The sequence below is a fragment of the Bradyrhizobium tunisiense genome, assembly GCF_042263385.1.
Taxonomy (GTDB): Bacteria; Pseudomonadota; Alphaproteobacteria; order Rhizobiales; family Xanthobacteraceae; genus Bradyrhizobium; species Bradyrhizobium tunisiense.
Genome location: NZ_JBHLEV010000003.1, coordinates 171674 through 228010, shown reverse-complemented (window position 1 = coordinate 228010; position 56337 = coordinate 171674). Strand labels below are relative to the sequence as shown.

The 56337-nt window shown below is 64.3% G+C and carries 53 protein-coding genes, 1 tRNA gene and 1 pseudogene (2 of these 55 only partly in view); 24 read left to right on the top strand and 31 right to left on the bottom strand.

The genetic code is table 11. From position 1 onward, the window contains the following. Window positions 1-654, top strand: the 3' portion of a protein-coding gene (locus ACFDR6_RS14315; protein ID WP_375858675.1) for an alpha/beta hydrolase. 72 nt of this gene lie to the left of the window's left edge; 654 of the gene's 726 nt are visible here — the last part of the coding sequence; its start codon lies off the left edge, out of view; its stop codon occupies window positions 652-654. A gap of 42 nt (window positions 655-696) precedes the next feature. Here the strand turns inward: ACFDR6_RS14315 and ACFDR6_RS14310 are convergent, their stop codons facing one another. Then, window positions 697-1836, bottom strand: coding sequence for an amidohydrolase/deacetylase family metallohydrolase (locus ACFDR6_RS14310; protein ID WP_375858674.1), 1140 nt, complete (start codon window positions 1834-1836; stop codon window positions 697-699). A gap of 194 nt (window positions 1837-2030) precedes the next feature. On the opposite strand from ACFDR6_RS14310, the gene ACFDR6_RS14305 reads away from it, so the two are divergent. Further along, the gene (locus tag ACFDR6_RS14305) at window positions 2031-3422 is read left to right on the top strand and encodes an NAD-dependent succinate-semialdehyde dehydrogenase (protein WP_375858673.1); all 1392 of its coding nucleotides are present in this window, start codon (window positions 2031-2033) and stop codon (window positions 3420-3422) included. A gap of 312 nt (window positions 3423-3734) precedes the next feature. Here ACFDR6_RS14305 and ACFDR6_RS14300 read toward each other — a convergent pair whose 3' ends face one another. From ACFDR6_RS14300 to ACFDR6_RS14275, 6 genes are all read right to left on the bottom strand, one after another. Further along, window positions 3735-4532 (bottom strand): ABC transporter permease, encoded by a 798-nt coding sequence (locus ACFDR6_RS14300; RefSeq protein WP_212079611.1) that lies wholly within the window; start codon window positions 4530-4532, stop codon window positions 3735-3737. Continuing rightward, entirely contained in the window at window positions 4529-5341 is an 813-nt protein-coding gene (locus ACFDR6_RS14295; protein ID WP_212079610.1) for an ABC transporter permease, read from the bottom strand. The genes ACFDR6_RS14300 and ACFDR6_RS14295 overlap by 4 nt, the downstream gene beginning before the upstream one ends. A gap of 69 nt (window positions 5342-5410) precedes the next feature. Then, window positions 5411-6457, bottom strand: coding sequence for an ABC transporter substrate-binding protein (locus ACFDR6_RS14290; protein WP_375858672.1), 1047 nt, complete (start codon window positions 6455-6457; stop codon window positions 5411-5413). 28 nt (window positions 6458-6485) lie between these two features. Beyond that, entirely contained in the window at window positions 6486-7793 is a 1308-nt protein-coding gene (locus ACFDR6_RS14285; protein ID WP_375858671.1) for an NAD(P)/FAD-dependent oxidoreductase, read from the bottom strand. A 14-nt stretch (window positions 7794-7807) separates the two neighbouring features. Next, a complete protein-coding gene (locus tag ACFDR6_RS14280; RefSeq protein ID WP_375858670.1) occupies window positions 7808-8524 on the bottom strand; it encodes an HAD family hydrolase in 717 nt (238 codons plus the stop codon). A 36-nt stretch (window positions 8525-8560) separates the two neighbouring features. Further along, on the bottom strand, window positions 8561-9643 hold the full coding sequence (locus tag ACFDR6_RS14275) for an ABC transporter ATP-binding protein (RefSeq protein WP_317242066.1): 1083 nt from the start codon (window positions 9641-9643) through the stop codon (window positions 8561-8563). A 210-nt stretch (window positions 9644-9853) separates the two neighbouring features. Between ACFDR6_RS14275 and ACFDR6_RS14270 the strand changes: the two genes are divergently transcribed. Further along, window positions 9854-10792, top strand: a complete 939-nt coding sequence (locus ACFDR6_RS14270; protein WP_375858669.1) for a LysR family transcriptional regulator — start codon at window positions 9854-9856, stop codon at window positions 10790-10792. Between the two features lie 278 nt (window positions 10793-11070). Here the strand turns inward: ACFDR6_RS14270 and ACFDR6_RS14265 are convergent. The 5 genes from ACFDR6_RS14265 to ACFDR6_RS14245 form a co-directional block, all read right to left on the bottom strand. Next, window positions 11071-11147, bottom strand: a tRNA-Arg gene (locus ACFDR6_RS14265). Window positions 11148-11249: 102 nt separating this feature from the next. Beyond that, window positions 11250-12206 (bottom strand): tripartite tricarboxylate transporter substrate-binding protein, encoded by a 957-nt coding sequence (locus tag ACFDR6_RS14260; RefSeq protein ID WP_317242064.1) that lies wholly within the window; start codon window positions 12204-12206, stop codon window positions 11250-11252. A 122-nt stretch (window positions 12207-12328) separates the two neighbouring features. Then, window positions 12329-12700 (bottom strand): dimethylsulfonioproprionate lyase family protein, encoded by a 372-nt coding sequence (locus tag ACFDR6_RS14255; RefSeq protein WP_212079603.1) that lies wholly within the window; start codon window positions 12698-12700, stop codon window positions 12329-12331. A gap of 27 nt (window positions 12701-12727) precedes the next feature. Further along, a complete protein-coding gene (locus tag ACFDR6_RS14250) occupies window positions 12728-13366 on the bottom strand; it encodes an RraA family protein (RefSeq protein WP_375858668.1) in 639 nt (212 codons plus the stop codon). 26 nt (window positions 13367-13392) lie between these two features. Further along, window positions 13393-14910: an AMP-binding protein gene (locus tag ACFDR6_RS14245; protein ID WP_375858667.1), complete on the bottom strand. Its 1518-nt coding sequence runs from the start codon at window positions 14908-14910 to the stop codon at window positions 13393-13395. A 231-nt stretch (window positions 14911-15141) separates the two neighbouring features. On the opposite strand from ACFDR6_RS14245, the gene ACFDR6_RS14240 reads away from it, so the two are divergent. Next, complete coding sequence (locus tag ACFDR6_RS14240) at window positions 15142-15765, top strand: hypothetical protein (RefSeq protein ID WP_375858666.1); 624 nt, start codon at window positions 15142-15144, stop codon at window positions 15763-15765. A 98-nt stretch (window positions 15766-15863) separates the two neighbouring features. Here the strand turns inward: ACFDR6_RS14240 and ACFDR6_RS14235 are convergent, their stop codons facing one another. Both ACFDR6_RS14235 and ACFDR6_RS14230 read right to left on the bottom strand, forming a co-directional pair. Then, window positions 15864-16079: a hypothetical protein gene (locus ACFDR6_RS14235; RefSeq protein WP_375858665.1), complete on the bottom strand. Its 216-nt coding sequence runs from the start codon at window positions 16077-16079 to the stop codon at window positions 15864-15866. A gap of 25 nt (window positions 16080-16104) precedes the next feature. Then, window positions 16105-17106 (bottom strand): 2-dehydropantoate 2-reductase, encoded by a 1002-nt coding sequence (locus ACFDR6_RS14230; RefSeq protein ID WP_212079598.1) that lies wholly within the window; start codon window positions 17104-17106, stop codon window positions 16105-16107. 162 nt (window positions 17107-17268) lie between these two features. Between ACFDR6_RS14230 and ACFDR6_RS14225 the strand changes: the two genes are divergently transcribed. Together ACFDR6_RS14225 and ACFDR6_RS14220 are read left to right on the top strand one after the other, a co-directional pair. Next, window positions 17269-17841 carry a YidB family protein gene (locus tag ACFDR6_RS14225; protein WP_375858664.1) on the top strand — a complete coding sequence of 191 codons (573 nt, stop codon included), beginning with the start codon at window positions 17269-17271 and terminating at the stop codon, window positions 17839-17841. A 26-nt stretch (window positions 17842-17867) separates the two neighbouring features. Beyond that, on the top strand, window positions 17868-18140 hold the full coding sequence (locus ACFDR6_RS14220) for a GlsB/YeaQ/YmgE family stress response membrane protein (RefSeq protein WP_375858663.1): 273 nt from the start codon (window positions 17868-17870) through the stop codon (window positions 18138-18140). A 202-nt stretch (window positions 18141-18342) separates the two neighbouring features. Here ACFDR6_RS14220 and ACFDR6_RS14215 read toward each other — a convergent pair whose 3' ends face one another. Further along, complete coding sequence (locus ACFDR6_RS14215) at window positions 18343-19128, bottom strand: SDR family NAD(P)-dependent oxidoreductase (RefSeq protein WP_375858662.1); 786 nt, start codon at window positions 19126-19128, stop codon at window positions 18343-18345. Window positions 19129-19379: 251 nt separating this feature from the next. Between ACFDR6_RS14215 and ACFDR6_RS14210 the strand changes: the two genes are divergently transcribed. Genes ACFDR6_RS14210 through ACFDR6_RS14200 form a run of 3 tightly spaced genes read left to right on the top strand, consistent with a single transcriptional unit; the run spans window position 19380 to window position 22450 of the window. Next, window positions 19380-20444, top strand: a complete 1065-nt coding sequence (locus ACFDR6_RS14210) for an acyl-CoA dehydrogenase family protein (RefSeq protein ID WP_375858661.1) — start codon at window positions 19380-19382, stop codon at window positions 20442-20444. 16 nt (window positions 20445-20460) lie between these two features. Further along, window positions 20461-21621 carry an acyl-CoA dehydrogenase family protein gene (locus ACFDR6_RS14205; RefSeq protein WP_212079594.1) on the top strand — a complete coding sequence of 387 codons (1161 nt, stop codon included), beginning with the start codon at window positions 20461-20463 and terminating at the stop codon, window positions 21619-21621. Window positions 21622-21637: 16 nt separating this feature from the next. Further along, window positions 21638-22450 (top strand): enoyl-CoA hydratase/isomerase family protein, encoded by an 813-nt coding sequence (locus ACFDR6_RS14200; RefSeq protein ID WP_375858660.1) that lies wholly within the window; start codon window positions 21638-21640, stop codon window positions 22448-22450. Between the two features lie 174 nt (window positions 22451-22624). On the opposite strand, the gene ACFDR6_RS14195 is transcribed toward ACFDR6_RS14200, so the two are convergent. From ACFDR6_RS14195 to ACFDR6_RS14185, 3 genes are all read right to left on the bottom strand, one after another. Further along, window positions 22625-23371, bottom strand: coding sequence for a hypothetical protein (locus ACFDR6_RS14195; RefSeq protein WP_375858658.1), 747 nt, complete (start codon window positions 23369-23371; stop codon window positions 22625-22627). 2 nt (window positions 23372-23373) lie between these two features. Next, window positions 23374-24162, bottom strand: coding sequence for an enoyl-CoA hydratase (locus tag ACFDR6_RS14190; RefSeq protein ID WP_212079591.1), 789 nt, complete (start codon window positions 24160-24162; stop codon window positions 23374-23376). A 130-nt stretch (window positions 24163-24292) separates the two neighbouring features. After that, window positions 24293-25498: an ABC transporter substrate-binding protein gene (locus ACFDR6_RS14185; RefSeq protein ID WP_212079590.1), complete on the bottom strand. Its 1206-nt coding sequence runs from the start codon at window positions 25496-25498 to the stop codon at window positions 24293-24295. A gap of 374 nt (window positions 25499-25872) precedes the next feature. Between ACFDR6_RS14185 and ACFDR6_RS14180 the strand changes: the two genes are divergently transcribed. Together ACFDR6_RS14180 and ACFDR6_RS14175 are read left to right on the top strand one after the other, a co-directional pair. Then, window positions 25873-26643 (top strand): thermonuclease family protein, encoded by a 771-nt coding sequence (locus ACFDR6_RS14180; protein ID WP_375858657.1) that lies wholly within the window; start codon window positions 25873-25875, stop codon window positions 26641-26643. 35 nt (window positions 26644-26678) lie between these two features. After that, window positions 26679-28169: a M48 family metalloprotease gene (locus ACFDR6_RS14175; RefSeq protein WP_494516627.1), complete on the top strand. Its 1491-nt coding sequence runs from the start codon at window positions 26679-26681 to the stop codon at window positions 28167-28169. A gap of 196 nt (window positions 28170-28365) precedes the next feature. On the opposite strand, the gene ACFDR6_RS14170 is transcribed toward ACFDR6_RS14175, so the two are convergent. Next, window positions 28366-29694 (bottom strand): MFS transporter, encoded by a 1329-nt coding sequence (locus ACFDR6_RS14170; RefSeq protein ID WP_212079587.1) that lies wholly within the window; start codon window positions 29692-29694, stop codon window positions 28366-28368. A gap of 181 nt (window positions 29695-29875) precedes the next feature. On the opposite strand from ACFDR6_RS14170, the gene cyoA reads away from it, so the two are divergent. The 8 genes from cyoA (at window position 29876) to ACFDR6_RS14130 (ending at window position 38327) form a co-directional block, all read left to right on the top strand. Beyond that, a complete protein-coding gene (gene cyoA / locus ACFDR6_RS14165) occupies window positions 29876-31036 on the top strand; it encodes a ubiquinol oxidase subunit II (protein ID WP_375858656.1) in 1161 nt (386 codons plus the stop codon). Between the two features lie 25 nt (window positions 31037-31061). After that, the gene (gene cyoB, locus ACFDR6_RS14160; protein ID WP_212079585.1) at window positions 31062-33059 is read left to right on the top strand and encodes a cytochrome o ubiquinol oxidase subunit I; all 1998 of its coding nucleotides are present in this window, start codon (window positions 31062-31064) and stop codon (window positions 33057-33059) included. Beyond that, window positions 33060-33689, top strand: coding sequence for a cytochrome o ubiquinol oxidase subunit III (gene cyoC, locus ACFDR6_RS14155; RefSeq protein ID WP_317242054.1), 630 nt, complete (start codon window positions 33060-33062; stop codon window positions 33687-33689). Then, window positions 33686-34066 carry a cytochrome o ubiquinol oxidase subunit IV gene (gene cyoD, locus ACFDR6_RS14150; protein ID WP_212079583.1) on the top strand — a complete coding sequence of 127 codons (381 nt, stop codon included), beginning with the start codon at window positions 33686-33688 and terminating at the stop codon, window positions 34064-34066. The genes cyoC and cyoD overlap by 4 nt, the downstream gene beginning before the upstream one ends. Further along, on the top strand, window positions 34063-34911 hold the full coding sequence (locus ACFDR6_RS14145) for an SURF1 family protein (RefSeq protein ID WP_375858655.1): 849 nt from the start codon (window positions 34063-34065) through the stop codon (window positions 34909-34911). Before cyoD ends, ACFDR6_RS14145 begins: the two co-directional genes overlap by 4 nt. Beyond that, a complete protein-coding gene (locus ACFDR6_RS14140; RefSeq protein ID WP_375858654.1) occupies window positions 34883-36286 on the top strand; it encodes an ATP-binding protein in 1404 nt (467 codons plus the stop codon). Before ACFDR6_RS14145 ends, ACFDR6_RS14140 begins: the two co-directional genes overlap by 29 nt. Next, window positions 36276-36809, top strand: coding sequence for a response regulator transcription factor (locus ACFDR6_RS14135; RefSeq protein ID WP_212079580.1), 534 nt, complete (start codon window positions 36276-36278; stop codon window positions 36807-36809). The genes ACFDR6_RS14140 and ACFDR6_RS14135 overlap by 11 nt, the downstream gene beginning before the upstream one ends. 132 nt (window positions 36810-36941) lie before the next feature. Then, window positions 36942-38327 (top strand): adenylate/guanylate cyclase domain-containing protein, encoded by a 1386-nt coding sequence (locus tag ACFDR6_RS14130; protein WP_375859116.1) that lies wholly within the window; start codon window positions 36942-36944, stop codon window positions 38325-38327. 93 nt (window positions 38328-38420) lie between these two features. On the opposite strand, the gene ACFDR6_RS14125 is transcribed toward ACFDR6_RS14130, so the two are convergent. The 5 genes and pseudogenes from ACFDR6_RS14125 to ACFDR6_RS14105 all read right to left on the bottom strand — a co-directional run bounded on the left by ACFDR6_RS14125 (window position 38421) and on the right by ACFDR6_RS14105 (window position 45310). Beyond that, a complete protein-coding gene (locus tag ACFDR6_RS14125; RefSeq protein WP_212079578.1) occupies window positions 38421-39245 on the bottom strand; it encodes a CarD family transcriptional regulator in 825 nt (274 codons plus the stop codon). 343 nt (window positions 39246-39588) lie between these two features. Next, complete coding sequence (gene fdxA / locus ACFDR6_RS14120; RefSeq protein WP_212079577.1) at window positions 39589-39927, bottom strand: ferredoxin FdxA; 339 nt, start codon at window positions 39925-39927, stop codon at window positions 39589-39591. A gap of 132 nt (window positions 39928-40059) precedes the next feature. Further along, window positions 40060-40323, bottom strand: a pseudogene (locus ACFDR6_RS14115) (RNA-binding S4 domain-containing protein); the annotation flags it as partial. A 10-nt stretch (window positions 40324-40333) separates the two neighbouring features. Next, window positions 40334-43765 carry a helicase-related protein gene (locus tag ACFDR6_RS14110; protein WP_375858653.1) on the bottom strand — a complete coding sequence of 1144 codons (3432 nt, stop codon included), beginning with the start codon at window positions 43763-43765 and terminating at the stop codon, window positions 40334-40336. A gap of 741 nt (window positions 43766-44506) precedes the next feature. Then, the gene (locus ACFDR6_RS14105; RefSeq protein WP_375859115.1) at window positions 44507-45310 is read right to left on the bottom strand and encodes a DUF3108 domain-containing protein; all 804 of its coding nucleotides are present in this window, start codon (window positions 45308-45310) and stop codon (window positions 44507-44509) included. A 607-nt stretch (window positions 45311-45917) separates the two neighbouring features. On the opposite strand from ACFDR6_RS14105, the gene rpmB reads away from it, so the two are divergent. The 3 genes from rpmB to ACFDR6_RS14090 all read left to right on the top strand — a co-directional run bounded on the left by rpmB (window position 45918) and on the right by ACFDR6_RS14090 (window position 47598). Then, entirely contained in the window at window positions 45918-46229 is a 312-nt protein-coding gene (gene rpmB / locus ACFDR6_RS14100; protein ID WP_212079575.1) for a 50S ribosomal protein L28, read from the top strand. Between the two features lie 437 nt (window positions 46230-46666). Further along, window positions 46667-46966 (top strand): hypothetical protein, encoded by a 300-nt coding sequence (locus ACFDR6_RS14095; protein ID WP_375858652.1) that lies wholly within the window; start codon window positions 46667-46669, stop codon window positions 46964-46966. A 29-nt stretch (window positions 46967-46995) separates the two neighbouring features. Further along, window positions 46996-47598, top strand: coding sequence for a bis-aminopropyl spermidine synthase family protein (locus tag ACFDR6_RS14090; RefSeq protein WP_375858651.1), 603 nt, complete (start codon window positions 46996-46998; stop codon window positions 47596-47598). Here ACFDR6_RS14090 and ACFDR6_RS14085 read toward each other — a convergent pair. The 3 genes from ACFDR6_RS14085 to ACFDR6_RS14075 are packed head-to-tail and all read right to left on the bottom strand — an operon-like array spanning window position 47595 to window position 49977. Continuing rightward, window positions 47595-48185: a hypothetical protein gene (locus ACFDR6_RS14085; protein ID WP_375858650.1), complete on the bottom strand. Its 591-nt coding sequence runs from the start codon at window positions 48183-48185 to the stop codon at window positions 47595-47597. The genes ACFDR6_RS14090 and ACFDR6_RS14085 overlap by 4 nt on opposite strands. Next, window positions 48178-49176 (bottom strand): ImmA/IrrE family metallo-endopeptidase, encoded by a 999-nt coding sequence (locus ACFDR6_RS14080; RefSeq protein WP_375858649.1) that lies wholly within the window; start codon window positions 49174-49176, stop codon window positions 48178-48180. Before ACFDR6_RS14080 ends, ACFDR6_RS14085 begins: the two co-directional genes overlap by 8 nt. Window positions 49177-49224: 48 nt before the next feature. Further along, window positions 49225-49977, bottom strand: coding sequence for a hypothetical protein (locus tag ACFDR6_RS14075; protein ID WP_375858648.1), 753 nt, complete (start codon window positions 49975-49977; stop codon window positions 49225-49227). A 195-nt stretch (window positions 49978-50172) separates the two neighbouring features. On the opposite strand from ACFDR6_RS14075, the gene ACFDR6_RS14070 reads away from it, so the two are divergent. Then, complete coding sequence (locus ACFDR6_RS14070; RefSeq protein ID WP_375858647.1) at window positions 50173-51504, top strand: T6SS phospholipase effector Tle1-like catalytic domain-containing protein; 1332 nt, start codon at window positions 50173-50175, stop codon at window positions 51502-51504. Between the two features lie 333 nt (window positions 51505-51837). Then, entirely contained in the window at window positions 51838-52083 is a 246-nt protein-coding gene (locus tag ACFDR6_RS14065) for a PilZ domain-containing protein (protein ID WP_212079567.1), read from the top strand. Window positions 52084-52335: 252 nt separating this feature from the next. Here the strand turns inward: ACFDR6_RS14065 and ACFDR6_RS14060 are convergent, their stop codons facing one another. From ACFDR6_RS14060 to cobT, 4 genes are all read right to left on the bottom strand, one after another. After that, the gene (locus tag ACFDR6_RS14060; RefSeq protein WP_375858646.1) at window positions 52336-52743 is read right to left on the bottom strand and encodes a hypothetical protein; all 408 of its coding nucleotides are present in this window, start codon (window positions 52741-52743) and stop codon (window positions 52336-52338) included. A gap of 264 nt (window positions 52744-53007) precedes the next feature. Further along, window positions 53008-54120: an NADH:flavin oxidoreductase/NADH oxidase gene (locus ACFDR6_RS14055; RefSeq protein ID WP_375858645.1), complete on the bottom strand. Its 1113-nt coding sequence runs from the start codon at window positions 54118-54120 to the stop codon at window positions 53008-53010. Window positions 54121-54416: 296 nt separating this feature from the next. Then, the gene (locus tag ACFDR6_RS14050) at window positions 54417-55499 is read right to left on the bottom strand and encodes an esterase-like activity of phytase family protein (protein WP_375858644.1); all 1083 of its coding nucleotides are present in this window, start codon (window positions 55497-55499) and stop codon (window positions 54417-54419) included. Then, window positions 55496-56337, bottom strand: the final stretch of a protein-coding gene (gene cobT / locus ACFDR6_RS14045) for a cobaltochelatase subunit CobT (RefSeq protein ID WP_317242045.1). It continues 1060 nt past the right edge of the window; 842 of the gene's 1902 nt are visible here — the last part of the coding sequence; the start codon falls outside the window, past its right edge; its stop codon occupies window positions 55496-55498. Before cobT ends, ACFDR6_RS14050 begins: the two co-directional genes overlap by 4 nt.

Genomic DNA, 56337 nt, shown 5'->3' with positions numbered 1-56337 from the left:
CGCGCGGCCGGCCATCAGGTCCATACCCCCACCATCAAGGGCAACCGTCCGGGCGATGCCAAGACCACGGGCCTGAAGGAAGCGATCCAGTCGATCGCCGACTACCTGGCCGAGAATGACCTGAAGGACGTCATCCTGCTCGGCCATTCCTATGGCGGCATGGTCATCACCGGCGTCGCTGACCTCGCGCCCGAGCGCATCCGCCGCCTGGTCTACTGGAATGCCTTCGTGCCCAACAATGGCGAATGCCTCAACGACATGGTGCCGCCGCACTATGTCGGCCTGTTCGACGCGATTGCGGCCGAGCGCGGCGACGGCTCGGTGGTCTTGCCTTTCCCGATCTGGCGCGAGGCCTTCATCAACGATGCGGATCTGGAGACGGCGCAAAAGGCTTACGACGTCCTCAATCCGCATCCGCTGGCGACCTTCACCGACAAGATCGCGCTGAAGACTGATCCGGCCGAGATGCAGCTGGCCAAATCCTACATCAACTGCACCGAGGACACCGCGCTGCCTCACAGCTATGGCTGGCATCCGCGCCTGTCGGAGAAGCTCGGCCTGTTCCGCCTGGTGCAGGTGGCAGGAAGCCATGAATTGTGCTTCTCCGAGCCGGCGCGGCTCGCCAAGGCGATCATGGAGGCGGGACGCGACTGACCGAAGCCTCCCGCGATGGCGCTCACGATTCCTGAGCGCCACTCAATCCGGATGCCACCAGCGGCCGCCGATGACGACGCCTTCCGAGACGATCTTGCGGTCGCCGATCAGGTGCTCGCCGACGACGTCCTCGTAATCGAACTGGCCCTGCCTCACGGAGATCAGCGTGGCGTCGCCGACGCTGCCCGGCTTGAGGCTGCCGAGCTCGGGGCGCCGCAGCGCCATGGCGGCATTGACGGTGGACGCCGCGATCACATCCGACAGCTCCATGCCCATGCATAGGAATTTCGACATCGTCGTCACCTGGTCATAGGCGGGACCGTCGATGCAGAGTTGGTGGATGTCCGAAGAGATCGTATCCGGATAGAAACCGTTGGCGAGCATCGCGCGGGCGGTCTTGAACGCGAACGAACCCTTGCCGTGGCCGATGTCGAACAGCACGCCGCGCTCGCGTGCATCCAGCACCGCCTTCTTTACCGTGCCTTGCGCGGTCGCCGGCGTGTTGGGGAACGGGCGGAACGCGTGGGTGAGCACGTCGCCGGGACGCAGGCGTGCCAGCACCTCCTCATAGCTCGGCGGCGGATGGTCGATATGCGCCATCAAGGGCATGCCGACCTCGTCGGCAACCTGCAGCGCGATGTCGAGCGGGACGGTCCCTGATGTCCCCGAAGAATGCAGCCCGACGCGCACCTTGATGCCGACGATGAGGTCGCGGTTGGCATCGGCCACCTCGGCCGCCTCGATCGGATTCATCAGCCGCAACTCCTCACTCTCGCCGACCATGATCCGGTGCGAGAAGCCGAAGATGCCGGCATGCGAGACGTGCAGGTAAGCGAGGATGCGGACCTGGCTCGGCTCGATCACATGTTTGCGGAAGCCGGCGAAATTGCCGGGGCCGGCGCTGCCGGTATCTACCGCCGTCGTGACGCCGGAGAGACGGCAGAACTCCTCGGCATCGATGCCGAGCGACGTGCCGCCCCAATAGACATGGGTGTGCAGGTCGATCAGTCCCGGCGTGACGATGTATTTCGAGACATCGCGCACATCCGTGCCCGGATCGGCCTTGAGTCCGGCGCCGATGGCGGCGACCTTGCCGCCGGCGAAGGCAACATCGGTCACGGCATCGAGCTTCTGCGAGGGGTCAATCACGCGGCCTCCGCGCAGGATCAGGTCGAAAGTCATCATGGTCTCCGGATGTAGCGGCCAAATGCAGGCTGGATCAGCCGGCCAGACAGGAAGGCATCCCCCTGCACATCGATAAACGCGACATGACTCATGTCAATGTCCGAGCCGGACTCAATCCTATGGTCCGATCGACCGGCAAGCCGACTGTGATCTGGCTTCCAACAATCTGCTCGCCCGAAAGGACCACGGACATGAGCTATGCCACCATCAATCCATATACCGGCGAGACTCTGAAGACTTTTCCCAACACGAGCGATCAGGAGGTCAGCGCCGCCATCGATCGGGCGCACGCAGCCTTTCACGCCTGGCGCGAGGTCCCCATCTCGGCACGCACGGCAGTGCTTCAAAAAGCGGCAGACATTCTGCGACGGGATCGCGATAGTTATGCGAAGCTCTTGACGCTGGAAATGGGCAAGCTCTTTGCCGAGGCCAAGGCCGAAGTCGATCTCTGCGCGCGCATCTTCGAATACTACGTCAACAATGCCGAGCAGTTGTTGCGGCCGGAGAAGCTGCCTGTCGCAGACCCGGCGGAAGGCGAGGCGATGATCGTTCACGATCCGCTCGGCGTGATCCTCGCCATCGAGCCGTGGAATTTTCCCTATTACCAGATCGCCCGCATCATCGCGCCCCAATTGTCGGTCGGAAACACCATCCTGCTGAAGCATGCCTCGAACGTGCCCCAGAGCGCAGCAGCCTTCGAACGCATCATGCGTGAGGCCGGGCTGCCCGAGGGATGTTTCACCAAGCTCTACGCCACCCGCTCACAGGTCGAGATGATCATCAATGATCCCAGGGTCCATGGTGTCGCACTCACCGGCTCCGAGGACGCCGGCGCGATCGTCGCCGCCCAGGCCGGCAAGGCGCTGAAGAAATCGACGATGGAGCTTGGTGGTGCCGATGCGTTCGTCGTCCTGGCCGATGCTGATCTGGAAAAGACCGTCAAATGGGCCGTGTTCGGTCGGCACTGGAATGGCGGCCAGGTCTGCGTCTCCTCCAAGCGCATGATCATCGTGGATGAGGTATACGATGAATTCCTGGCGCGTTATCGCAAGGGTGTCGCTGCCCTGAAGGCAGGCGACCCGTTCGATTCCGAGACGACGCTGGCGCCGCTCTCGTCACAGCACGCCGCCGACGAGATCAAGGAGAGGATTCAGCAGGCCGTGCAGCAGGGCGCCAAAGCCGAGGAGGTCGGTCCATCGGTGCCTAACCAGGGTGCGTTCGTGCAGCCGACGATTCTCACCGAGGTGACCGAGGACAATCCGGCCCGCTATTGGGAATTCTTTGGCCCGGTCTCCATGTTGTTCCGCGCCAAGGACGAGGCTGACGCCGTGCGCATTGCAAACGACTCCCCCTTCGGCCTCGGCGGCTCGGTGTTCACGTCCAACCCGAAACACGGAGCGGAAGTCGCGCGGAAGATCTCGACCGGCATGGTGTTCGTCAATCATCCGACCAAGGTGGAAGCGGACCTGCCGTTCGGCGGCATCAAGCGATCAGGCTACGGCCGCGAGCTCCTCGGGCTCGGACTCAAGGAGTTCGTCAACCACAAGCTGATCGACATCGTGGATATCGACGCCCGCTTCTGATCGACCACCCGGATTGGGGGCGCCCATTGGCCGGCCACGATGCTTCCGAACTTCCGCTTACGGATTGGCGGCGGTTCGGGGGTCAGCATCGCGCGCATCACCTGTGCCACCGCAAGCACGCCGAGCGGGGCCAGGAGCGGCTCGATGCCGCCCAACAGATCAGTCGATAGGTTGGACGGAGAAATGAACGCGATTCTCGTTCGGCACAGCTGCCGATTTCGGCAAGGTCATATCGGATGAAGCCCGGAAATGGGGAAAGGTCGTCGAGCAGACGGGGACCAAGGTCAATTGACCGACGAACTCGAATCCCAATTATTGAAGCCTCCCCGCTGCAGCTCGTCGCCGAGTACTTGCGAGCAGCACCAGCATGAAGGAGGCCGCTGTCATCAGCGTCGATATCGCCGCGATTGTGGGATCGATTTCGTCTCGAAGCGCAGTGAACATGCGCTTGGTCAGCGGTTGGTATTGCCCGCCGGAGATGAACAGCGCGACGATGGTCTCGTCCATCGCCGAGATGAAGGCGAAGATGCCGCCCGCCATAACGCTGGACTTGACCTGCGGCAGCGTCACCACGAAGAAGCTGCGCAGGCGGTTCATGCCGAGGCTGCGGGCCACCATCTCCTGAGCGGGATCGAAGCTCTGCAGGCCCGCCAGCACGGAGATGACGACATAAGGCAGTCCCAACATCACGTTCGCCAGCACGAGGCCGGGCATGGTCGCGACTAGCCCGACCTTGGCATAGACGAAGAAGATGCCGACCGCGGTGATGATGATCGGCACCACCAGCGGCAACAGCAGCGTCATGTGGATGATGCGCATGATCCGCAGCTTCGACTGGCTGATGGCATAGGCAGCGGCTACTCCAAGAGGGGTCGCGATCACGACGGTCAGCAGCGCGACCGTCAGCGTCACCCGCGTCGCCTGCATCCAGGCCGGATTCGAGAAGTATTGCTGGTACCAGCGCAGCGATAGGGATGGCGGTGGAAAGGTCAGGAAGCGCGCGCTGGAGAACGAAATCGGCGCGATGATCAGCACCGGCAGGATCAGGTAGACCAGTACCAACGCGCTGATCACGTAGAGAACGATCCGTGCGGGCGAGACGCGCATCATCTCTGCCCCAGCACGCGATCGAGCGAGATGAAGCGGCTGACGACGAAGAAGATCGCCAGCACGCCGAGGAGCAGCACCACCGCGACGGCGCTCGCCGCACCGAACTGATTGTAGAGCTCGACATTGCGGCTCACCAGCATGGACACCATCACGGTGCGTCCGCCGCCGAGTAGCTCCGGCGTGATGTAGAAACCGAGGCAGAGCACGAACACCATGGTGCAGCCGGCGAGCACGCCCGGCAGCGACAGCGGCAGGAACACGCGAAAGAAGGTGAGCGACGGGCTTGCGCCCAGGCTGGCGCCGGCCTCCATGAGGTCGCCGGGGATCTTCTGCATCGTGGCATAGAGCGGCAGCACCATGAACGGCAGCAGGATGTGCACGGTCGCAACCACCGTGCCGAACGTATTGTGGGCCAGCGCGAGCGGCTCCGAGATCACATCGAGATAGCGCAGGAACTGGTTGATCACGCCGGTCCGCTGCAGGAGCGCCAGCCAGGCATAGGCGCGCACCAGGACGCTGGTCCAGAACGGCAGCACGACAAGCGACAGAATGAGGATGCTCCATCCCTTCGGCACCGAATTGGCGAGATATGCGATCGGATAGCCGAGCAGCAGCGCGATGGCCGTGACCGCGAGGCTGATCTCGAAGGTCAGCGCAAAACTGCGCCAGTAGACGTCCTCGGTGAAGACGCGACGGTAGTTCTCCAGCGTGAAGCCGTCCTGGTAGATCGACTGCCAGGCCAGCCAGCCGACCGGCAGCACGATCAGAGCCAGGATGACCAGCAGCGCCGGCGACACCAATGCCAGCATAAGACCGTGCTCGCGGCGCTGATGCTTTTGGGAGGGATCTGGCACGGATGTCGTCAACGCTCGCTCCATCTATTTCTGCATGAACGACGCCCAGCGCTTCTCGGCTGCCTCTCCGGCCGACGAGGACCACCAGGCATAGGACATCAGCGCCTGCTTGGCCGCATTGGCCGGCTCGCTCGGCAATTGCGCGGCGCGCTCGGGCTTGATCACGTTCGTCTCGAACGCCTTGGGATTGCCCGGGCCATAATCGATATGGAGCGGCAGGTTGGCCTGATGTACGGGGTCGACGGCCTCGTTGAGGAATTTCACGGCCGTGGCGAGATTGGGCGCACCCTTGAGGATGCAGAGCGAGGTGCTCTGCAGGATACCCTGATTGTAGGTGAAGGCGACCTTGGCGCCCTCCTTGGCGACCGCGCTGACGCGACCGTTCCACGCCATCTCCATGTCGACCTCGCCGTCGTTGAGCAGCTGTGCCGACTGCGCGCCCGAGGTCCACCACACCGTGATGTGCGGCTTGATCTCCTCCAGCTTCTTGAAGGCGCGGTCCACGTCGAGCGGATAGAGCTTGTCCGGCGCAACGCCGTCGGCCATCAACGCGGCCTCGAGCGTCGCGAACGGGTGGTTGCGCAGCGCGCGGCGGCCGGGAAATTTCTTCACGTCCCAGAAGTCGGCCCAGCTGTTCGGCGCGTCCTTCGCAAAGGTCTTCTGGCTGTATGCCAGCACGCTGGAATAGAACTCGTAGGAGACCGAATAGGGACTGCGGTATGCCTCGGGCATCGCGGCACCGTTCGGAATCTTCGAGAAATCGAGTTTCTCGATCAGGCCCTGCTCGCCGCCGCGCAGGCAGTTGCCGGTCGGCGTGTCGACCACGTCCCAAATCGGCTTGCCGCTGCCGACCTGGGTCTTGATCGCGGGCCAGGCGTCGGGAATGGAATCCTGGTTGATGGTGATGCCGAGCTTCTTGGCGGAGGGATCGAGGATCGCCACCGTTTGCGCCTGCTGATAGGCGCCGCCTTGCGAGACGAAGGTGATTTGCTCGGCCGCATCAGCTGCACTCGTCAATCCGATTGCGCCCGCCAGGGCGCAGCCCAGTCCAAGATTCCGCTTCATGCTCATCCTCTCCTCCTCCGTCGCCAAAATGATCTCACCGGCCGATCGCATCGAGAAACTGGTACCAGCCGGCGACCATGCGCACGGCGGGCTCGCGCAGCGGATAGAACGGAATGGTTTTCATGCGCCTGACATCGAGCAGGCCGACGTCGGGCGTCTCGCCGCGCACGAGGGCAGCGAGATAGCGCCCCATCAGGCTCGACATCGCAACGCCAGCGCCGTTGTAGCCCATCGAGACCAGCGTGCGCTCGTCGAGCCGGCCGATATGCGGCACCGAGTCCAGCGTCATCGCGACGAGGCCCGACCAGCTGTATTCGAGCCGAATATCGGCGAGATCAGGGAATATCCCGACCATCGCCTTGCGCAACGCGTCGAACGCGGCTTGCGAGTCCTCTTTGCCGAAGGCACCGCGGCCGCCGAAGATGACGCGATTGTCGACCATGCGGAACCAGCGCATCATGCGCTTGGTCTCGGTATAGGTGCGCCCAGTCGGCATCAGTTTTCCCGCGAGATTGCGCGGCAGCTTCTCGGTGGCGACCATGGCGCTGCGAAACGGGATCAGCGTGCGCTGCAGATGCGCGGTGGCACTGGTCAGGTCGGAGTAGCTATTGGTGGCGATGATTGCCTGCTTGGCGCGGATCGTTCCTCGTGGCGTCTCGGCGACGATGCCACCGTCTTCACGCCGTAGTTCGGTGACCGGCGACTGCTGGTAGATCGGCACGCCCCGGCGCGCCAGGCCATCGGCAAGTCCGCGCAGATAGTTCAGCGGGTGGATGCCGCCCGAGCCGGGATTGAGCACGCCGCCGACAAAGATGTCGGAGCCGGTCTCCTCGCGCACGCCGTTCTTGTCGAGAATGCGGACCTCGGCCGAACCCATCTCGCGCGTCATCCAATTGGCTTCTTCTATCGCGGCCCGGAGTGTCGTCTCGTTATGTGCAGCCTTGACCTGACCGGTGCGTGTCAGGTTCGCGCCGGCGATGCCGAACTCGGACACCAGTTCCTCGACCATGTCGGTGGATTCATGCGCGATCTCGTACATGCGCCGCGCCATGGCGCGGCCGTGCACGGTGTCGATCTCGCGGAACGACAGGCGAAATTTTGCGGTGATAACGCCGCCATTGCGCCCGCTCGCGCCCCAGCCAGGACGGTTCGCCTCGAGCACGACGGGCGACAGGCCGCTCTTGGCGACGTGGTGCGCGGCGGAAAGGCCCGTGTAGCCGGCACCGATGATCACCACATCGGCTTGGCTCTCGCCCGACAGCACGGGATAGTCGCGCGCCGGCTCCGCCGTGGCTTCCCACAGCGAATTGGCCGATGGCAGCGCGCTCCGGTCCCGTGTCATGCCGCCGCTCACCGCTACGCCGCCGGACCGATCGCGGCGTCCGCGAGGGCCTTCAGGGTCGGGAAATGGAAGTCCGGCTTGGTCAGCGTCTCGACCGCCGGCGTGCCGCCGAAGCCGGCGATACCCTGGCGGCGCTCGATCCAGCACACCTTGTAGCCGAGCTTCCGCGCAATGCCGATGTCGTGATACTGGCTCTGCGCGACGTGTAGAATGTCGGACTGCTTGTAGCCGAAGGCGGATTGGCGACCTTTGTTGTAGGCGAAGAATTCCGGATTCGGTTTTGCCACCCCGGTATCGTCGGCGCAGACCGTGTCGTCGAAGGGATTGCCGAGCGCATGCGCGTAGCAGGACAGCGCGACGCGGTCGGCATTGGTCATCGCCACCAGGCGGAACTTGGTGCGCAGGCGCTTCAAGGCCTCGACCGAATCCGGGAACGGGCCCCAGCGCAGCACGGCGAGCTGGAACACATCGCAAGACGCGTCATCGGCGGGCAGCCCGAGTTCCTTGGCCAGATAGCGATAGACGTGGAACATCACCTCGCTGGAGCGCTCATAGTGCTTGTCGCGGCCACGCTTGTAGGATTCGAAGATCATTTCGTCGCTGAGCTCGGCAGGCGTCTTGCTGGAGATCTTGCGGACTGCTGCGAGCACGCCGCTTTCGAAGTCGATCAAGGTGCCGACGACGTCGAAAGTGAGAACCTTGAAATTGCTGAACGCGGCTTGGGTCGACATCTGGCTTCTTCTCTCTGGTTGGTCCCGGCTTCAAGTTCAGTCCCCCACCCGGGGCACGACGATGGTGTCCTCGGGATGGAGCGCGACAGTGAGGCTGCCGCCGAGCGGCGGGATGCGGCTATGGGCCTGGTGATAGGCCGGCTGGCGCAGGCTGAGCGCAACGCCGCCGTCCAGCGCCAGGAAGATGCGCAGGCTCTCGCCCTGATAGACGACGTCGGTGACCGTCCCGGTCAACCGGTTGCAGGCGCCATCCTGCGCACCATCGTCGATCAGAAGCTTCTCGCTGTGCACGGCCAGCATCAGCGCATCGCCGTCCGGAATGGCGCGCGCGGTGCGCAGCAAGACGTTGCCGAGTGCGACGCTGGACGCATCGACGCGGCGAACAGGCAGCATCGTCGCCTCGCCAATGAAGCTGGCGACGAACGAATCGGCAGGATGGTCGTGCAGCCGCTCGGGCGCGTCGATCTGGACCAGCCGGCCGTCCTTCATCACGGCGACGCGGTCGCTCATGGTCAGCGCCTCGCGCTGGTCGTGGGTGACGTAGATGATGGTGGCGCCGATGCGTTTGTGCAGCGCGCGCAGCTCGATCTGCATGGATTCGCGCAGTTGCTTGTCGAGCGCGGAGAGCGGCTCGTCCATCAGGATCAGGCGCGGCTCGAAGATCATGGCGCGTGCGAGTGCGACGCGCTGGCGCTGGCCGCCGGAAAGCTGCGCGATGCCGCGCTCTTCATAGCCGGCAAGGCCGACCATACCGAGTGCCGCGCGCACCTTGTCCGGCCAGGAGGCCTTCGGCAGGCGCCGCGCGCGCAGGGGAAAGGCGACGTTCTCTCCGACGCTCATGTGAGGGAACAGCGCATAGTTCTGGAACACGACGCCGATGCCGCGCTTGTGCGGCGGCATGTAGGTGACGTCGCGCCCGCCAAAAAGGATTGTGCCTGACGTCGGCAGGATGAAGCCGCCCAAAATGCCGAGCAGCGTGGTCTTGCCGGAGCCGGAGGGGCCGAGCAGGGAGACGAACTCGCCGGCGCCGACATTGAGGGACACGTCGTCAAGGGCGCGCAACGCGCCGTAAGCTTTGCTCGCGGACCTGATTTCGACGCTTTCCGCTCGCTTGTCCAACGATCGACCTCGCCATGTCCTGCAATGGCGTGCCTCACTGCACGCCATAAGCCTACTTTATAGACAGGGGTGTGAGCACGCGCCGTCCAAAGCGTGCACCGCGCCAAATCTTCTTCCGATGCCCCTATGATCAGGCAGTCGTCTCGATGACACCAGACTTGGCGAAAGTCGGCAATTGCCAAATTCTCACGCAGCTCATAACATGACGTTATGCCAGAGCTCCGCCGCATGCTGCCCTCCAGCAACGCCCTGTTCGTCTTCGACGCCGCGGCGCGCAATGGCAGTTTCACGGCCGCGGCCGCCGAATTGAACGTCACGCAGCCGGCGGTGAGCCGCATGCTCGGACAGTTCGAGGAGCATCTCGGCGTCCGCCTGTTCGACCGCAAGGCGGGCCGTGCCGTGCTCTCCGAAGAGGGCGAGCTCCTGTATCGCCGCGTGCTCGAAGGTTTCCGCAGCATCGAGAGCGGGCTCGTCGAGATCGAGCGGCGCCGCAAGGGCACCGAGACGGTGACGCTGTCGGTCTCCTCCGCCTTCACCACGCATTGGCTGATGCCGCGCATCGACAAGCTGCAAAAGCAGTTTCCGCAAGTGGATCTGCGCTTCCAGCTCATCTCCGGCGCGCTGCGCGGGCCGGTGGAGAATGTCGATCTCGGCATGCGCTTCCGCGATCGCGACGAGCCATCCTCCGGCGGCACGCTGATCATGAAGGAAGTCATGCTGCCGATGTGCAGCCCCGGCTATCTCGGCGAGTCCGATCCCGCCGAAGGCAATACCATCATTCGTCTCGGGGAGACGCCGGGTGATTGGGCCGCCGATTACGCCTCGCTTCTCACGGGGCGGCGCGGGGCGGCCAAAGCGCTCAGCTTCACCGACTATGCCGTCGTGGTACAGGCTGCGCTGCTCGGCCAGGGCATCGCGCTCGGCTGGCTGACGGTCACCTCGCACTGGCTGCTCACCGGCGCGCTGGTGCCGGCCTCCGACACGCTCGCCACTACGCGCCGCATCTGCGAATTCCTGCCGCCGCGCAACCGCCTGATGCGCCCGATCGCCGCCGAGATCCGAGATTGGATCATCGCGCAGATGCGAAAAGAGGTGGCCGCGATCGACCGGCAGTATCCGCAACTTGGATTGCTGTCTGCCTGCTACTGAGCTTGCGGGATGAGTTCGCCGGGGCTCCTTCGGTCCGACCCGACGCCGAAGAGAGTCCACCGGTCCTCGAATGAGCCGCGAGGGACGTCAAACGTTGCTGTGAGGCTGCTTCACGCGCTCGCGACGGGGGAGCAGACGTCACTCCATGTAACCCCTTGTAATTCCACGTACTGGACGGAGCTTTGGGAATCGGTCCCGAGACACCGAAATCGGCGCCGGGACGGAGCGCGTACGGGAGGGAAAGGCCCGTGGCTATTGTGTTTCTTGCATCGAAAAACTGGCGATCCCGGCATGACTCGAACATGCGACCTACGGTTTAGGAAACCGTCGCTCTATCCGGCTGAGCTACGGGACCGCGGAACCCGCTCCTAGACGGGTTGCCTGAGGGTGTACATATCAAAGCGGCGGCGGGATCGGAAGCCCCGCCGCGCCCCATGCGCAAAGACGGCTGCGAGCCCTACGCTTTGATATTATTGTCCTTCACCACCTTGCCCCAAAAGGCGACCTGCTTGTCGAAGAAGGTCTTGAAGGCGGCGCCGTCCTGGAGCAGCAGCGTCATGTGCTGCGTCTCCTTGAGCTGGGTGGCGGTCGCGGGCTCGCTCAGGATCTCCCTGGACGCCGCCGCGAAGGCCGCGACGATGTCAGGCGGCGTGCCTGCGGGCGCGAAGATGCCCCACCAGGCCAGCGTCTCGAAATCGGGAAAGCCCGCCTCGATCGCGGTCTGGGTATCAGGCAGGGCCGGCAGCCGCTCGCGGCCGAGCTGCAGGATCGGACGCAGCATGTTGGTGCCGAGCTGGGCGGCGACCAGCGCCGCCGATCCCGCGATGAGATCGACATGGCCACCGAGCACGTCGTTCATCGCCGGGCCGCCGCCGCGATAGGGCACGTGCATGATCTCGACGCCGGCCTTGCTGCCGAGCACGGTCATGGCGAGATGGCCGAGCGTGCCGATGCCGACAGAGGCATATTTCACCGCACCGGGCTTCGCCTTGCAGGCCGCCACGACGTCGGCAAAGCTCTTATAGGGACGATCGGCACCCGCCGCGATCACGTAGGGCGCGGTGCCGATCAGCAGCACCGGCATCAGCTCCCGCTCGACGTCCACCGGCGGCTTGTCGAGGATGGACGGAATCACCGCGTGGGAATCGAAGGTGACCAGGAAGGTCGAGCCGTCCGCCGGGCTCTTGGCGGCCTGCGCCGCACCGAGCGCGCCGGCAGCGCCCGATTTGTTCTCGACCACGACGATGCGGCCGAGCTTGGTTTGCAGATTGGTCTGCAGCAGCCGCGCCATCGCATCGGTCGAGCCGCCCGGCGGAAACGGCACCACCAGCGTGATCTTGCCGGCCTGTGCCAGCGCCGGCGTCATTGCGAGAATGGCCGGCGCGGCCAGCAGCGTGCGTCGTGTGATCGTCATGGTCCCCTCCCTTGTGGTGCGCCCGGCTTTTGCTCTTTGGCGCGGCAGCATGATCCGGAAAAGTGTGTAGCGGTTTTCCGACAAGATCATGCTCAAAAGATGCATCTAAAGCGCAAAGCGCTTTAGCTCGTGCCGAAGCCCGACCCGGCTTTCTTGTATTCTGGCCGAGGCGGACTGAAGATGTCCAGCACCCGCGCGCCGTCGGCGCCAGCGCGCATGGTGTGCGGCACGTTGCCCGGGGTACGCCAGAAATCGCCCTTCTTCACTGGGATTTCCTCGTCGCCCTGAACGCGGATGGCCGAGCCGTCCAGCAGCACGCCCCATTGCTCCTCGGGATGATGGTGCAGGGTGCCTTGCGCATGCGGCGCCAGCGTCACCACCGACAGCATCGCCTGCTCGCCGGAGAAGATGCGCGTGGTCACGCCTGCCGCGAGCTCGCGAAACAGCCCATCGCTGGGATCGTCGATGTTGTGGAATTCTTCTTTTTGACTCACGTCGTCCTCCCTTTTGCTCCCGCCTGATCAGGATTTGCCGTACGACCCCTGGTAGCGGCCCTCGCGGATCGCCTTCAGTGTCTCCTCCTCGCGCGCGACCTGGGTGCGGACGGCGTCCAGCAGCGCGGCGGCACCCGCGGCGGGAAACGAGACCACCCCGTCCTCGTCGCCGACCACGATGTCGCCGGGCGCAATCACGCTGCCGCCGATCGACACGGGCACGTTGATCTCGCCGGGACCGTTCTTGTAGGGACCGCGATGGATCACCGCGCGGGCGTAGCAGGGAAAGTCGTCGGCCGCGAAAGCGGCGACATCGCGGATCGCGCCGTCGATGACGTAACCTTCGGCTTTGCGCCACTGCGCGATGTTCTTCATGATCTCGCCGACCAGCGCGCGCGTCTCGTCGCCGCCGCCGTCGACCACGATGACGTCGCCTGGACCGACCAGATCGAGGGCGCGGTGGATGGCGAGATTGTCGCCGGGGCGGGTCCGCACGGTGAAGGCCGTGCCCACCAGCTTAGCCCCGCGATGATAGGGCTTCAGCCCGACCGCGCCGGGCAGGCGGGCGAGATTGTCGGAAATGACCGACGTCGGGGCACCTCGAAAGCTCTCGATGATCTCGGCCGGCGGCTTCGGCACGCTGTTCGCTGCGATGTGAATCGTCATGTCAAAGAATCCTTTCGTCACTTTTCTTATTCGGCGTGCGCCGGCGCCTTGGAAGGCAAAATCCGGAAGGCGCGCCCTTCCTTCATCCACGCCGCGCGCTCGTCGCGCAACAGGGTGCGGCGGACTTTACCGGAATCATCGCGCGGCGGGACGCTGACGATCTCGAAACTCTCCGGATGCTTGTAGCGGCTAAGCCGGTCCTTCAGGAACTCTGCCATGCCGTCGGCGATGGCCTGGCCGTCGGCGTCGCCTTCCGGCTCGATGATGGCATGCACGCGCTGGCCCAATTCCGGATCAGGCAAGCCGACCACCACGCAGGACCGCACGCCGGGACACTCGGAGACGGCAGCCTCGACCTCGGCCGGGTAGATATTGGCGCCGCCGCGGAGCACCATGTCGGCGAGGCGGTCCCCGAGATAGAGATAGCCTTCCGCATCCAGCCGGCCGATGTCGCCGAGCGATTCCCAGCCGTCGGAGCGGCGCTTCGGCTCGGCGCCGAGATAGTGGTAGGTGGCGTCCTTGCCGTCGTTGTTGAGGAAATAGATCTCGCCGGTCTCGCCGGGCGCGACGTCGTTGCCGTCCTCGCCGATGATACGAAGCTTCGCCATGTCGCCGATCCTGCCGACCGAGCCCTTGTGCGTCAGCCATTCGGTGCCGGAGATGATGCAGGCGCCCTGGCGCTCGGTGCCGCCATAGAGCTCCCAGATTCGTTCCGGTCCGAGCCAGGCGATCCAGTTCTCCTTCAGCCAGGGCGGCATCGGAGCAGCCATATGGAAGACGGTCTGCAGGCTCGACAGATCGTAGGCATTGCGCACGCACTCCGGCAGGGCCCAGATCCGGTGCATCATGGTCGGCACGAAATTGACCCATTGCACGCGCTCGCGCTCGATCTGCCGCAACGTCTCCTCGGCGTCGAACTTGAGGAGACCGGTGAGCTGGCCGCCCACGAACAGCGCATAATGCGACACGATGAACGGCGCATTGTGATAGAGCGGACCGGGATTGAGCAGCGAGACTCCGACGGGCATGTTGAGCGGCGGCGCGGCAACAGTGTCGGTCACCGCCGGATGGTGGTCGAGGATAACTTTCGGGCGACCGGTCGAGCCGCCTGAGGTCATGGCTTTCCAGTAGCGCGCGACCGGGGGCGTCAGCGGCTCATCCGAAAATCCGTCCGGCACGAAATCAGCCGGCAGACGGTTCGGCGCGTTCCAGTCGGCCTCGCCGCCGACCACCAGCGCAGGCTTGAGAATGTCGAGCACGGCGGCGGCTTCGCCGCGCGGCAGCCGCCATGACAGCGATGTCGGCGTCGCGCCGCACTTCCACACCGCGAAGGAGGTCTCGAAGAACGCGTTGCCGTTGGGCAATCCGATCGCAACGAAATCGCCGGGCTTGACGCCCTTTGCCATGAACGCCCGCGCGCGCCGGTTGGCACCGCGCTCGAGCTCGTCCCATGTCAGCGTGTCCTGCCCATGGCGAACGGCGATCGTGCCGTGTGGCTTGCGCTCAGCGTACCAGCGTGGCACGTCGGACAGGGGCAGCAACATCAGGCGTTTCCATTTCGTTTTCTTGGCGTCGCCTCGGATGAGCGCGCTCGCGGGGCGAAGTGTAGCAGCCGGCCAGCACGGCGCTGTGACTCCTGCGCCACGTCAAGCACAAAATGTCAGCATCACAGCCATGTATTTCCCAGGTTCCATGGGTGACAAGCCGGCAATAAAGAGGCAAAAATCTGGCTCGACTCAGTTCGGGTTGAGTTTTGCAAGGAATGCTCTCGTAGAATGTCGTCGGTGATTGCATTGCGTCGTGCGGCGCTGTTTCTCGTTGCCGCAGCAGGATTTTTTCTGCTGACACTGCCGCATGCCCAGGCGCAATGGTGGAAACGCGCGCCGGTCGATTTCGAGGAATGCGCCGACGCCGCCGAGAAGGCCGCGACCAAGGCCGAGAAGACATCCGCGCTTGCCGATTGCAACGCCAAGTTCGCCGGCCGCCGCAAGCCGGGCGGCGGCTATGCCTATTACGACTTACTGCAGGATCGCACCTTCGACATCGCCGGGCCCAATCCGACGCCGGAGGAGCAGAAGAAGATCGACGAGGCCTACACCGCCTATCTCGCCAGAGAGCGCCGCAACAACGAAGCCGCCCAGGCCGCCGCGCGTCAACAGCGCGAGCTGCAGGAGCAACAGGTGCGGCAACTCCAGCAGGTCGCGTTGCGGACCGAGGTCGAGCGCGTGCCCATCCCCGTCGAGCGGCCGAAGGTGCAGCAGACCATAGGTCAGCGTCCGAAGGGCGCGCCATGCACCAAGGGCTCATTCTCCTGCGAATGGCCGCGGCTATCGGAAAGCTTGAACGATCTGAAGAAGCTGTTCAACCCGACGCCGAGCAAGCCGGCGAAGAAGAGCTGAGTTTTCTCGCACCGACCTGTGGGGTAGGCAAAGTGCCCACCACACCGGCAAGACGAAACAGGATGGTGGGCACGCTTCGCTTTGCCCACCCTACAAATTCAATGAGGATGCTTCTTCTTGCTGCGCTTCGGCTTGACCACCGGCGCCGTCGCTGGCTCGGCGACTGTCTGCGAACTCCCCAACTGCGACCGGCTTTCCTGCAATCGCCTGTCATAGCCGGGCGAGTTCATAACCGTCGGCGGCCTCGCATAGGCCAGCGTCGATGCGCCGCAGAACGCGGCCAGCGCGAGCCCGATCATATAAACACGGTTCATCGCGTTCCTCCTTCGCTCTCGAGCACTACCCGCGAATTTCCTGCGGCGTCAGGCGGGACGGTCCGTTGCCGTCCGCCTCGGCTTGCTTGATCAGCGCAACAATGCGGCGCATCAGCGGCACATCGACATGGTTTTGCTCGGCGAGGGCGATGACGGCACCCTGGAGATAGTCGATCTCGGTCTTGCGGCCCTGTTTCAGGTCCTGCCACATCGACGAGCGCGCCTCGGGATCGATCTTCATGGTCCGTCCCAGGATCGCATTGAAGATCATGTCGGGCAATCTGAGCAATGTCGGGGACCAGTTCATCGGAATTGGCGTCGCCGAGACCGGTGCGATGCCGGCGGCCTTCAGCGCGGCGAGCCCCTCGGCCATCTGGTCCGCGAACAGCCTGCGCCAGTCTCGGTTGGCCAGTTGCGCGGCAAGCGGCATGTCGGACAGCGCGCTGAGCGCGTTGTTCAGATTGATGATCAGCTTGCCCCATTGCACGCCGGTGATGTCACCGCTTGCACGCATGGCGAGGCCAGGCACCGAGAGCGCGGCGGCCGTGTTCTCGGCGTCCTCGCCGATATGAATGTCGCCGGAGGTCGAGCGATGAAAGCGCCCCTCGCCCATCGCAATCACGTTGAACGGCACCATGCCGGCGAGCACGCGGCGGTCGCCGAGCCGCTCGCGCAGCACCGCGACGTTGCCGACGCCGTTCTGAAGCGAGACGACGACGGCATCCTCCGGCGCGTGCTGCGCGATCTGATCGGCGACATCGGCGGTGTCGGCGCTCTTGACCGTGACCAGCACGATGCCGGCGCTGTGCAGGATCGAAGGATCCTCCGACAGCGCGAGCTGGCCCGCGCCGAGCTTCCTCTCGGAGCCGTCGAAATCGGTCAGCCGCAGACCAAACCGCTCGATCTCGGTCTTCACCCGCGGTCGCACCAGCAGCGCGACGCGGCGGCCGGCGGCCGCCAGCATGCCGCCGACGAAGCAGCCGATGGCACCCGCGCCAGCCACCACGATCGGTCGATCCGTCATCACCTCGCCTTGCTCCCTGAACGACCCGCCTTCGATAGCAGAGGCGAGGCCGGCAACCAATCGCGGCGCATGCGCCTTGTAACCGTCATGAGAGCCCCATATGTTTTCGCCCCGGGGGCTGTCATCGGCGAGCGCTCGCCGAACGAGACGCCAAAGGAGAGCACCATGGGTCTACTCGACGTCCTCAACGGCATGCAGAACGGCCCGCGCGGTCCCTCTACGCCCAGCTCCGAGAAATCTTCCGGCGGCATGTCGCCGATGACCATGGCGCTGCTTGGCCTGCTCGCCTGGAAGGCGTTCAAGCACATGACGTCGAACCAGTCCGGCACGGCGCCGCAACCGTCGCCGACGCCTGCCCCGCCGCCGGTGAACGCGGACAGCGGCGGTCTTGGCGGTCTCGGAGGCCTGCTCAAGGGCGGCCTCGGCGGCTTGCTCGCCGGCGGCGCGGCCGGCACCGTGCTCAGCGGCGGGCTCGGCGATCTCCTCAAGCAGCTCCAGCAAGGCGGCCACAGCGAGGCCGCGAATTCCTGGGTCGGCAGGGGCGAGAACAAGCCGATCGAACCGGGCGATCTCGCCAGCGCGCTCGGCGCCGACCAGATCGAGAGCCTCTCCGCGCAGAGCGGCCTGCCGCGCGATGAGCTGCTGTCCGGTCTGAGCCAGTATCTGCCGCAGGTGATCGACCATCTGACGCCGGACGGACGGCTGCCGACCGAGGATGAGCTCTCGGGTCGCATCTGATTGTCATCAAGGGGGGGAGCACTGCCATGAGCATGAGCGGCCTGTTGTGGATCATCGTCGTCGGCTTCATCGCCGGCCTCATCGCGCGCTGGCTGGCGCCGGGACCGAATAACCCGAGCGGCTTCATCCTCACCACCATCCTCGGCATCGCCGGCGCATTTCTCGCGACCTTCATCGGCCAGGCCATTGGTCACTACAGCCCCGACCAGGGCGCGGGCTTCATCATGGCCACCATCGGCGCAGTCGTGGTGCTGTTCATCTGGAACCGCCTAGTGGCGCGCGGCGTGATCAAGGGGTGACCAAACTCGGTGTCGTCCCGGACAAGCGCGCCCTAAGCGCGCGCAGATCCGGGACCCATAGCCACAGGCGGTGGTTTGGCGAAGACTCGCAGTGATCGGAGTCGCGCAGCAACTCCTCCCTGTGGTTATGGGTCCCCGCGTTCGCGGGGACGACACTTGTGGTTGCCGCAGCAGCAGAGCGTCACCGCGGCAAGACACTCAATCACGTAATCAAATGCATCCCCGCATCCATGCGCACGACCTCGCCGGTCATGTTGCTGGAGGCCGGCATCGCCAGGAAGCAGACGAGCTGCGCGATGTCTTCGGCTGTTGATGCGACCTTCAGCGGCACCTTCTCCACCACGCTGTCGCGCACCTGCTTGGCGCCGGCTTCGCCGCGGCCCTTGGTGAACCAGGGCGTGTCGATGTAGCCGGGGCAGACCGTATTGACGCGGATCAGCGGCGCCAGCGCACGCGACAGCGACAACGTCATGGTGTTGAGCGCGCCCTTGCTCGCGGCGTAGGCGATCGACGAGCCGACGCCGCTGATGCCGGCGACCGAGGACACGTTGACCACGGCGGAGGGCCGCCCCGAAGCCTTGGCGCCGGCCTCGAGCAGGCTGCGTGCCGCGCGCACCATCTGGAACGGACCGATGGTGTTGACACCATAGATCCGCTGGAAATCCTCCGCCGACAACCCATCGAGATCGGCGTGAGCCACATGTTTCGTGGTGCCGGCATTGTTGACGAGGATATCGAGCCGACCCCAGCCGCTGGCCGCCGCGACGATCCTGCGACAATCGTCGTCCTTCGAAACGTCGCCCTGCGCGACCAGCACCTCCGACGCGCCAGCCTTGCGGCAGACGTCCGCGGTGGCCTCGGCCTCGGCCTTACTCGACGAATAGTTGATGACGAGCCGCGCCCCGCTGCGCGCGAGAATTTCCGCTGTCGCTGCGCCCAGGCCGGACGCCGACCCCGTCACGATTGCGCACAGATTGTCCTTGGCCATCCTGATGTCCTTCCCCGTGGCTCTGATCTTTCGTGCCCTGTTTAGCGAGTTTGTCGCGCCCTGCAAATCGAGCAAACTCCGCTAAGCGGAATTAGCCTTCCATTGATCCTTGCGCCCATGCCCGCGCCGCAGGTTGACCTGCGATCAACGCTTGTCAGGGCCATGGCTTTTTCGGATCATCGGGCGCAAGAAGACCTGCGCGGTACGCTCCACCAGGCGGGACGCGCCAACGGCAAAACACGGGGAACGCTGTGGCGGAGAGTGACAACATCGTCGTCGAGACCGCGGAGAAGATCTTCGCCGATCTCGCCGATCCGCAAACCATCAACAACGACAAGAAGAACTCCTGGCAGGCGCCGCTGTGGCAGGCGCTGAGCGAAGCCGGCCTGCCATTGTCCTGGGTGCCCGATGATCTCGGCGGCTCCGGCGCGAGCCTTGCCGATGGCTTTGCGCTGCTGAACGCCGCCGGCCGTTTCGCCGTCTCGGTTCCCCTGGCCGAGACCATGCTGGCGGGCTGGCTGCTGGCGCGGGCGAAGATCGCATCGCCCGATGGCGAGATGACCGTGCTGCCGGCAAGCCCGAAAGATCGTATCGTCCTCGACGCCGACGGCTCGCTCTCCGGCCGCGCCCGCGGCGTGCCTTTTGCGAAGGCGGCAAAGCATTTTGCGGTGCTCGCACATGGCAAGGACGGCGTCTCGATCGCGCTGGTCGATGCGGCCAAGGCGCGGATCGAGGCCGGGCTCAATGTCGGCTACGACCACAGCGACACCGTGACGCTCGACAAGGTCCAGCCCGTCACGCTCAAGGTTGCGCCGAACGGCTTTGACCAGACCACGATGATGCTGATGGGTGGCGTTGCGCGCAGCCTGCAGATCGCTGGCGCGCTGGAATCGATGCTCGACATCTCGGTGCGCTATTCCAACGAGCGCGTCGCCTTCGAGAAGAAGATCTCGAAATTCCAGGCGGTGCAGCACAATCTGGCGCGCCTCGCCGGCGAATCCGCCGCGGCACTTGCGGCGGCGACGTCCGCGGCCGATGCGATTGCGAATGCAAGATCGTTCGACGACGAGGTCTATCTGGAAGCCGCTGCCGCAAAGATCCGCTGCGCGGAAGCCGCCGAGAAAGGCGGCGCCATCGCGCATCAGGTGCACGGCGCGATCGGTTTCACCCTCGAGCACATCCTGCACCGCTATTCGCTCCGGGCGCTGGCCTGGCGCGACGATTTCGGTTCGGAAAGCCACTGGGCCGTCGAGCTCGGCAAGCTGGTCGCAAACCGCGGCGCCGACGAATTGTGGCCGCTCGTGGCATCGCGCTGATCAGGGAGAGAAACACATGACCGCCGCGCTCCGTTTCGATCCGATCCGCCTGCCCGAGAAGTGCGAGCAATTGCGCAAGGAAGTGCGCGCCTTTCTCGCCGAGGAAATCGCCGCCGGCACTTTCGATCCGCACCAACCCAACCGGGAAGACACCGACGCGCCGGAATTCTCCCGCCGGGTCGGCGCCAAGGGTTGGCTGGGCATGACCTGGCCGAAGAAATATGGCGGCCAGGAGCGCTCCTTCCTCGAGCGCTACGTGGTGACCGAGGAAATGCGCGTCGCCAACGCGCCGACGCGGCGCTTCTTCGTCGCCGATCGCCAGAGCGGGCCGGTGCTGATCAAATACGCGCCCGAACATATCAAGATGGAGATCCTGCCGCGGATCTGCCGAGGCGAGATCTGCTTTGCGATCGGCATGAGCGAGCCGAATTCAGGCTCGGACCTGTTCGCCGCGAAGACGCGCGCGACCAAGACCGACGGCGGCTATCTCATCAACGGCAGCAAGATCTGGACCTCGTCGGCGCACATCGCCGACTACATGATCGCGATCTTCCGGACCTCGCCGCCGACCAAGGAAAACCGTCGCCACGGCCTGACCCAGTTCCTGGTTAAGATGAAGCAGCCGGGCATCAAGGTGAACCCGATCGGCCAGATTACCGGCCAGTACGAGTTCAACGAGGTCGTCTTCACCGACTTCTTCGTCCCCGACGACCACGTTCTCGGCGAGGTCGACGGTGCCTGGAAGCAGGCGACGAGCGAGCTTGCCTATGAGCGTTCGGGCCCCGAGCGTTTCCTCGAAACCTATTACGTGCTGACCGAACTGGTCCGCGCCGTCGGTCCCAACCCGGATACGCGCAGCGCCGAAGGCATCGGCCGTCTCGTCGCGCAGCTCCACACCATGCGGCGCATGTCGGTCTCGGTCGCCGGCATGCTCGAGGCCGGCAAGGAGCCGGTGGTCGAGGCGTCCATCGTCAAGGACATCGGCACGGTCTGGGAGCAGCAGCTTCCGCATCGGGTGCGCGATCTCGCCGCCTTCGTCGAGGAGACCGCGACCAACCGCGAGACGCTGGAGCGGCAGCTCGACTTCGCCATCAAGACCGCGCCGAAACTCACCATCCAGGGCGGCACCACGGAGGTGCTGCGCGGCATCATCGCCCGCGGACTTGGGCTGCGCTAATCATCAAGGGATCATCATGAGCACCTACAAGGATATCGGCGTCGAGAAGGTCGGACACGTCGGCACCATCGAGATCCGCCGCCCGCCGCTGAACTTCTTCGACATTTCGCTGATCAACCAGATTGCGGATGCGCTCGAGGAGTTCGACCGCGACATCGAGATCCGCGCCTCCGTGCTCTCCGCACAGGGCAAGGCCTTTTGCGCCGGCGCCAACTTCCAGGATCCGGCGCGGCAGGCGCAGGAAGCGCGCGAAGCCGACAAGAAGGGCGACCCCGCCGACAGCCTCGGGGCGATCAACCATCTCTATATCCAGGCCGTGCGCATCTTCCGCGCCAAGAAGCCGATCGTCGCCGCCGTGCAGGGTGCGGCCATCGGCGGCGGATTGGGCCTCGCCGTTTCCGCCGATTTTCGCGTCACCTGCCCCGAGGCGCGCTTCTCCGCGAACTTCACCAAGCTCGGCTTCCACCCCGGCTTCGGCCTGACGACGACACTGCCCGAGCTGATCGGCAAGAACAACGCCGAGCTGATGTTCTACACCAGCCGCCGCGTCACCGGCGAGGAGGCCTACAAATGGGGGCTCGCCAACGAGCTGGTGCCGCAGGACCAGGTCAAGGCGGCCGCGATGAAGCTCGCCGGCGAGATCGCCGAATGCTCCCCGCTCGGCCTGCTCTCGACCCGCGCCACGATGCGCGCGGGATTGGCCGATCGCGTCATGGCCGCCACCAATCACGAGCTCGCCGAGCAGACGCGGTTGCGGGCGACGGAAGATTTTAAGGAAGGCGTGAAGGCCACGGAAGAACGGCGCGCGGCAAATTTCAAGGGAAGGTAGTTCCGCTGCACCGCATGCAGCCCTCTCGACCAGTCATCCTGAGGTGCGAGCAGCACGGTGCAGAGCGCCGTGCTGAGAGCCTCGAAGGTTGGACGGCAGAAATGCAGCCGGGCCGTCGCCCTTCGAGGGCCGTTGAAGAAGCGGCCTCGTCAGGGTGACGGATAAGGTTGGAAATCAACCGACGCGAAACGTCACTCCGCCCAGCAAGAACTCGTTCCCCGCGACCGCGTGCCCTTTCGCCCGTGCCGCGTGCAGCACGCGCGCCACGTCGGTTACCCGAAACTCCAATGCGCTCATGATCTCGCTGGCGCCCTTCACGAAGCGGAAGGTCGCATTGGGCAGCTTCAGTTCGGCGCCGCTGGGCGTGATGCCGATGATCTTGCCCCAGTGCTCCGCCAGCCCTTGCGGATCCGGGCTCTGCATCTCCACGACCGTCAACGCCTCCGTCACATCCTTGCGGATGAAGCTCTGCCAGTCCGGCCCGGCCGGCGGGTACGGCCCCAAAACGTCGTCGCTGCCTTCGGTATGGTTGAACTCGATGAAGGCGGCGCGGCAGTCGCGGGGATGGAGCTGCACGCCGTGATAGGGCGCGTGGTCGATGACGTTGGCGGTGCGCACGCCCATCGCATTGGCGATGCGCCCGCGCTCGTCGGGGTCGTTACAGCAGAAGATCGCCATATAGCCGCCGCGGCCGCCGGTCTTCTCGATGAAGCGGCCGGCCGTGGTGCCGTCCTTGAAGGGGCCGACCACCTCCAGCAAAATCGTATCGACCGGGAGCAGCGCATTCTCCAGGCCGTATTTCGCCACATTGCCGTCGCGGTAGCACACAGCAAGGCCCATGATCTCCGCGATGTCGGAGACGACAGGCGCGAGCTGCGGCGCGACCAGGCAGATCTGTCGCAACCGCATATAGGGTGTCATGGTCATGCCCCCCTGAAGGTCGGCTTGCGCTTCTCCACGAACGCCTTTGCGGCCTCCTTGTGGTCCTCGGTGTCGCCGCAGCGGGTGTGATGGATCGCCTCGCCGTCGAAGCAATCCTCCAGCGCCAGATGCTCGGCATTGTTGATGTTGCGCTTGATGAAGCCGAGCGCGATCGAGGGCCCCTGCGCCAACGACAGCGCGAGTTCGTGGGCAGCGGCGTCGATCTCGGCGTCGGGCACGACCTTGGTCACCATGCCGATCGCATGCGCCTCTTTCGCGGTCAGGACCGGCGACATCAGATAGAGCTCGCGCGCCCGCGCGCTGCCGAGCAGCTGGGTGAGGAAATAGGTGCCGCCGTAATCGCCGGAGAAGCCGACCTTGGCGAAGGCAGTGGTAATCTTGCAGGATTCGGAGGCGATGCGCAGGTCGCAGGACAGTGCCATCGACAGGCCCGCGCCGGCGGCGGCACCATCGAGCTGCGCCACCACGGGCTTCGGCATCTGGTGCAGGATGCGCGAGACCTCCATGCCGCGGCGCAAGTTTGCGAGCTTCTGCTCGAACGGCAGCGGCGCCCGGCCTGCCGCCATCGACTTGACATCGCCGCCGACGCAGAACGATCCGCCGGCGCCCTTGAACAGCACCGCCCGCACCTCCGGATCGTCGGCCGCGCGCCGCGCGGCGTCGACCAACCCCGCGACCATCTCGGGGTTGAGCGCATTCTTTCGCTCCGGCCGGTTCATCGTGATGGTGAGCAGCCCGCCTTCGAGCTTTTGCAGGACCATGTCGTTCATGGATGTTGGCCTCTTTCTGTGGTGCCACTCTCTCACTTGGTCATTTCGGGGCGCGACGACGTCGCGAACGCGAGCCCCGGGATGACGACCTATCGTTGGACACGCTCGTCACCAAGGCGGACTTACCCCGTCACTTCTTCACCAGCGGACAGCGCGACTGCTCAAGCGATTGGAACGCTTCGCTCCCGGGCACGGTGGCAAGCAGCTTGTAATCGTCCCAGCGGCCCTTGGACTCCGACGGCTTCTTCACCTCGAACAGATACATGTCGTGGATCATGCGGCCGTCCTCGCGGATCTTGCCGCCCTTGGCGAAGAAATCGTTGATCGGCGTTTCCTTCATCACCTTCATCACGGTGGCCGCGTCGGTCGTGCCGGCCGCTTTCACGGCCTTCAGGTAATGCGTCACGGAGGAGTAGACGCCGGCCTGCGCCGAGGTCGGCGGCCGCTTCACACGCTCCTGGAAGCGCTTCGAGAAGGCGCGCGTGTCGTCGTTCATGTCCCAGTAGAACGCCTCGGCCAGCAGCAGGCCCTGCGCGGTCTCGAGCCCGATCGAGTCGATGTCGGTGACGAAGGCGAGCAACGGCGACACTTTCTGGCCGCCCTTGGTGATGCCGAACTCGGCGGCCTGCTTGATGGCGTTGACGGTGTCGCCGCCGGCATTGGCCAAGCCAATCACCTTGGCCTTGGAAGCCTGCGCCTGAAGCAGGAACGACGAAAAGTCCGACGTATTGAGCGGATGGCGCACGCTGCCGAGCACCTTTCCGCCGGTCTTGGTCACGACGGCACTGGTGTCCTTTTCGAGATCCTGGCCGAAGGCATAATCGGCGGTGAGGAAGTACCAGCTGTCGAGACCCGTCTTCACGGCCGCAAGACCGGTCACGTTCGCCTGACCGTAGGTGTCGAACACGTAATGGATGGTGTAAGGGCCGCAGGCTTCGTTGGTGAGACGGATCGAGCCCGGGCCGTTGAAAATGACGATCTTGTTGCGCGCCTTGGCAATCTCGCCGGCGGCAAGCGCGGTGGCGGAGGCGGCGACGTCGTAGATCATCTCGACGCCCTGGTTGTCGAGCATGTCGCGGGCGATGTTGGCGGAGAGATCGGCCTTGTTTTGATGGTCGGCCGCGAGCACCTGGATCTTGCGGCCGAGCACCTCGCCGCCAAAATCCTCGACAGCCATCTTGGCCGCAGTCTCGCTGCCGGGGCCCGTGATGTCGGCATAGAGGCTCGACATGTCCAGGATGCCGCCGATCTTGAGAGGTGGCTTGTCCTGGGCTTGCACGGCGCTCGCGTTGAGGGCAAACGCGGCGGCAAAAATGCCCGACAGAACGTGCTTCATCAAAATAGTCTCCCTTTAATCGCCTGTCTCTGATGGCGGCTTGGTTATTGGTGTTGCCGCAATCATGCCGCATGCGCAACTGCGCAGCAAGCGCGGGGCGCTATGCGCGTCTTGCGACTGCGGCACGTTTTCCGCAAAACGGAATGGTGAGATGACGAGAGATGTTTCCGCGCCGTCGTCGCGCGCGTAGGACGTAACAGCGAAGCCCCACACTCGCTGCCGTGGTGGGCAAAGGCGCGCTCTTCGCGCCGTGCCCACCGCCCTCGCGATCGGCAAAGACGCGGGCACGCTTCCGCCGTCGCTCTTCGAGGTCCGCTTCGTCGTTGGCGTCGTTTGAGTTAGGATCGACGTACAACGCAACCTCTCCGGGTCACGTGACGCGACAGCTTCACCTCATCGTCGCATTCTTGATTGCCGCGGGTCACACCGCGTTCGCGACGCCATGCCGGTTCGAGACGCAAGGCGAAGGCCGCGTCGCCGCCATCGTCGATGCGCGCAGCGTGCGTCTGGACGACGGCCGCGAGATCCGTCTGCTGGGGATCGAGCCCACGGCGTCCGCGAAGCAGGCGCTGGCGTCGCTGCTCGTCGGACGCAACGTCACGCTCCGCGGCATCGACGACACGCCGGACCGCTACGGCCGCCAAGGCGCGCTTCTCTTTGTCGGCGAGAGCGACGCCTCCGTGCAGGCCATGTTGCTGGCCCAGGGCGACGCCCTCGTCTCCGCCGAGATCGTGGACAAGGACTGCGCAGCCGCCCTGATAGCGTCGGAAGCAGCGGCGCGGCGCCAAAAAAAGGGCAGTTGGGCTGACCCGTCGGCCATAAAAAACGCGGAAAGTCCGGACGATATTTTGGCGGGGATCGGGCGCTTTATGGTGGTCGAGGGCAAAGTTCTGTCGGTCCGGCAAGCTGGGGCAATGACCTACCTCAACTTTGGACGGAACTGGACACGCGGCTTTGCGGCGACTATTTCAAAGCGCACGCTACCGGCGTTTGAAGGCGCTGGCATCACCCTCAAGTCCTTGGAAAATAAACGTATTCGAGTTCGGGGCTGGGTTGAGGAAAATACGGGGCCGCGGATCGATGTGCGGTCCATAGGGCAAGTCGAGTTGCTGGGCGCAAGCGAGCCGACAGGGGAAAGGCCCTAACGAGGGCCAGGCACGGGTTAAGCGACGTGAATGGGGTGCTAGAACGGCACGTACGGAACGAACGCCGCCGCCTGCGGGCGGCGCCGGCCGCGCTATGCCTCGTATTGAGTACGGCGCTCGCGGGCTGCGGCGACATGGGCCGGTTCCAGACCGCCGCGGTCCCGGCGACGGTCGCGATGCCGAAGCCGAAGCCGGCCGTCGCCCAGACCCCCGCCACCGAGAAGGAGCACGAGCGCATCCTGGCGAGCTATGGCGGCACTTATGACGATCCCAGGCTCGAATCACTCGTCAGCAAGACCGTCGACCGGCTCGTCGCGGCCTCCGATCGTCCCGACCAGGGCTACAAGGTCACCATCCTCAATTCCGGCGCGGTGAACGCGTTCGCGCTGCCGAACGGCCAGCTCTATGTCACGCGCGGACTTCTTGCGCTCGCGAGCGATACGTCGGAATTGTCCTCCGTGCTCAGCCACGAGATGGCGCATGTGCTGTCCAAGCACGCCGCGATGCGCGAGGACCAGGCCCGCCAGGCCGCGATCGTCACCCGGGTCGTCACCGACATGAGCAACGACCCGGACCTCACTGCGCTGGCACTGGCGAAGACCAAGCTCACCATGGCGAGCTTTTCACGCAAGCAGGAGATCGAGGCCGACGGCATCGGGGTGGGCATTTCCGCCAAGGCGCATTTCGACCCTTATGGCGCGGCGCGCTTCCTCTCCGCGATGGAGCGCAATGCCGAGCTGAAGGCCGGCAAGTCTTCGCTCGATCCGCGCGCGCAGGATTTCACCTCGTCGCATCCGGCGACCCCGGAGCGCGTGCAGAACGCGCAGGCCATTGCGCGGCAGTATACTGCCCCGGAGGGCGCCGAGCGCGACCGAGAGACCTATCTCGCCGCGATCGACAATCTCGTCTACGGCGAAGACCCCAGCGAAGGTTTCGTGCGCGGCCGCCGTTTCCTGCATCCGAAGCTGGGCTTCACGTTCCAGGCGCCGGACAATTTCACGCTCGACAACACCGCCCAGGCCGTGATCGGCGTGCGCGAGGGCGGCGCACAGGCCATGCGTTTCGACGTGGTGCGCGTGCCGTCCGAGCAATCGCTCGGCGACTATCTTAATTCCGGCTGGATGGAAGGCGTCGAGAAGGCGTCGACCGAGGACATCACCATCAACGGCTTCCCGGCCGCGTCCGCCACCGCCAAGGGCGACCAGTGGCAGTTCAAGGTCTATGCGCTACGCTTCGGCAGCGACGTCTACCGCTTCATCTTCGCGACACGGCAGAAATCGACCGAGAGCGAGCGCAATGCGCGCGAGACCGTCAATTCCTTCCGCCGCCTGACGCTCGACGAGATCCAGGCCGCGCGTCCGCTGCGCATCAAGGTCATCACCGTGCAGCCCGGTGACACCGTGGAATCGCTATCCCACCGCATGGCCGGCGTCGATCATCCCGCCGAGCGCTTCCGCGTGCTGAACGGACTCGATCGCAACGCCCAGGTGAAGGTGCGCGATCGCGTGAAGATCGTGGCGGATTGACGCGCGCTAAGCGCACGTCATCCCGGGGCACGCTGAGCGCAAACCCGGGATCTCGAACCAACGAGCTCCGCTGTCGAAGGATAGGCAAGACGCAAAGCTTGCCCACCACCTCTCTCAATCGGACACAGATGGTGGGCACGGCGCTTGCGCGCCTTTGGCCACCCTGTGAGACCTGTGATGCGACAACGACGCGAGCCTAGCGCCCCGTGTCCATGTCGCCCTTCTCGCGCTGGCCGCTGAGCCAGAGGGCGAGCAGGGTCCAGAACGCGCCGGACAACAGATACGCACCCGAGGCGATGACCCCGAGATTGGTGGCGAGCAACAGCGCGACCAGCGGCGCGAAGCCGGCGCCGAACAGCCAGGCCATGTCCGAAGTCAGCGCGGAAGCCGTGTAGCGGTACGCCTGCTTGAAATTCGAGGCGATCGCGCCGGAGGACTGGCCGAAAGACAGGCCGAGCAGGATGAAGCCGATCACCATGTAGATAGTCTCGCCGAACGCGCCGGCGTCGAGCAGCTGCGGGGCAAAGCCGCTATAGATCGCGATCGCGATCGCCGATCCCATCAACAGCGATTTGCGCCCGACGCGGTCGGCGATGATGCCCGACGCCACGATCGCGGCGACGCCGAACACGGCGGCGACGATCTCGATGATCAGGAAGCGCACCGGGCTTTCGCGGGTGAACAGGAACACCCAGGACAACGGAAATACCGTGACCATGTGGAACAGCGCGAAGCTCGCGAGCGGCGCAAACGCCCCGAGCATGATGGTCTGTCCTTCGCGCGCGACTGTCTCGGAGATGCGCGAGGGCTGCAATTCGCGGGTCTCGAACAGCGTCGCGTATTCCTCCGTCGTCACCATGCGCAGGCGGGCAAACAGCGCAACGACGTTGATCGCGAAGGCGACGAAGAACGGGTAGCGCCAGCCCCAGTCGAAGAAATCGTCAGCCGACAGGTTACCCGCGAAATAGGCGAACAGCGCGCTTGCCACGATCAACCCGAGCGGGGCGCCGAGCTGCGGCACCATCGCGTACCAGCCGCGCTTGGAAGGCGGCGCGTTGAGCGCCAGCAGCGAAGCCATGCCGTCCCAGGCGCCGCCCCAGGCCAGACCCTGCGCGATGCGCGCCAGCGCCAGCAGCCAGATCGCGGCAACGCCGATGTCGTGATAGCCGGGCAGGAACGCCAGCGCGACGGTGGCGGTGCCGAGCAGGAACAGCGCCGAGATCAGCTTGGCCGTCTTGCCGTAGGCACGGTCGACGGTCATGAAAATGACCGTGCCGATGGGGCGGGCCATGAAGGCCAGCGCGAAGACCATGAAGGAATAGAGCGTGCCGGTCAGCTCGCTCGCGAACGGGAACACCAGGCGCGGGAACACGATCACCGAGGCGATCGCAAAGACGAAGAAGTCGAAGAATTCCGAGGTGCGGCCGATGATGACGCCGATGGCGATCTCGCCGGGACTGGCCTGGTCGTGGCCGTGCTCGCCCGTGTGGAGGTCTGCCATTGCGGGGGTCTGTGCCGTCGCCATGCGTGCGCCCTTAACGTCCTGAAAACCAAAGCCGACCGCCCGGCGGGGCGCCAGGCAATCCGGTCCTGTCTGACCCAACATCCCGCACTGCAACATTGGACAAATTGTCCAATGTCCGGATTGTTGCGCCGCAGCTACCCGTTGGCCCCGCAAAAGAAACTCATTCTCAAAGGCTCGGCCCGTGTCTCGTCTCAAGATCCTGGCGCTACTACCTCTGGCTGCCGCGCTTAGCGGCTGCGACTACGTCGTGCTGGCGCCAGCCGGCGATATCGCTGCCCAGCAGCGCGACCTCGTCATCATCTCCACCGTCCTGATGCTCCTGATCGTCGTCCCCGTGATGGCGCTGACGGTGCTGTTCGCCTGGCGCTACCGCCAGTCCAACACCGAGGCCCGCTACGAGCCGGATTGGGATCACTCGACCAAGCTCGAGCTGGTGATCTGGTCGGCGCCTCTTCTGATCATCGTTTGCCTGGGCGCGCTGACCTGGATGGGCACGCATCTGCTCGATCCCTACCGCACGCTCGGCCGCATCCATGCGGAGCGCGCCGTCGACAAGTCCAAGGCTCCGCTCGAGGTCGACGTCGTCGCGCTCGACTGGAAATGGCTCTTCATCTATCCCGACTACGGCATCGCCACCGTCAACGAGCTCGCAGCTCCAGTCGATCGTCCGATCACCTTCCGCATCACGGCGTCCTCGGTGATGAACTCGTTCTACATCCCCGCGCTCGCCGGCCAGATCTACGCGATGCCGGGCATGGAGACCAAGCTCCACGCCGTCGTCAACCACGCCGGCACCTACAAGGGTTTTTCGGCGAACTACAGCGGCGCCGGCTTCTCCGGCATGCACTTCAATTTCCAGGGCCTCGACGACAAGGGCTTTGACGCCTGGATCGCCAGCGCCAAGTCCGCCGGCGGCTCGCTCGGACGTGCCGAATATCTCCAGCTCGAAAAGCCGAGCCAGAACGAGCCGGTGCGCCGCTGGGGCACCGTCGACGCCGATCTCTACCGCCTGATCCTCAACATGTGCGTCGAGACCGGCAAGATGTGCCAGAGCGAGATGATGGCGATCGACGCCAAGGGCGGCGCCGGCCACCAGGGCCTGAACAACACCCTGCCGCTGGCCTACGACAAATACGCCCGCCGCGGCACGGCGCTCGGGCCGGAGCCGAGCTTCGTTGCCGGCACCTGCACGCCGGATGCGCCGCAGGGCAAGACCACCGCCGCCATCACGGCGCCCACCGACACCGCGCCCCTGCTCGGCGCCGGCCTGAAGCGGCCGTCGTTCACGCCGCTGAAGTCCTCGTCCTTCTTCCTCGGACAACGTCCCAAGTCAGACTCGTGAAGTCAGACTCCTAAAGAGAGTTCGCATGTCTCCTGATCTTCTCAAGCTCATCTTTGGCCGGCTCGGCTTCGAATCGCTGCCGCTGCACGAGCCGATCGTCGTCGGCACCTTCGTGGTGGTCGCGCTCGGCGGCGCCGCGCTGCTCGGCGCTCTCACCTATTTCCGCCTCTGGGGCTATCTCTGGCGCGAGTGGTTCACCACGGTGGACCACAAGCGCATCGGCATCATGTACATGATCCTCGGCATCGTGATGCTGCTGCGCGGCTTTGCCGACGCGCTGATGATGCGCGGCCAGCAAATGCTGGCCTTCGGCGGTTCCGAAGGCTATCTCAACGCCCATCACTACGACCAGGTCTTCACCGCCCACGGCGTGATCATGATCTTCTTCGTGGCGATGCCGCTGGTCACAGGCCTGATGAACTACGTGGTGCCGCTGCAGATCGGCGCGCGCGACGTATCGTTCCCGTTCCTGAACAATTTCAGCTTCTGGATGACGGTCGGCGGCGCGGTGCTGGTGATGGCTTCGCTTTTCATCGGCGAGTTCGCCCGCACCGGCTGGCTGGCCTATCCGCCGCTGTCCAACATCGGCTACAGCCCAGATGTCGGCGTCGATTATTACATCTGGGCGCTGCAGGTCGCCGGCGTCGGCACGACGTTGTCAGGCATCAACCTGATCTGCACCATCGTCAAGCTTCGCTGCCCCGGCATGACCATGATGAAGATGCCGGTGTTCACCTGGACCTCGCTCTGCACCAACGTCCTGATCGTCGCTTCCTTCCCCGTCCTGACCGTCGTGCTCGCGCTGCTGTCGCTCGACCGCTACGTCGGCACCAACTTCTTCACGAACGATTTCGGCGGCAGCCCGATGATGTACGTGAACCTGATCTGGATCTGGGGCCATCCTGAAGTCTACATCCTGGTTCTCCCGGCCTTCGGCATCTTCTCCGAGGTGACCTCGACCTTCTCCGGCAAGCGGCTGTTCGGCTACACCTCGATGGTCTACGCCACGGTCGTCATCACCATCCTGTCGTATCTGGTCTGGCTGCATCACTTCTTCACGATGGGCTCGGGCGCCAGCGTCAACTCGTTCTTCGGCATCACCACGATGATCATCTCGATCCCGACGGGCGCGAAGATGTTCAACTGGCTGTTCACGATGTATCGCGGCCGTATCCGCTACGAGCTGCCGATGATGTGGACGATCGCCTTCATGCTGACCTTCGTGATCGGCGGCATGACCGGGGTGCTGCTCGCGGTGCCGCCGGCCGACTTCGTGCTGCACAACAGCCTGTTCCTGATCGCGCATTTCCACAACGTGATCATCGGCGGCGTGGTGTTCGGCGCCTTTGCCGGCATCACCTACTGGTTCCCGAAGGCCTTCGGCTTCAAGCTCGATCCGTTCTGGGGCAAGCTGTCGTTCTGGTTCTGGGTCACCGGCTTCTACCTCGCTTTCATGCCGCTCTACGTGCTCGGCCTGATGGGCGTGACCCGCCGGCTGCGCGTGTTCGACGATCCCAGCTTGCAGATCTGGTTCGTCATCGCCGCGATCGGCGCCGGCCTCGTGCTCCTCGGCATCATGTGCATGCTGATGCAGTTCGCGGTCAGCTTCCTCAGGCGCGAGCAGCTCAAGGACGTCACCGGCGATCCCTGGGACGCGCGCACGCTGGAATGGGCGACCTCTTCGCCGCCGCCCGACTACAACTTCGCCTTCACTCCCGTCGTTCACGACAACGACGCGTGGTGGGACATGAAGCGCCGCGGCTACCAGCGTCCGCTCACCGGCTTCAGGCCGATCCACATGCCCAGCAGCACCGGCACCGGCATCATCCTCGCCGGTCTCGCCACCGCGATGGGTTTCGGCCTGATCTGGTACATCTGGTGGCTGGCTGCCGTGAGCTTCATCGCGATGCTCGCCGTCGGCATCGGCCACACCTTCAACTATCACCGCGACTTCGACATTCCGGCTGAAGACGTCATCCGGACCGAGGACGCGCGCACCAAACTGCTCGCCGGAGCCAAGTAAATGACTGTTGCCGTCAATTCTTCCCAAACCGGCGAGCCGGTCTTCTATCTCGCCGACGAACACCCGCATCCGGAAGGCTGGAGCACCTCGCTCGGCTTCTGGATCTACCTGATGAGCGACTGTCTCATCTTCGCGATCCTGTTCGCCACTTTCGGCGTGCTCGGCGGCAATTACGCCGCCGGCCCAGCGCCGAAGGACCTGTTCGACCTGAATCTGGTCGCGGTGAACACCTCGATGCTGCTGCTGTCGTCGATCACCTACGGCTTCGCCATGCTGACGATGCAGCAGAACAAGGTCGCGCAGACGCAAATCTGGCTGGCAATCACCGGCCTGTTCGGCCTCGCCTTCATCGGCATCGAGCTCTTCGAGTTCGCCCACATGATCCATGAGGGTGCGACGCCCCAACGCAGCGCCTTCCTGTCCGCCTTCTTCACCCTGGTCGGGACCCACGGCCTGCACGTTTCCTGCGGCCTGATCTGGCTGGTGACGTTGATGGTGCAGGTTCAGAAGTTCGGCCTGATCGAGGCCAACCGCCGCCGTCTGATGTGCCTGTCGATGTTCTGGCACTTCCTCGACGTGGTCTGGATCGGCGTCTTCACCTTCGTCTATCTCCTGGGAGTTCTGCGATGAACACCGACACTCACACCGCCCATGCGGACGATCATCATCACGGCGACAGCCACGCCCACGGCACGTTCTCGACCTACATGCTCGGCTTCGTGCTCTCGGTCGTGCTCACCGCGATCCCATTCTGGCTGGTGATGAGCGGCGCGCTGCCGAGCAAGCAGATCACCGCCCTCGTCATCATGGCCTTCGCGGTCGTGCAGATCGTCGTGCACATGGTCTACTTCCTGCACATGAACACGACGTCCGAGAACGGCTGGAGCATGATGGCGCTGATCTTCACCATCGTCATGGTGGTGATCGCGCTGTCGGGTTCGCTGTGGGTGATGAGCCACCTCAACAGCAACATGATGCCGATGCATCAGATGAGCGGTATGAAGTGAACGAGGTCCGGACCGTGACGAGCAAGGCAGACGGGACGCGTGGCCATGCTGCGCGCCCCTCCCTATGGCTCACGGTCCTCTCGCTCACGGCCTTCGTGACCCTGATCGCCCTCGGCGTCTGGCAGATCGAGCGCCGCGCCTGGAAGCTGACGCTGATCGACCGTGTCGAGCAACGCGTTCATGCCCCGGCGGTGCCGATCCCCTCGCCTGCTTCATGGTCCGCGGTCTCCGCCGCGAACGACGAATACCGGCATGTCAGCGTTACTGGCCGCTTCCTGCATGATCGCGAGACGCTGGTTCAGGCCGTCACCGAGGAAGGCCCGGGCTATTGGGTGCTGACGCCGCTTCTGCGCGACGACGGCACGCAAGTCCTGGTCAACCGCGGCTTCGTGCCGTCGGAACGGCGCGACGCATCGACCCGCCGAGGCGGCAATCCGGACGGCCGGGTCGAGATCACCGGCCTGCTCCGCATCACGGAGCCCAAAGGCGGGTTCCTCCGAAACAACGTCCCCCAGCACAACCGCTGGTACTCGCGGGATGTCGCGGCGGTCGCGGCGGCACGCGGCCTCCACGATGTCGCCCCCTTCTTCGTCGATGCCGACGCCGGATCACAAATCGCAGGCGGGCCGATCGGCGGATTGACCGTGATCCGCTTTCCCAATAACCACCTGATCTACGCGCTGACGTGGTTTGCCCTGGCCTTCATGCTGGCCGGCAAACTTCTCGTCACATTCGGCGGCGGGCCGTTCCGCCGCCAGCGCTTCGTCCACGAACCGGCCGGCGGTCTGGATGCCGCCGCGCGCAGGACGGGATCAGATGCTGGAACGATCGTCGAACAGGCCTGACGACGGGAAGACGCTTTCCCAAACACTTGCGCATGGCGGACTGGCCGTCACGCTGCAATCGCCGGCGGACGCGCGCAGCGAGCTGATCGGTGCCGCGCCGACCGACGACGAGACCAATCGCAAGAACATGGCGCTGCTGATCCAGCTGCGCTGGACTGCGGTCGTCGGCCAGATCGTGACCATCGGCAGCGTGCATTTTGGGCTCGGCATTCCGCTGCCGTTGGAGCGGATGGGCGCGGTGATCGGCGCGCTGGTGCTGCTCAACGTCTCCAGCCTGATCTGGGTGCGCCATCGCGCCGCGATCACCAACAACGAGTTGCTGGTCGCCCTGATGCTGGACGTGGCCGCCCTGACCGCGCAGCTCTATCTCTCCGGCGGAGCCACCAATCCCTTCACCTCGCTGTTCCTGCTCCAGGTGACGCTCGGCGCGGTGCTGCTCGATGCCCGCTCGACCTGGTCGCTGGTCGCGCTGACCTGCGCGAGCTTCGTGTGGCTGACGCTGGCATACCGCCCGCTGGACCTGCCGCCAAACCCGCTGAGCGAGACCTACACGCTCTCGGTCGCCGGCATGCTGCTGGGCTTCGTGCTCAACGCCGTGCTGCTGGTCGTGTTCGTCACCCGCATCAATCGAAACCTGCGCGAGCGCGATGCGCATCTGGCGGCATTCCGCCAGCATGCCGCCGAGCAGGATCACATCGTGCGCATGGGCCTGCTCGCCTCCGGCGCGGCGCACGAGCTCGGGACGCCGCTGGCCTCGCTGTCGGTGATCCTCAGCGACTGGCGCCGCATGCCGGATCTCGCCGCGGATCAGGAGCTCGCCGAGGACCTTGCGGAGATGGAAACCTCGCTGCAACGCTGCAAGTCGATCGTGACGGGCATCCTGGTGTCGGCGGGCGAAGCGCGCGGCGAAGGCTCCTCGCCGACGACGGTGACGGCGTTCGTGACCGCGCTGGTCGACGAGTGGCGTGACGCGCGCTCGGCACGGACGCTCTACTTCGTCAATACGTTCGGCGCGGACGTCGCCATCGTCTCCGACATCGCGTTGAAGCAGGTCATCTTCAACGTGCTCGACAACGCCTATGAGGTCTCGCGCGACTGGGTCGAGCTCGTGGCCGAGCGCGAGGGCGACAACCTCGTGCTGTCGATCAGCGATCGCGGCCCGGGCTTTGCGCCGGAGATGCTGGCGCAGCTCGGAAAGCCCTATCAGTCGAGCAAGGGCCGCGCCGGCGGCGGGCTCGGGCTGTTCCTGGTGGTGAACGTGGTGCGCAAGTTGGGGGGCACCGTGACCGCCGAGAATCACAGGAAGCGGGGCGCCACCGTGCGCCTGACGCTGCCGCTCGCAACGCTGGCGATCGGAGGAAATTTTGACGCCTGACCGTTCGCTCATCGTCGTCGAGGACGACGCAGGCTTCGCGCGCACGCTGAAGCGCTCGTTCGAGCGCCGCGGCTACGAGGTCGTGCTGGCCGCCTCGATCGAAGAGGTGCGCAACGTTCTGGAGGAGCGCTCCTTCGGCCATGCCGTGGTCGATCTCAAGCTCGGCGGCGCCTCGGGCCTCGCCTGCGTAGAGCTCCTGCACACCCACGACCCGGACATGCTGATCGTGGTGCTCACCGGCTTTGCCAGCATCTCGACCGCCGTGGAGGCGATCAAGCTGGGGGCCTGCCATTATCTGGCAAAGCCGTCGAATACCGACGATATCGAGGCCGCCTTCAACAAGGCCGAAGGCAACACCGAAGTCGCGCTGGATGCGCGGCCAACCTCGATCAAGACGCTGGAATGGGAACGCATCCACCAGACCCTGATCGAGACGGATTTCAACATTTCGGAAGCGGCAAGACGATTGGGGATGCACCGGCGCACGCTGGCAAGGAAGCTCGAGAAGCGGCCGGTCAGATAGGCAACGTCTTTCAGCGTCCAAATGCCCTGCCTGGCTGATGACCTCGCGGCCAAGCACCACTAGACTGCCGATTGCTGCGGCTGATGGCCGTCGCTTTGCTGCAAGGGTCCCAGCGAGGAGTCTCCCGTGACAATGCTCGTCGAGCGGTTCGACCTACCTGCCGCGCTTTCGCCCGCGCGCAGCCAGCGCAGCGAAACAGTTGAGTTCGCAGAGGCCGCGCTGACTTCCGCCAAGCATGAGGGTCTGCAACTCGCAGTGCGGGCGCGCTATTTCGCCCTCGCCGTCATCGGTTGCCTGCTGCTGGCGATCAATCCTGCGTGGGAGCAGCTCTACTACGTGGCGCTGCTCGGCCTGTTCGCACTGATCGGCTGGGCCCAGGTCAGGGTTGGGCGGGTGGGCGTCTCACGGTCCGAATTGGCGCTCCTGTTCTGCGATTTGGCGTTGCTCACCCTCCTCATCGTGGTCCCAAATCCATTCGGGACTACGCACTGGCCGGTCGCGATGCAGTACCATTTCGGCAACTTCATCTATTTCTTCGTACTGCTCGCAGGTGCCACACTGGCCTATTCCTGGCGGACCGTGATTGCGGTCGGAACGTGGACCGCCGCACTCTGGCTGGTCGGCATGGCCTGGGTGTGGTGGCAGCCCGATCGCGATCCTGCGCTGACGGCCCGCATCGCGGCCGCAGTCGGCGACGATCACCGCTTGTTGGCAATGATCTCGCCCAATGCGATCGGATTCCACCTTCGCATCCAGGAAATCGTCGTATTCATGATCGTGGCCGTCACGTTGGCGCTGGCGGTCCGCCGCAGCAATGACCTGCTGGTCCGACATGCCGCGGTAGAGCGCGAACGCGGCAATCTGGCACGCTACTTCTCGCCCAATGTCGTCGCGGAATTGTCGAAGCAGGACGAGCCGCTGAAGCAGGTGCGCACGCAACACGCTGCGGTGCTATTCGTCGACATCGTCGGCTTCACAGCCTTTGCCGATGCGCGTTCGCCGCAGGAGGTGGTGCGGACGTTGCGGGAATTCCACGGACTGATGGAGCAGGAGGTTTTCCGCCACAGCGGCACGCTCGACAAATATCTCGGTGACGGGTTGATGGCGACGTTCGGCACCCCCTTTACCGGCGCGCACGATGCCAGCAACGCGCTGCGGTGTGCCCAGGCCATGATCGCCGCGGCGGACGGTTGGAACGGACAACGAACGGCCGTGGGGGAGCCACCGCTGCGTGTGAGTTTCGGCTTGCATTATGGGCCGGTGGTGCTCGGCGATATCGGGCAGACCTGTCTGGAATTTGCCGTGATCGGTGCCACAGTCAACGCTGCAAGCCGTCTCGAGGCGTTGACCCGCACGCTCGACTGCGCGCTGGTGGCAAGCGACGATCTCATCAGCCGCGCAAAGGACGAGCTTGGCAGCGCAGCCGAAGCATTTCAGCCGCTGATGGCGCGCGAGCCACAGGCCGTCCGCGGAATCCAGCGTCCGATCGGAATATGGACTCAGGTCCGCGGCTCGTAGCATGCCGATCGCGCTCGACGCCGCTGTTACGAGCCCAACAAAAAGCCCGGCCGAACGGCCGGGCTCTTGATGGCTTGCGCAGAACGAAGCCGCTTACGCGGCCTCGTCGGCGACGGTGGTGTCGTCGCCATCGGTGTCGTCGGCATCGCCCTCGGCATCCGTGTCGGCTTCGCCCTCGGCGGCTTCCGCCTTGGCGTTGCGGCGCGGGCTCTTGGCGAGCTGGGACTCGATTTCCTTGACCGCTTCGGTCTCGGTCGAGTGCTGCACCACCGCGATCTCGCGGGAGAGGCGGTCGAGCGCCGCTTCATAGAGCTGCCGTTCGCTGTAGGACTGCTCCGGCTGCGACTCCGAGCGATAGAGGTCGCGCACGACTTCCGCGATCGCGACGATATCGCCCGAATTGATCTTCGCTTCGTATTCCTGGGCGCGGCGCGACCACATGGTGCGCTTGACGCGGGCGCGGCCCTTGAGGGTCTCCAGCGCCTTCTTCACCAGCACCGGATCGGACAGCTTGCGCATGCCGACATTGGCGACCTTGGCGGTCGGCACGCGCAGCGTCATCTTGTCCTTGATGAAGTTGATGACGAACAGCTCGAGCTTCGCACCGGCGATCTCCTGCTCCTCGATGGCCAGGATCTGGCCGACGCCATGAGCGGGATAGACCACGAATTCGTTGGCTTTGAAGCCCTGACGCTGGGTCACGACCTTCTTTTCCTCGACCTTCGGCGCAGCAGCGGGCTTCGCGGCCGGCTTGGCGGCAGCGACGGGAGCCTTGACAGGAGCAGCAGCAACGGAAGCCTTCGGCGCGGCGGGCTTGGCAGCGGGAGCCTTGGCCGCCGGAGCCTTGGCAGTCACAGGCTTGGCAGCAGGCTTAGCGGCGGTCGCTTTCGCGGCCGGTTTGGCAGTCTTGTTAGGCATTGCGCTTCTTTTGTTCTTCGAGGACTTTGCAGCCGGCGCCTTCGTCGCGGTCCGACCCTTGGATGCGCTACGGCTGGCCGCGGCGACTTTCTTGGCCTCCTTATGGGAAGCCCTCGCTGAAGTACTCTTTTTACGCGTTTTCTGTGACACAGCCTGCGCGCGGAAACTGCCACGCCCCTGTTCGACATTTGGTTTCACGGGAACCCAGAGGGGCCAACGGGGCTGACGGGGTTCGGCTTAATGTGCCCAATATAGCACATTTCCCGCAAAAATCAATGATTTAGGGGTCTTCAGGGCTGGTTTTCGCGGCGCCGCCGCTATTAGGGTTAAGTTTGGGACCGAATTAGTCGCCGGAGCCGGGGTTCGGAGAAAAATATTTCTCGAACTTGCCGTCCATGCCGTCGAATTCCTTGGCGTCGGCGGGTGATTCTTTCTTCTGGGTGATGTTCGGCCAGCTCTTGGCGTAGTCGGCATTGACCGACAGCCACTTTTCCAGGCCCGGTTCCGTGTCCGGCTTGATGGCGTCGGCGGGGCATTCCGGCTCGCACACGCCGCAATCGATGCACTCGTCAGGATGGATGACGAGCATGTTGTCGCCTTCGTAGAAGCAGTCGACCGGGCAGACCTCGACGCAATCGGTGTACTTGCACTTGATGCAGTTTTCAGTGACGACGTAAGTCATCCAACGCTCCGAAAAGCTCTTTTAAAAGTCGCGGCTTGCGTAGCGCGGATGGCCCGGCGCCGCAAGGTCGTGAAAGCGCGATCATGACACTTGTGTGCGCTTGATCGGCCAAGAAATGAATTGAATGCGCAATTAATTGCGCGCGCCGAGCTCCTCGTAGAGCACCCGCGCCGAGGCAGCATCGCCGCGGCGTTCGTTGAAGCCCGTCACTTTCAAGACGCGCACGGTGCGATCGAGCGCGATGGTGAGCACGTCGCCGATCTTGACCGCATGTCCTGGAGAGGTCTCGCGCGCGCCGTTGATGCGGACGTGACCTTTTTCGACGAGCTCAGCGGCCGAGGTGCGCGCCTTCACCACCCGCGCGTGCCACAGCCATTTGTCGAGGCGCTGGCGCTCGGTCGTGGGATCACTCCTTCCGACCGGACAATTGCTCTTTCAGCGCGGCGAGTTTTGCGAAGGGCGAGTTCGGATCGGCCGGACGATCGCGCTCGCGCGGGTTCGCGCTCGAAGCGTAGGGGCGCAGCGACGGACCGCCCTGGCGGTCGCGGCCCTTGTCACGGTCGCGGCCTCGGCCGTCACGGCCCTTGTCGCGATCTCCGCCGAACTTGCCTTTGTTGTCGCGATCACGGCCCTTGTTGTCGCGATCCTTGCCCTCGAAGCGGCGGTTCTTGTCGTCGCGCCCCTCGGGACGCGGCGCGCCTTCGCCACCACCTTCGCGCGGCTTGCGGAAGTCTCTGCCACCATCCCTGCGATGACCACCACCGTGACGGTGACCCGGCTTCGCGCCTTCGGCCGCTTCGCCGGGCGCGGCGCTCGCCGCACCGGGTGCCGCTCCAGCCTCGGCGCCCGCCTGCGGGCGCTGATGGTGGTGACGCTGATGGCGATGACGCTCGTGGCGCGGCTTGCGATCCTCGTGACGGCCGCCGGGACGCCAGACCTCGACCAGTTCGGGCTCTGCGGGCGTCGCCGCGGCTTCAGGCGCGGCAGCGTCGGGCGATGCGGCAGCTTCAATGGCCACGGTCTCGGCGGCAGCAGCTTCGAGCTCGGCGGCCTCCGGGGCGGTTGCCGGCTCTTCGGCCGGCGGCGCGATGCCGGGAGCATCTTCGGGCGTGACGGGAGCCCCGGAAGAGGCTTCCAGCGCGGGCTCTGCGGGCGCGGCCTCGTCCTGCCGGTCCATGCCGGGAGCGTCTTCGACCGTGACGGCTTCCGCGGCGGCTTCGGTGGATGCCTCCTCGGGCAGGCCGGCGACGGCCTCCGCAGCGGTCTCGGTCGTGGTCTCCGCGCTGCCCTCGGTGGGCGGCGTCTCCGCCGCGACCGTTTCAGTCACGACCTGCTCGGCGACGACAGGCTTCTGCGGCAGCGGCGGACGCTTCTCCATGCGATAGCCGAGCGCACGCAGCACCGACGCGAAATCCTCGCCTGCAGAGCCGGTGAGCGAGGTCATCGCCTGCGTCACCACGAAGCTGCGGCCATCGAAGGCGCCGGCCGGCTTTTCGCCGGACGAATTCTCCCGCCAGGCCAGCGCCGGGCGGATCAGATCGGCAAGGCGCTCCAGGATGTCGACGCGGACGGCGCGCTCGCCGGCCTGCTTGTAGCCGAGCACGCGATATGCATCGCGCGGCAGTTGCTTGTCGACCGGGAACGAGGTGCGACCCGAGGATGCCAGATGCTGCGCGCCCGACAGCGAGGACAGATCGACATTATCCTGCTTCAGCGCCCACAGCAGCGCGGCCAGCGCGCGCGCGGCGGGCTTGAGCAGGCCGGGAAAATAGATGTGATAGGCGCCGAAACGGACGCCATATTTGCGCAAGACCGCGCGCGAGGGCTGATCGAGATCCTTCAGCTCGTTCGCGATCTTCGGACGCTCCAGCACGCCGAGCGCCTCGACCAGCTGATAGGCGATGCCGCGGGCGATGCCGGTGACATCCTCGGCCTTCGACAGCTCGAACATCGGCCCGAGCAGCTTCTCGATATGGGTCTTGAGCCACAGTTCGAGCCGCGCCTGCACCTTGTCGCGGGGAGCGCCGGTCAGGCGCTCGTCCGAGATGATGCGGATGCGCGGATGCAGCGCGTCCTCTGCGGCAGACAGCCGCGCCACGGCATCGCCGGTCCAGCGGATGATGCCTTCCGAGGTCAGCACGAACTGATCGTCCGGCGCGTTGCCGAGCCGTTCGGCACGCGTGTTGATCTCGCCGGCGAGCACCGCTTGCGCTGCAGCCTGCAAGGCTTTCGCATCGGAGCCCGCTTCCGCAGCATCCGGTGCAAAGGTGAAGCCATCGAGACGGCCGATGACATGGCCTTCGACGATGACTTCGCCGGTCTTGCCGATTTCAGTATTCAAGCTCGTGTTCTCCCGCAGGCGGCGCATCAATACACTGGTACGGCGATCAACGAAACGCTCAGTCAAGCGTTCATGGAGCGCATCCGATAATTTATTTTCGACCTCCCGCGCGATCCCCTGCCAGCGTTCGGGGTCTTTCAGCCAGTCCGGGCGGTTGGCGACGAAGGTCCAGGTGCGGATCTGCGCGATCCGGGCCGACAACGTGTCGATATCGCCGTCGATGCGGTCTGCCTGGGTGATCTGGGCGGCGAACCAGGCATCAGGGATGCAATCCTTCCGCATCAGGAAGCCGTAGAGCGTCGTCACCAGCTCGGCATGGGCCGCCGGCGACAGTTTTCGGTAGTCGGGGACCTGGCAGGCCTCCCAGAGGCGCTCCACCGCCGCCTTGCCATGCGCGATATCGCGCACCTCGACGTCGCGGGCGGCGTGGTCGAGCACGCGCATGTCTTCTGCGATCGGGGCGCGTGTCAGCGCCTCGTGGCCGGGGGCGAGGTTGAGCGAGACCTGCAGCGCGCCGAGCGAGGAGAAATCCAGCCTGGCGTTGCGCCATTGCAGCATCTTCACGGGATCGAAGGTGTGGTTCTGCAGCGCGTTGACGAGCTCGGGCTCGAACGGCGCGCAGCGGCCCGTGGTGCCGAAGGTGCCGTTGCGCGTGGCACGGCCGGCGCGCCCCGCGATCTGCGCGAATTCCGACGGCGTCAGGCGGCGGAACTGGTAGCCGTCGAACTTGCGGTCGGAGGCGAAGGCGACGTGGTCGACGTCGAGATTGAGGCCCATGCCGACGGCGTCGGTGGCGACGAGATAATCGACATCGCCGTTCTGGAACATCGCCACCTGCGCGTTGCGGGTGCGTGGGCTCAGCGAGCCCAGCACCACGGCGGCGCCGCCATGCTGGCGGCGGATCAGCTCGGCGATGGCGTAGACTTCATCGGCCGAGAACGCGACGATGGCGGTGCGGCGCGGCTGGCGCGTGATCTTGCGATCGCCCGCGAATTCCAGCTGCGACAGGCGCGGCCGCGTGATCATGGAGACGCCAGGCAGCAGACGTTCGATGATCGGGCGCATCGTGGCGGCGCCCAAGAGCAGCGTCTCGTCGCGGCCGCGGCGGTTGAGGATGCGGTCGGTGAAGACGTGGCCGCGTTCGAGATCGGATGCGATCTGGACCTCGTCGACGGCGAGGAAGGAGAGATCGAGGTCGCGCGGCATCGCCTCGACGGTCGAGACCCAATAGCGCGGGCTCTTCGGCTTGATCTTCTCCTCGCCGGTGACGAGCGCGACCGCCTCAGCTCCGACCCGTGCCGCGATCTTGTTGTAGACCTCGCGCGCGAGCAGCCGCAGCGGCAGACCGATCATGCCCGAGGGATGCGCGAGCATCCGCTCGATGGCGAGATGGGTCTTGCCGGTGTTGGTCGGCCCGAGCACCGCAGTGACGCCGGCGCCAGGCACACGATCGGAAGCGGCGCGCTCGGGAGCGAAGGGGGAGGAGGAAAAGGGCATCTGGGGGATTAGGTAATGGCGATTTGGGCGAATGTCAGTGCTGTCTGGGGCGGAGCGGCGACTGGGCGTCGGCGATGTCTCCAAACACAGAGCTGCCGCTCCGCACTCCGCTGTCATGCCCCGGCTTGACCGGGGCATCCAGTACGCTGCGGCCTGTCCGCTCAACCACAACCGTCTCGGCGTACTGGATCGCCCGGTCCAGCCGGGCGATGACACCGGATGTGTAGACGCCGGCTCCCCAAATCCCGCGCAACTGTCTCACTTTGCGACGCTTTTCCCGTTGGTCTTAAGCTTCGGAACGACTCTAGAACGAATCGCGGCCGAATCGCTGACTCCAGATTGAGTCCCGTTCCGTTCACGCAACATGTCGCGGGAGTCTTGTTGGCGGCAACTAGATGGAGTTTCGGGCTGCCGTACAAGCGGCGTTTCGATGGCGCAAAGCGTTAAGTTGGGGACGGCGCGGAGTCGAATCAGAATCGGGGAGGAGTCAAATGGATTCCCCGGGCCTGGGCCTGCCCGGACTCATTTTTGCGAAAACAACCCCATGCACAGTAGGCATGTATTTGAAATGATTGAATCTTTATTGGGCCAAATCTCTTCCATCATTCCGGGGCGCGCCTCTTGGCGCGAGCCCGGAATCCATTGGGCGGCGGAGACGGTCGCAGGATGGATTCCGGGTTCGCGCCTGCGGCGCGCCCCGGAATGACGGCGGAGGGAGGACGCGCTGCCGCTGCGCCGCCCTTACTGCGTCTTCGCCACGCGGGGCGGCTGGGCTGTGGTGATGAAGCTGGTCGCTTCCAGCATCGCAGGTCCCAGCGGCGTCGGCACTTTCAGCCAGAACGGAACCAGGATGCGGGTGCCGGCGATCGGCGCGAAGGCGATCTCGATGTTGCGCTGGGCGGCGAGGTATTTGATCACGGGGCGGTCGGGGATGTAGCCCGCGACAGGGACGAAATAGAGCGAGCAGACCACGACCGGGCCCTTGTAGCCCTTCTCCGCCTTCACCGTCTCCATGCGCTTGAAATCGAGCTTGAGATCGTAGCGCATACGGCCGTCGAACACGGGCGCCGAGCTGTGGCAGGCCTCCGGCGAAACGGGATCGCCGGTGCCGGGCACGCGCAAGAGCGAGGCCGTCATGGGGTCCCAGACACCGCGGCGATGCGCATCGGTGACGACGATGCGGTCAGGATCGACCGGCGGCTCCGGCAGGATCGCGAAATCCTTCACATTGCCCTTGTCGAGCGTGATGCGGATCTCTTCGGTCTTCTTCTGCGTCGTGGTCGAGGCCTGGTAGCCGGTCGCGACCAGCGCGCCATTGACGACGCGGCCCTGCGAGGCGCCGGTGCCGGACCCGCCCGTGAACGATTTCAGCAGGCCCGAGGTGCCGCCGGCGGCGGCCGCCGCAAACACGTCGTCCTGGATATCGATGTTCCAGCCGCCCTTGCCGACGGGAATGCCGGACAGCGAGGCCTCATATTGCGCCTCGAGCTTGCCCTGCGCCGCGGCCGGCGCCGCGCCCCACGCCAGCGCCAGGGGAAGGATCACGCCGCAAAGCGCCGTCAGCCTGCCGGCAGAGCGCGGACGGACCGAGCGCAAATTGTGCGCAAGAGGGGGCGTGATGAGCACGAAACAATCCAATCGGGGCCGCGATGCGCAGTTACTTAAGCCAAAAATCGCGGCAAACAATGTGTCCGGGTATGTCGAGGCGCGGAACTCCACCGGACTCTTCGGCGGCGAATACGCCCTTTATGTGATGGTAAGGCGCGACAAACATTGCCGTTTTGGTGATCGGGAGGGGGCGGCGGACCCTGACACCTTTCCCCGCGCTCCGCCGCCATGCCCCGGCGAAACCGGGGCTTCCGGTACGCCGCGGCCCCTCTGGTCAGCCGCGCCGCCGCGGCGTACTGGATCGCCCGCCCCAGTGCGCAAGTGCGCACAAGGCGGCGATGGCACCTGATTTGCCGCCTGAGATCCCGGGTTCGCGCTCGCGCGCGCCCCGGGACGACGGGCCAAAAATGGCCCGTCGCCTTGACGTCCCGCCCCTTCCCCCCTATACGTCCGCCCGCTCCCTGCAAGGACAGAGAATTCGCCCCCGTGGCGCCCAGAATGGCGGCCGCAAATCGTTGGGGGTTTTAGGATAAGGATTGATGCCATGTCTCGCCGCTGCGAACTGACGGCCAAGGGCCCCCTCGTCGGCCACAAGGTCAGCCACTCCAACATCAAGACCAAGCGCCGCTTCCTGCCGAACCTCGTCAACGTGACGTTCATCTCGGAAGCCCTCGAGCGCAACGTGCGCCTGCGCGTCTCCACCAACGCGGTGAAGAGCGTCGACCACAATGGCGGCCTCGATGCCTATCTGCTCAAGGCCAAGGCCGACGTCCTGTCGCCGCGCGCCCTCGAGCTGAAGCGCGCCATCCAGAAGAAGGTCGGCCCGACCGCCGCGCCGGCGAAGAAGGCCAGCTAAGAGATTTACCGTCAGGGCGGGGGCTAGGTTGCGTCGCGTGGCGTAGGCTTAGCCGAGTAGAGTTTGAGTAACGGCCGGATCGGAAGATCCGGCCGTTTTTGTTTTTGGGGGTCCGGGCCTAACCTCACTCTAAGTCGCCACTCGCCGGTCAACGACCCGGAGGAAACCGCCGGATGAAAACTAAAGTCGTCTACGTAACGGGGGCCCCAGCTTCGGGAAAATCAACCACCGTCAATCGATTGCTCGACGGTCGATCAGATATTGAACTTTGGGAGTACAGCCAACGGTTGATAGACCGCGTTAGTGTAACCCGACTTGATCCTTTAACCCACACTTCCCTGCGATAGTCTTCCGCAGGGCTTATACGTCCCGAGGACGTTATCGCGGTCGACAAGTTGCTTATCGATTTCGTCGATCGAAACAGACACCAAAAGCACGTGATCATCGACAGCCCACCCGCTAACCAGAGAGGATTATGGATTTCGCTGCACCGCATTTTCGATCCCACAGTTAAAAGCAATCGCCCGATGAAATTTGGGTCTTGTATGCAGACCCGCAAACAACGATCGACAGGATTGAGGCGGGTGGTGACGGGAGGAAGACCGCGGATGCACACCTACCTGCAGGCGTCGATCGCGACAAGTTACGGCATCGCTGCTGGCAGGCCCGTCTATTTTTTTGATTCAACCGCCAATCAAGATGACTTGGTTCAGCGGCTTACCAAGCGACTTTTGTAGACCCAACTATTCTTGAGAAGAGCTGAGATATGCGCGACCGTGTTGATCTCCGGGAAGCAGTCAACGCCGTATCTGACGTTGTACAGAATCGCCCCAAGCCGCTGAGAGAATTTGATCAGATACACATGAAGGTAGGCGATATGGTCTTGCAAACCGAGATCGTCGCCGACTGGGCGGATGGCAAGCGGCTCGCTTTTATCGGTGACGGCGATGCGATAAGCGTGTGCGTTGCTTACATGCGCGCCCGCAACGTATTCGATTTTGGTCCATCCAAGATCACCGTCTTCGATTTCGACGAGCGAACAGTGCAAGCGGTGAAGCGATTTGCTGACCGAGAACGAGTCGAGCACCTCGAAGCCGAGCTCTACAATTGCTTCGATTCTTTTCCCGACGCGAATAAGTACGACTGCTTCTACACAAACCCGCCCTGGGGAGCCTCGAACCAAGGCGAAAGCGTAAATGTATTTGTCGAACGAGGAATAGAAGCCATCAAAGGGACCGGGGATGGCATGATTGTTATCGCCGACGATGATGAGCTAGCTTGGCCCAAACAGGTCCTAGGCAATGTCCAACGATTTGCGGGAGAGCGCGGCTTTTATGTCTCGCGAATGCAACCCAAGCTGCACGGCTAGCTGCGCAGACCGATCAAAGCCTCATCCGCCGACAAGCCCGTCGACGAGCACGAGAAGCAGGCTGTAATGGCTTTGTCGCATCCCCGCTCAGCACAAACGTGCCCCCGAATTTTGTCGACTCCAAATTGAGAGACGATCGTTGCGACAACCTGCTCCAAGCAAGCCACTCGCTCGACAATCTCATCTGACAACAGAACTGATATTGCCTTAACGGCCCGCTTGTCTCCGGTTAGAAGGCCAACCGCCTGCCGGCTTTGCATCACCGAGATAAGCTGACTTTCACCGACATCAAATGACAATCCGGCCGCAGTTGCTCGTTCTTCATAGTCAGCCGCTCTCTCGATTTCTTCTTTCGTTGGCTCCAACTCCTGGATGCTGCCAAAGGCAACCTCTACGGCCTCCTTCACAGCAACCTTATCTTTGATATTTCGGGCACGATCGATCCGAGAGCGCAATGCGAACTTGGCAAAACGAAGAATTGCCGGCGACATCGCGTTGACTGAAGCGACCTGCACGAGCTCTTTTGCAGCCGCGTAGGCACACATCTTCAGAACGACGTCGCTGTCAACATAAATGCCGTCAGTCATCTTCGAGATTCAGTAAATTACGAAGATAGCCCGCACCATCTGCGTCAAGCGCATCCCAATCTATATAGCGGCGCGCAACTTCGTTGACTTCCCTCCAAACCGGCTTGCGACTCGAGTAAACAAACTGCAGCGCCGACATCGCCACCGCCCAATTCTTCTGACGGTATGCCAGGCACAAGGCCAAGGTACCCGGTTCGACGCGGTACCTTGGGCCAGCCTTCAAAACGGCGTCAGCAAGCGTTGGCGCGTTGTAACTTTCAAACTGCGTTGTAATTAAAGGATCTGACGAACCAGTCAGAAGAGTGAGCGCGAACTCATCGGCTTCGATCTCCTCCGCATCGCGATCAGAAGCTAACGCCGGATCCTCGACGTCCACAATCGCCGAAGCACCCTCAATGTGCTTTGAGGCGATGTGCCCCATCTCATGAGCTAACGTAAACGCAACCGGAGCTGGATAGCTCGCGTCACGTCCCAAAAGGATGGCGTGACGTCCATTGAATTGGACGACCATCGCATGCATTGACTTCTTGGTCAGGGGAAATACACGCAGCTGAACCACGGGAACCCCCAGAGCCCAACATGTCGCGATCAAGTGTTGAAGATCAACATAGTCAGCGGAATTCAGTATCGAATTGCGTATCTGAATTGCCGCGAAACTTGCCAGATTTGCTGGCGCCCCTGCCGTTGCGGTAAGCAGAAGTCGGCCAACGGATACACCGAATGAACTCAGGATGTCCTGTTGCGCAGCGCCTTGTGTCGTCAAATGCTTAAACCGTGCACTATCCTTCCAGACAAATTCAACTCGTTCGCCAAGGAGCGGCTTCGGCGACAAACCGAGCCGGCGTGCTAAGGCGAAGCGAAGTTCGGCACGTCCGGATGGACTTGATGCAAGTTCATCACTCCACCATGCAGGCCACGCTGCGTTGAGTGCGGCGCGACTGAAGCCGGCCTTTTGCAAATCCTGGAACAGCTTTGATGAGTCGTCGTCCAAGCTCATCCGTCCCTTTGGCGTGAACCAGTGTGTAAAGCCGACCTAATCTCAAAAGAAGCGTTGTTGAATACTATCTGATGGATCATGATCCGATCCACTACGCAATTTGGCTACGAGCGAACTCCAATTCTCGGCCGGCTTCTCGCCAGCTAACAGCCTCAACTTATCATCAGTCAATAGTGTCGGGCACGACAAGCGGACCCAATAACTTCCAGTCAATTGAGCCGTTAGGTTGATCTCGTAATCTGAGCTAGACGATTGTGCAGAGACACGACGCAGAAGAGCGGTTACTTGAGAAGAGCCGACTGGCCCGCCCGCACTGCTAACGTTGCGGTAGGCAGATGCATCAAAAGAGCAACCACGCTGGATTTCCAGAGGCATCTCCCGATGGCACATGAGAGCGTAATGACGCTTTTTGGAAGCCGATTTGGTTGCACCTCTACTGGTGACCAAGACATGCTCCGGGAGATCACGTTCTATGCCAAACAGATCAATATATCTTCGCCACACCAACGTACGGCTGGGACTAGCGTCGATCTGCTTCGGCTTCCCCTTCATTATCGAAAAGATGACAGAAACCGGGGTAAGCATTCGCGCAAGCGAATTTATCGATGCGGACGGGGCATTACCTACCCCCCAAAAGAACAAGCCTTTTCCTGCGAGCCGCTCGTGCTCTTTTCGTTCGATAATTTGCGCTAGTGATTGACCCGCCTCAGACTGCATCCGTGACCAGCAAACGAGCTCATCGCCATCGTCAGCGGGCGAAGCAAGAGAGCTCTTCTTAATAGCCGAGAGAATCATGTGCACTTCCATCGCCTGTCTGGCACGTCGAAGCTTGTGCTACAACTGCCTTGCTGGATGTTCGCGCAACGCTACGCCGACCGTTTTCAACGCCTTCGATTGATTACGGGTCCTCTGCTGATGCAACAGGATAGATACCGTTTTCCCCGTTTTTCGCTATACTCGCCCCGGTAGCATCACCCCGAGGCGCATCCCATGGACCACGCCCCCAACACCGACCCTCACCCCGCCCCCAAAAACCTCGTCATCTGCTGTGACGGCACCGGCAACGAGATTTCGGAGAACATCTCCAACGTCCTGAAGCTGTATCGCTGCCTGCGCAAGACCGACAGGACGCAGCCGCGGCAGATGGTGTTTTACGATCCCGGGGTCGGCACGGTGACGGAGCCGACGACGTGGCATCGCCTCAAGGCCAATATCAATCTGGTGCTGGGGCTCGCCACCGGCTACGGGCTCGATGACAACGTGCTCTCGGCCTATTGCTTCCTGGTCGAGCATTACGCGCCGGGCGACAAGATCTATCTGTTCGGCTTTTCGCGCGGGGCCTATACGGTGCGCGTGCTGGCGGGGCTGATCCACAAGATCGGGCTGATCAGGCCGGAGCAGGCGAACCTCGCAGGCTCGGGCCTCGTCGCCTACAAGCAATATTCCGGCACCGGGCGCGGCAACGACATCGAGGACTCGGCGAACGTCGCTTTCGACGAGCAGGGGCCGCTGCCGAAGGATGCGTTCGACCTCGCCGCGCAGTTCGCGCGCATCACCTCGACGCGCTGGCCGACCATCCATTTCATCGGCGTGTGGGACACGGTGGCGAGCGTGATCGTGCCGCGCGCCGACCGGCTGTTCTGGCCGAGCCTGGAGGAGCTCGCCTTCACGCTGCGCAACCCGAGCGTCAGGATCTTCCGGCAGGCGATCGCGATCGACGAGCGGCGCTGCATGTTCCGCCTCAAGAAGTACGAACAGCCGCAGGAGTTCTGGAGCAACCGCTATGTGCCCGATGAAAAGAAGGTGCCGCAGGACATTTTGCAGGTGTGGTTCGCCGGCGTGCACAGCGACGTCGGCGGCGGCTATCCGGAAGCCGAGAGCGGGGACTCCAAATATCCGCTGATCTGGATGATCGCGGAGGCCGAGAAGGCGGGGCTGAACTTCAACCCGGCGACCATCAAGCAGCTCGCCTGGGGCATCCAGCGCAAGAACTCGCCGTTTCAATATGTCGAGCCGGCCTACACCGGCAAGACGGGCGTGCTGCACGATTCGATGACGGCGGGCTGGCGGCTGCTGGAGTATTTGCCGAAGAGCGCGAAGTACAAGGAGTGGCCGGAGCGGAAGGTGTTTTTCGGCTTCTACATCCCCGATTGCGAGCCGCGCGTCATTCCCGAAGGCGCGCATGTGCATGAGAGCGTGTTGAAGCGGATGGCGGTGGAGCCGGATTACCGGCCGGTGAACATGCCGAAGGAGTATGTGACGGTGCCGATGCCGGTGGCGCCTAGGGTGGAGCTGGCGGCGGAGGAGATCGTGACGGGGTGATGGTGAAGCGCGCTCTCTCTTACCCTCCCCTGGAGGGGGAGGGTCGGCTCGCATTGAGCGCAGCGAAATGTGAGACGGGGTGGGGTGACGGTCTCTCCGCCGCCGCACTGCCCGTGCCGAGAGATCACCCCACCCCGCTTCACATCTCGCTACGCTCGCTGTGAATCGACCCTCCCCCTCCAGGGGAGGGTGGCATGCTACCGCCGCTTTTCTTGTTCGCCGCTACTTTTCATTAAAATTCTTCGGCGCGCTTTAGCCGGATCGCATGATCTGCTGCCCATGATTGGGACAGATCATCCGCCGCGGTCCCTGCGGCATTGGAGGAGAGTGCCAATGTATCCGCGCAAATATGCCCGCGTGAAACCGGCGGGGCTGGTGTCCCGCCAGGCCAAGATCATCACCGATGCGCGCGCCCCGGCCATCAACTGCACGCTGATCGACTATTCGCCCGGCGGGGCCTGCGTCGATCTCGGCGGCCAGGTGAGCATTCCCGATCGTTTCGAGCTGCTGCACGTCAACACCAAGAAGCGCTGCCGCATCGCGTGGAAGCGCGGCACGCGGGTGGGCGTGGTGTTCTGAGAGAGCGATTTTCTCGCTGCTCGGCAAAGGTGGCGCCACGCACGCCACCCGGCTCCCTCCCCCCTTGCGGGGGAGGGTTGGGGAGAGGGGTGGCCCAGCAAATGGTGCTCGTCATGAGCGAGAAGCGACAACAAAGTCTCGCCTCGTTCGATAGAGCACGCCGTGTGGCTACCCCTCTCCCTAGCCCTCCCCCGCAAGGGGGGAGGGAACGCACTGTGCTCGCGGCGATATCTCCCGGACCACTCGCAGTCCCTACTTCCGCATCCTGGCCTTCGCGCCGGCGACGATCTGCATGGTGACGCCGGCGATCCAGAGGAAGAAGACGAGCCAGGTCCAGCCCACATGCGGATCGAGCCGGAGCACGATGACGAGGACGGAGAGGAAGGCGGTGAGCGTGGCGCAGAGCGTGCCGGCGGAGCTCATCAATTCGGCGGCGTCGATCTGGCTGTGCGCATCGTCGAACGGCAATTGCGGCGTGTCGATGCCGAGATAGAAGCCGACGAAGCCGAGCAGCATCATCAGCAGCAGGAAGCCCTGCGTGGTGAGTTGCGGGATCGCCGATCCCACATAAGCGCCGACGAACAGCCCGCACGCGGCGCCCGCCATCGCAAGGCCGACGCGCTCGAAGATGTGAGCGGTTTTGCGAGCACCAAAACGCATGGCGGGCCTCGTGAGGAATTGGGGAGACGGAGGTTAGGCCAGTTTTGCGCAGGGTGGAAGCTGGGGAGGTTTACGGAGGCGGGAGGGGGGAAGTGGTGGCTATGGGGCACACCTGCCAAAACCGTCATTGCGAGCGCAGCGAAGCAATCCAGGGATGTCCCGGCGGAGGGACTCTGGATTGCTGCGTCGCAAGGGCTCCTCGCAATGACGGAGTTTGCGGCGCTCGCATCGCGCTATACGCGCAGTGCGCGCGACGCGGCGCCCTCACCTCGCGCCGAACGTCGTTTTTCCGAACAGCGCCTTTTGCGTGGACGGCTGCGAGCGCCAATATTGCGGCGGGGCCTCAACCTCGCCGCCGAGCTCGGCGGCGGCGTGCCAGGCCCAGCGCGGGTCGTAGAGCATGCCGCGGGCGAGCGCGACCATGTCGGCCTTGCCGGATGCGACGATCTCCTCGGCCTGCTTGCCTTCGGTGATGAGGCCGACGGCGATGGTGGGCAGGCTGGTCTCGCGGCGGATCGCGTCTGCGAACTGCACCTGATAGCCGGGGCCGAGCGGGATCTTCTGCAGCGGCGAGACGCCGCCGGAGGAGGCGTCGATCCAGTCGACGCCGCGCGCCTTGAGCGCCCTGGCGAATTCGATGGTCTGCGCCAGATCCCAGCCGCCCTCGACCCAGTCGGTCGACGACACCCGCATGCCCACGGGCCTGTCATCCGGGAAAGCCGCGCGCACGGCATCGAACACTTCGAGCGGGAAGCGCATGCGGTTCTCGAGGCTGCCGCCATATTCGTCGGTGCGCTTGTTGGAGATCGGCGACAGGAATTGATGCAGGAGATAGCCGTGCGCGCCGTGGACCTCGATCGCGTCGATGCCGAGCCGCGCGGCGCGCCTGGCGCCGTCGACGAAGGCCTCGCGGATGCGCTTCAGGCCCGCGGCATCGAGCGCGAGCGGGGCGGCCTCGCCCTCCTTGTGCGGCACCGCCGACGGGCCGACCGTCTGCCAGCCGCCCTGCTCGACCGGAATCAGCTGGCCGCCGTCCCAGGGCCGCGCGCTCGAAGCCTTGCGGCCGGCATGGGCAAGCTGCATCGCGATCGCGGTGGAGGAATAGCGGCGCACCGAATTGAGGATCGGCTTCAGCGCCGCCTCGCACGCATCGCTGTAGAGCCCGAGACAGCCCGGCGTGATGCGGCCGATCGCCTCGACATGGGTCGCCTCGATGCAGAACATCGCCGCGCCCGACAGGCTGAGATTGTTGATGTGGGTGAAGTGCCAGTCGGTGGCGACGCCGTCGTCGGCCGAATACTGGCACATCGGCGACACCACGAGGCGGTTCGACAGCGTCAGGCCGCGCAGCTTGATCGGGGAAAACAGGACGGACATGCGGGGAGTTCCGGGGGGATGAGAGGGGCAATGACGGAAGTGTAGTGAGGGATGCGCGGATTGCTAGGCGCGCCACGGGAATGGGGGATAGCGGTGGGATGCATTGCGCGCCGGATGGGCAGGGGATCGCGCGTCACATCAGCTGTCGTCCCTGCGCACGCAGGGACCCATAACCACAGGAAGGAGTTTGGCGAAGACTGGACGTTCGGTACTTCTGCCATCCGCAACGATGGATCACGCGGTATGGGTCCCTGCGTTCGCAGGGACGACGACGTAGATTGGGGCTACAGCGCGCCCTACTCCGCCAGCGTGAACTGAAGCAGCAGGGTCCGCTGCAGCATCGAGAAATTGTCGTCGGAGATCAGCGTCAGCACGGTCTCGCCGTCCGGCGTGACGTGGGCGTCGATGCCTTCCATGTTGTCGATCTCGTGGCCGAGATCGGCGAGGAACAGCACGGGGCCGTCGGCCAGCGCGCCCGGCGTGATCGACTTCAGCGGGATCGAGCGGATGCGGATGTTGACGCCGGTGAACCAGGAGAATTTGCGCTCGAGGATCAAGAGCTCGCCGGAGGGCAGCAGCACCGCATCGCTGATGTCGTATTTCTCGATGCGGCGCACGCTGAACTGGCCGGGCGTGGGCCCGCCGATCAGGAACGCCGTGAGATTGCCGTCGGCGTCCAGCCCGCGCTCGGAGAAGGCGATCAAGGTGCCCGCGAGCGGCATGTTCTGGTCTTTGCCCTTGGGCACGACGACCAGCGCCTCCAGCCCCTTGTTGGAGGGCAGCTTGCGCACGCCTGCCGGCACCGGCATCACCTCGCCGCGCGCAGCCGTGCCGCCTTTGGAAAAATCATAGCGCAGGATCTGGTTGACGCGCTCGAGCCCGACATAGACGACATTGCCGTCGCGCGTGATCGCTTCCGAATCCCACCACAGGCGCTTTTCCGTGATCGGCCGCCCCTCCGCGCCCAGCAGCGGCGCAGCCTCGACGTCGTCGAGGCCGGCCATGTTGCGGCCGGAATAACGGATGCGGCCGGTGAACCAGCCGCCCTGGTCGGAGACCGCGAGGAAGCGCTCGCCCCTGGCATCCAGCCGGATGCCGGACAATCCGCCGAAGCCGCGAAATGGCGAGGTCAGCACCAGACCGCTGCGATAGTCCAGCGAGCCGAACCGCGAGCGCGTGCGGTCACGCGGCTCGAAATTGGGTATGGCGCGCGCGTTGACCTCGATGCTGACGGGCGCCGTGACGGCGTTCTCGATCTGAAGCGCGCGCGGCGGCGGCTCGGCGACGGCTTGCGCCTGCGCCGAGCGAGAGGCTGCGAGAGTGGAAAATCCCGCCGCTGCGTACCTGAGAAAGCTGCGGCGGGATGTGTGCGTGCTCACGAATGCAATTTACGTCGCGGGCGACCGGCCGCTTGCGTGGGTGCGGTGTTGGTCTCGCTGAAGAGCTCGGCGAGCTTTTCGGTGATGGCGCCGCCGAGTTCTTCGGCGTCCACGATCGTCACCGCGCGACGATAATAGCGCGTCACGTCATGGCCGATGCCGATCGCGATCAGCTCGACCGGCGAACGGGTCTCGATCTCTTCGATGATGTGGCGCAGGTGCCGCTCGAGATAGTTGCCGGGATTGACCGACAGCGTGGAATCGTCGACCGGCGCGCCGTCCGAGATCATCATCAGGATCTTGCGCTGCTCGGGCCGGCCCAAGAGTCGCTTGTGCGCCCAGTCCAGCGCCTCGCCGTCGATGTTCTCCTTCAGGAGACCCTCGCGCATCATCAGCCCGAGATTCTTTCGCGCACGGCGCCACGGCGCGTCCGCCGATTTGTAGATGATGTGGCGGAGATCGTTGAGGCGGCCGGGATTGGCCGGCTTGCCGGCGGCAAGCCACGCCTCGCGCGATTGCCCGCCCTTCCAGGCGCGCGTGGTGAAGCCCAGGATCTCGACCTTGACGCCGCAACGCTCCAGCGTGCGCGCGAGAATGTCGGCGCAGGTGGCGGCGACCGTGATGGGCCGTCCGCGCATCGAGCCGGAATTGTCGAGCAGCAGCGTCACCACGGTGTCGCGGAACGTCGCCTCCTTCTCGTGCATGAAGGACAGCGGGTGATAGGGATCGGTGACGACGCGCGACAGACGCGCGGGGTCCAAAATGCCCTCTTCGAGATCGAACTCCCAGGCGCGGTTCTGCTGCGCCATCAGGCGGCGTTGCAGGCGGTTGGCGAGGC

Bases quoted from the DNA above. Each gene is read 5' to 3' on its own strand.
- ACFDR6_RS14310 (WP_375858674.1), bottom strand. From the start codon at position 1,836: ATGACTTTCGACCTGATCCTGCGCGGAGGCCGCGTGATTGACCCCTCG.
- ACFDR6_RS14305 (WP_375858673.1), top strand. From the start codon at position 2,031: ATGAGCTATGCCACCATCAATCCATATACCGGCGAGACTCTGAAGACT.
- ACFDR6_RS14300 (WP_212079611.1), bottom strand. From the start codon at position 4,532: ATGATGCGCGTCTCGCCCGCACGGATCGTTCTCTACGTGATCAGCGCG.
- ACFDR6_RS14295 (WP_212079610.1), bottom strand. From the start codon at position 5,341: ATGCTGGCATTGGTGTCGCCGGCGCTGCTGGTCATCCTGGCTCTGATC.
- ACFDR6_RS14290 (WP_375858672.1), bottom strand. From the start codon at position 6,457: ATGAGCATGAAGCGGAATCTTGGACTGGGCTGCGCCCTGGCGGGCGCA.
- ACFDR6_RS14285 (WP_375858671.1), bottom strand. From the start codon at position 7,793: ATGACACGGGACCGGAGCGCGCTGCCATCGGCCAATTCGCTGTGGGAA.
- ACFDR6_RS14280 (WP_375858670.1), bottom strand. From the start codon at position 8,524: ATGTCGACCCAAGCCGCGTTCAGCAATTTCAAGGTTCTCACTTTCGAC.
- ACFDR6_RS14270 (WP_375858669.1), top strand. From the start codon at position 9,854: ATGCCAGAGCTCCGCCGCATGCTGCCCTCCAGCAACGCCCTGTTCGTC.
- ACFDR6_RS14260 (WP_317242064.1), bottom strand. From the start codon at position 12,206: ATGACGATCACACGACGCACGCTGCTGGCCGCGCCGGCCATTCTCGCA.
- ACFDR6_RS14250 (WP_375858668.1), bottom strand. From the start codon at position 13,366: ATGACGATTCACATCGCAGCGAACAGCGTGCCGAAGCCGCCGGCCGAG.
- ACFDR6_RS14245 (WP_375858667.1), bottom strand. From the start codon at position 14,910: ATGTTGCTGCCCCTGTCCGACGTGCCACGCTGGTACGCTGAGCGCAAG.
- ACFDR6_RS14240 (WP_375858666.1), top strand. From the start codon at position 15,142: ATGTCGTCGGTGATTGCATTGCGTCGTGCGGCGCTGTTTCTCGTTGCC.
- ACFDR6_RS14235 (WP_375858665.1), bottom strand. From the start codon at position 16,079: ATGAACCGTGTTTATATGATCGGGCTCGCGCTGGCCGCGTTCTGCGGC.
- ACFDR6_RS14225 (WP_375858664.1), top strand. From the start codon at position 17,269: ATGGGTCTACTCGACGTCCTCAACGGCATGCAGAACGGCCCGCGCGGT.
- ACFDR6_RS14220 (WP_375858663.1), top strand. From the start codon at position 17,868: ATGAGCATGAGCGGCCTGTTGTGGATCATCGTCGTCGGCTTCATCGCC.
- ACFDR6_RS14215 (WP_375858662.1), bottom strand. From the start codon at position 19,128: ATGGCCAAGGACAATCTGTGCGCAATCGTGACGGGGTCGGCGTCCGGC.
- ACFDR6_RS14205 (WP_212079594.1), top strand. From the start codon at position 20,461: ATGACCGCCGCGCTCCGTTTCGATCCGATCCGCCTGCCCGAGAAGTGC.
- ACFDR6_RS14200 (WP_375858660.1), top strand. From the start codon at position 21,638: ATGAGCACCTACAAGGATATCGGCGTCGAGAAGGTCGGACACGTCGGC.
- ACFDR6_RS14195 (WP_375858658.1), bottom strand. From the start codon at position 23,371: ATGACACCCTATATGCGGTTGCGACAGATCTGCCTGGTCGCGCCGCAG.
- ACFDR6_RS14190 (WP_212079591.1), bottom strand. From the start codon at position 24,162: ATGAACGACATGGTCCTGCAAAAGCTCGAAGGCGGGCTGCTCACCATC.
- ACFDR6_RS14185 (WP_212079590.1), bottom strand. From the start codon at position 25,498: ATGAAGCACGTTCTGTCGGGCATTTTTGCCGCCGCGTTTGCCCTCAAC.
- ACFDR6_RS14170 (WP_212079587.1), bottom strand. From the start codon at position 29,694: ATGGCGACGGCACAGACCCCCGCAATGGCAGACCTCCACACGGGCGAG.
- cyoB (WP_212079585.1), top strand. From the start codon at position 31,062: ATGTCTCCTGATCTTCTCAAGCTCATCTTTGGCCGGCTCGGCTTCGAA.
- cyoC (WP_317242054.1), top strand. From the start codon at position 33,060: ATGACTGTTGCCGTCAATTCTTCCCAAACCGGCGAGCCGGTCTTCTAT.
- cyoD (WP_212079583.1), top strand. From the start codon at position 33,686: ATGAACACCGACACTCACACCGCCCATGCGGACGATCATCATCACGGC.
- ACFDR6_RS14140 (WP_375858654.1), top strand. From the start codon at position 34,883: ATGCTGGAACGATCGTCGAACAGGCCTGACGACGGGAAGACGCTTTCC.
- ACFDR6_RS14130 (WP_375859116.1), top strand. From the start codon at position 36,942: ATGCTCGTCGAGCGGTTCGACCTACCTGCCGCGCTTTCGCCCGCGCGC.
- ACFDR6_RS14125 (WP_212079578.1), bottom strand. From the start codon at position 39,245: ATGCCTAACAAGACTGCCAAACCGGCCGCGAAAGCGACCGCCGCTAAG.
- fdxA (WP_212079577.1), bottom strand. From the start codon at position 39,927: ATGACTTACGTCGTCACTGAAAACTGCATCAAGTGCAAGTACACCGAT.
- ACFDR6_RS14110 (WP_375858653.1), bottom strand. From the start codon at position 43,765: ATGCCCTTTTCCTCCTCCCCCTTCGCTCCCGAGCGCGCCGCTTCCGAT.
- rpmB (WP_212079575.1), top strand. From the start codon at position 45,918: ATGTCTCGCCGCTGCGAACTGACGGCCAAGGGCCCCCTCGTCGGCCAC.
- ACFDR6_RS14090 (WP_375858651.1), top strand. From the start codon at position 46,996: ATGCGCGACCGTGTTGATCTCCGGGAAGCAGTCAACGCCGTATCTGAC.
- ACFDR6_RS14085 (WP_375858650.1), bottom strand. From the start codon at position 48,185: ATGACTGACGGCATTTATGTTGACAGCGACGTCGTTCTGAAGATGTGT.
- ACFDR6_RS14075 (WP_375858648.1), bottom strand. From the start codon at position 49,977: ATGATTCTCTCGGCTATTAAGAAGAGCTCTCTTGCTTCGCCCGCTGAC.
- ACFDR6_RS14070 (WP_375858647.1), top strand. From the start codon at position 50,173: ATGGACCACGCCCCCAACACCGACCCTCACCCCGCCCCCAAAAACCTC.
- ACFDR6_RS14065 (WP_212079567.1), top strand. From the start codon at position 51,838: ATGTATCCGCGCAAATATGCCCGCGTGAAACCGGCGGGGCTGGTGTCC.
- ACFDR6_RS14060 (WP_375858646.1), bottom strand. From the start codon at position 52,743: ATGCGTTTTGGTGCTCGCAAAACCGCTCACATCTTCGAGCGCGTCGGC.
- ACFDR6_RS14055 (WP_375858645.1), bottom strand. From the start codon at position 54,120: ATGTCCGTCCTGTTTTCCCCGATCAAGCTGCGCGGCCTGACGCTGTCG.